The following is a 52,385-nucleotide window of genomic DNA, read 5'->3' as shown; positions in this document are numbered from 1 at the left end:
TCGCTACGCTCGGCCCCACAAACAGGCCGAGCGTAGCGATGGCCTGCGTCTGCTCTCCCCTTCTGAATGCGCCGAGGAGCACAGGGTATGGGCTGGGCAGTTGCACCGCAGAGTGCAACTGCTTCGTGAACTGACTCACCGCGTCTGTCCGAACGCAGCGCAAAGCGCGTAGTGAGTTTCGCGGTGCAGCCCATACCCGAGCACCACAGGTTGCCCGCAGCGAAACGAAGGGACGCAGTCAGCAGGGGCAGCCTTCTTTTGGGTACTTTTCTTGGCTGAGCAAGAAAAGTACCTCGCCCGCCGGGGCGAGACCCGGCCAGCTGCCCTACGCCAGTAGCAAACAAAACGAACTAAAAAGCGCTGGGAAAAAACCAAACAATCAAGCCTGCCGCTCCAAAGGCTCCACCAACCCCTGCCACAACAAACTGGCATCCGCCAACCCAGCCACCCGACCAATCACCATCATGCAAGGACTCCCCAACCCACTCCCCTGCAAACAACTCACCAAGCAAGCCAAAGACGTCAACACCGACCGCTGACTCGGCAAACTGGCGTTCTGCACCAAGGCCACCGGCGTATCCGGCGCCAGGCCACCGGCCAGCAAGCCTGCTTCGATCAAAGGCGCCGCCGCCACCCCCATGTACACCACCAGGCTGAGCGACAAGGCCTCAGCCGTAGCGCCGAGCTGGCACCAATCCAAAGGCGCGCCACCGGGCTTGGCATGGCCGGTCACAAAGACAACGCCATGGGCGTAGTCGCGGTGGGTCAGTGGCACACCCAGGCTGGTGGCAGCGGCCAGGCCCGAGGTGATGCCGTTGATGACTTCCACCTGCACACCCTGGGCCTGCAGGTGGGCGACCTCCTCGCCGCCCCGGCCAAAGATGAAAGGGTCGCCCCCCTTAAGGCGCACCACCGTCTCGCCCTGGCGGGCGGCCATCACCATCAGCTTTTCGATAAAGGCCTGCGAGGTGCTGGCCCGGCCGCCGCGCTTGCCCACATAGATGGTGCGGGTGGCGGCTGGGGCCAGCGCCACGATGTCGGCGGAGACCAGGTCGTCGACCAACAGCAAGGTGGCGGCCTGGATGGCGCGCCAGGCGCGCAGCGTCAGCAGCTCGGGGTCGCCGGGGCCGGCCCCTACCAGGTAGCAGCGGCCGGCAGCGAAGGGGGTGGTGGCAATGGCATGCATGGCAAGACCTTTCAAAAGCATCAGGCAGAAGGGGCCAACGCGGCCGGGGCCACGCGCTGCACCAGCTGCTTGAGTTGGGGAATGCAGGAGCCGCAGCGCGTGCCGCAGCCCAAGGTGTTTTTCAGCTGCAGCAGGCGCTGCTCCGGCGCGCCGTCGATGCGGGCCAGGGCCTCGCCAATGGCGGCCTCGTCCACATTCATGCAGGCGCAGACCTGGCGCGCGCGGGTCGGCAAAGCGGCAGGGGCCTGGCTGCCCGAGGACAGTAGCAGGCGGCCAAAGCTGCGGGTCGATTGTTCATCGCGCAGCACCGGCGCCAGCCACTGGCCAGCGCTGGCATCGCCGCAAAGCAAGAAAGCCTGCAGCACCGGCTCGCCCGCCTGCTCGCCCATGGTGATGGCGCGGCTGCACTGGCGCTGCGCATCGGCATAGCGCAGGGTCTGCGGGCCATCGAGCTGCAGCAGCTGCTGCAAACGCGCCAGCAAGGCCGCGGGCGGCGCCTGGCGTGCGGCAGCGCGGAACTGCACGCCATTGCGGCCCTGGCCGGCAGCGCCATCGAGCGGCACGGCCCGGCCAAACAGCACGCTGCTGGCAAAGTCAAACTCGCCCATCAAGGCGGCCAGCGCCTGGCGCGTGGCCAGCACCTGGCGGTCATCGAGCCAGGCGATGCCCAGGCACTGCCAGGGCAGGCTGGCTTTTTCCAGCTGCACTGCCACATGCTTCAACTCGGGCTGCTTGGAGCGCGGGCAGCGCTCGGGCGTGGTCAGCGCGTTCACGCCCGCCAGGCGCTGGCCGTCGACCGTGCTGCCGCTCAGGTGCATGCTGCCCCAGTGCATCGGCAGGTTCAGCTGCGCGGGCTGCAGACCGGCATCGGCTTGCACCGGCAGCACCAGGCTGCCGTAGCGGCTGTGCAGCTGCACCAGGTCGCCGTCCTGCAGCTGCAGCCGGCGCATGTCCTGCGGGTGGGCCTGCACGCTGGGCTCGCTCGCCTGGGCAAACAGGCGGCCCAGCTGGCCGGTGCGGCTCATGCCATGCCACTGGTCGCGCAGGCGCGTGGTGTTCAGGCTGAAGGGGAACTGCGCATCGCGTGGCACCGCGACCGGCTTCCAGGGCTGGGCATCAAAGCGCGCGCGGCCATCGCCGGTGGCAAACCGGCCATCGCTATAGAGGCGCTGGCGCCCTTGGGCCGCGCCGCTGGGCAGCGGCCACTGCTGCGGGCCTTGCGCTTCCAGCAGCGCCCAGCTCAGGCCCGTGATGTCCAGGTCGCGCCCGCGCGTGCTGTCGCGGTGCTCCATCCAGATGGCTTCGCAGCCGCGCTCGGCCTGCTCGGTGTCGTACGCAAACAGGCTGGGGCGGCCGGGGCGCAGATGGCGCTCGAGCCGCTGGGCCAGCTGCACGCCGATCTGCCAGTCATGGCGCGCCTGGCCCGTCGCTGCCACCGCCGCGCGCACCCGCGATATGCGCCGCTCGCTGTTGGTGACCGTGCCCAGCTTCTCGCCCCAGGTGGTGGCGGGCAGCAGCCAGTCGGCATAAGCGGTTGTCTCGGTCTGGGCAAAGGCCTCCTGCACCACCACCAGCTCGGCCCGCTCCAGCGCGCGGCGCACCATGGCCTGCTCGGGCATGCTCTGCGCCGGGTTGGTGCAGGCAATCCACAAGGCCTTGATCTGGCCATCGGCCGCTGCTTCGAACATCTCCAGCGCCGACTTGCCCGGCAGTGCTGGCACGGCATCTATGCCCCAATGCTGGGCCACCTCGGCCCGGTGCTGCGGGTTGGCCATGTCGCGGTGGGCGCTGAGCAGGTTGGACAGGCCGCCCACCTCGCGCCCGCCCATCGCATTGGGCTGGCCGGTCAAGGACAAGGGGCCGGCGCCCGGCTTACCAATCTGGCCGGTGGCCAGGTGCAGGTTGATCAGCGCCGCATTGTTGGCCGTACCGCTGCTGCTTTGGTTGAGCCCCTGGCAGTACAGGCTGAGCGTGGGCAGGCGTTCGCTGTTCGTGCCGGGCGCATCCGCCCCGCCCCAGGCCAGCCATTGGGCCGCCAGGTACAGGTCGGCCAGCGCCAGGCCGCAGACCTGGGCCACGCGCTCCGGTGTCGCCTCACGCACGATCGCATGCAGCTGCGCAAAGCCGCTGGTGTGCGCATCGACAAAGGCCGCATCGGCCCAACCCTGGGCCAGCATGATGTGCAAGAGGCCATGGCAGAGCATCACATCGGTGCCCGGCTGCAAAGCCAGATGCAGGTCGGCCACCTCGGCGGTCTCGGTGCGGCGCGGGTCGACAACGATGATCTTGCGCTCGGGGTGGCAAGCCTTGGCTTCTTCCACCCGGCGGAACAGGATCGGGTGCGCCCAGGCCATATTGCTGCCGCTGATGAACAGGCAGCCGGCCAGGTCGATGTCTTCGTAGCAGGCCGGCGGTGCATCCGCCCCCAGGGTGGCTTTGTAGCCGGCCACCGCGCTGCTCATGCACAGGCGCGAGTTGGTGTCCAGGTTGTTCGTGCCCAGCAAGCCCTTGACCAGCTTGTTGAACACGTAGTAGTCCTCGGTCAGCAGCTGGCCGCTCAGGTAAAAGCCCAGCGCATCGGGGCCATGGTCGGCACGGATCTGCAGCAGCTGGGCGGCCAGGCTGTCCAGCGCCGTGTCCCAGCTGCGGGCCTCGGGCGCGTCGCCGCGCTGCAGGCGCTGCATCGGTTGCAGCAAGCGGCTTTGCCGCGCCAGCGCGGGCGCTGCCGTCAGGTGCAGACTGCTGCCCTTGGTGCAGAGCTTGCCCTGGTTGGCGGGGTGTTCAGGGTCGCCGCGCACGGCGGTGATCTGCTGGCCGTCGGACGTGATGATCACGCCGCAGCCCACGCCGCAATAGGGGCAGGTGGATCGGGTCTCGGGCATGGCGGCTCGCTCCGGTGTGCGGCCTCAGGCGGCCGCCGTGGATGGCGATGGGCTGCAGCTCGAAGCCGCAGAACCGCAGCGCCCCAGGCCCACCGGCCCTGCTACAGGTCGGGTCTGCGCCAGCGCATGCCCGGCCAGCTCATCGGCGCGCAGCTGCACCGCGCTGCCCTCCAGCCGCACCGCAAAGCGCGGGGTGCAGCCCTCATCGGGGGCAGCGGCCTGGCCGGTGGCCAGCGCAATCGTCCAGTTGTGCAAGGGGCAGGCCACACTGCTGCCAAACACCAGGCCTTGCGACAGCGGCCCGCCTTTGTGCGGACAGCGGTCGAGCAGCGCAAACACCTCGCCGCTGGCGGTGCGGAACACCGCCACATCCAGCCCCTGGGCGCGGGCCACACGGCGGGCGCCCAGCACCGGAATCTCATCGATGGCGCAGATGGTGATCCATTCATTCATGTCGGTCTCCTGGCGGCGCGGCATCATGCGCCGGCGGTGGTGGTGGCGGGTGCGGAAAGGGCTGACAGCGCAGGCGCAGCCTGCAGCACCGGCAGTGGCTGGAACTGGCGCAGGTCCACCGCCGCCTTGTCGGTCTCGAACCAGGGGTCGGGCTCGCCGTCGAGCGCCTGCTGCAGCTGGGCCCAGAGCGCCTGGCGGCCGGCGGCATCGTCCAGAATGCGGCGCTTGACATGGTCCAGCCCGACCCGGTTCACGTAGTGCACCGTGCGCTCCAGGTACCAGCCCTCCAGCCGGTAGAGCTGCATGAAGGCGCCGGTGTACTCCAGCACCTCCTCGGCGGTCTTGAGCTTGGTCAGAAAATGCGCCACCTCGGTCTTGATGCCGCCGTTGCCGGCGATGTACATCTCCCAGCCCGAATCCACGCCGATGATGCCCACATCCTTGATGCCCGATTCGGCGCAGTTGCGCGGGCAGCCGCTGACGGCAAACTTCACCTTGTGCGGCGCATACATGCGCCACATCGCGCGTTCGAGGTCCTTGCCCATCTGGGTGCTGTCCTGCGTGCCCATGCGGCACCACTCGCTGCCCACACAGGTCTTGACGGTGCGCAGCGCCTTGGCATAGGCATGGCCGCAGGGCATGCCTATGTCGTTCCACACGCCTTGCAGGTCTTCCTTTTTCACGCCCAGCAAGTCGATGCGCTGGCCGCCGGTCACCTTCACGGTGGGGATCTGGTACTTGTCCACTACATCGGCAATGCGGCGCAGCTCGGCGGCCGTGGTCTCTCCGCCCCACATGCGCGGGATCACGCTGTAGGTGCCATCCTTTTGGATATTGGCGTGGCTGCGCTCATTGATGAAGCGGCTTTGCGGGTCGTCGCGCGCCTCCTTGGGCCAGGTGCTGATCAGGTAGTAGTTGATGGCCGGGCGGCAGCTGGCGCAGCCATTGGGTGTCTTCCATTCCATAACGCGGAAGACGCTGTCGGTCGTCAGCAGCCGCTGCTCGCGGATCGCATCGCGCACCGCCTGGTGGCCATGCTCCGTGCAGCTGCACATCGGCTTGGTCTTGGGCGATGCCGAATAGTCGCCACCGACGGTGAACATGATGATCTGCTCGACCAGGCCGGTGCAGGAGCCGCAGCTGGCGCTGGCCTTGGTGTGCTTGCGCACGTCATCCAGGGTGAACAGGCCCTTGTCCTTGATGGCCTTGCAGATGGCGCCCTTGCTCACGCCATTGCAGCCGCAGACCTCGTCGGCATCGGCCAGTGCGGCGGCCTTGTTCTGGCCCTGGTGGCCGGCATCGCCCAGGTTGGATTCGCCAAACATCAGCTTGTCGCGGATATCGGCCACACTGCGGCCTTCGCGCAGGAGCTTGAAGTACCAGCTGCCATCCACGGTGTCGCCATACAGGCACGCGCCCACCAGCCGGTCTTCCTTGATCACCAGCTTTTTGTAGACGCCCGAGTAGGGGTCGCTCAGCACGATCTGCTCGGTGCCCTCCCCGCCCTGGAAATCCCCGGCCGAGAACAGATCGATGCCGGTCACCTTGAGCTTGGTCGAGGTGAGCGAGCCCTGGTAGCGGCCAATGCCCAGCTCGGCCAGGTGGTTGGCCAGCACCTTGCCCTGCTCAAACAGCGGTGCCACCAGGCCGTAGGCAATGCCCCGGTGCGCGGCGCACTCGCCCACCGCATAGATGCGCGGGTCGGTGATGGTCTGCATGGTGTCGCTGACGACGATGCCCCGGTTCACATGCAGGTGCATGGCCTCGGCCAGTGCCGTGTTGGGGCGGATGCCAACGGCCATCACTACCAGATCGGCCTCGATCTCGCGGCCATCGGCAAAGCGCAGCGCACGCACGCGGCCTTCGGCATTGCCCAGCAGCTCCTGCGTCTGCGCCTGCATGAAAAACTGCATGCCCCGCTCGATCAGCGATTTCTTCAGCAACTGCCCGGCCTGGTCGTCCAGCTGGCGCTCCATCAGCCACTCGCCGGCATGCACCACTGCGACCTGCATGCCGCGCTTCATCAGGCCATTGGCCGCCTCCAGCCCCAGCAGGCCACCGCCAATCACCACCGCATGGCGCCAGCTGCTGGCCGCATCGATCATCGCCTGGGTGTCGGCAATGTCGCGGTAGGCCAGCACACCTTGCAGCTCCTTGCCGGCAATCGGCAGCATGAAGGGGTTGGAGCCGGTGGCCAGAATGAGCCGGTCGTAGTCGGCCGTTACCGCCTCGCCCTGGGCATTGCGGGCATGCACCACGCGGCGGGCGCGGTCCACCGCATGCACCGTGCAGCCGGCATGCAGGCGTACGCCATGCGTCTCGTACCAGCTCCAGTCGTTGAGGACGATGTCCTCCAGGGTCTGCTCGCCCGCCAGCACCGGCGACAGCAGGATGCGGTTGTAGTTGGGGTGCGGCTCCGCGCCAAATACCGTTATCTCGTACAGATCCGGGGCCAGGGCCAGCAGCTCTTCGAGCGCACGCACACCCGCCATACCGTTGCCAACCATGACCAACTTGATTTTTTTCATAGCATTTCCCGTGGGCAGCACAAAAAAAAGACGTCTAGGCGCCGCATGCCAGGCATGCGCGCTTAGACGTCTTTGTCTTTGGACGGCAGCGCCACTTTGCACCACCACCCGGTGGCCGCCATGGCCACGCCAACAACTATGCAAGTTCCATACCAAGTTGGCTGTCGACGCGCGCCCGCCGCCGCGCATCGCCTGTGCACATTTTTTGTGCTGCTTGGGTGCCGCCCTGCCTCATTTGCGTGCATAAAAAAGGCGCTCCCTGTGGAGCGCCTGGGGCGGCATCAGCGGCAGTGCTCAGGCCACCTTCTCCACATGCACCTGGCGGGTGTAGAGAAAGTCGATCACCGCCTTGCGGCAGGCCTGGTACTGCGCATCCTCGGCCAGCGCCACCCGGTTGCGCGGGCGGGCCAGGGGCACCGTTAGTACCTCGCCAATCGTCGCTGCGGGCCCATTGGTCATCATCACAATCTTGTCGGACAGCAGCACGGCCTCATCGACATCATGGGTCACCATCACCACGGTGCTGCGCGTGCGCGCGACGATCTCCAGCAGCTCATCCTGCAGCTTGGCGCGGGTCAGGGCATCCAGGGCGCCAAAGGGCTCGTCCATCAGCAGCACCTGCGGCTCCATCGACAGCGCCCGGGCAATGCCCACGCGCTGCTTCATGCCGCCCGATATCTCGCCGGGGCGCTTTTGCGCTGCATGCGTGAGCCCCACCAGCGCCAGCGCGGCATCGGTGCGCGCAGCCAACTGGGCCTTGCGCTCGCGCGCACCAAACACCCGCTCCACCGCCAGGTGCACATTGGCCCAGCAGGTGAGCCAGGGCAGCAGCGAATGGTTCTGGAACACCACGGCGCGCTGCGGCCCGGGACCCTTGATCTCGCGGTTGGCGCAGAGCAAGGTGCCTTCGCTGGGGCTGGTGAGGCCGGCAATCAGGTTCAGCAAGGTGGATTTGCCGCAGCCCGAGTGGCCGATCAGGCTGACAAATTCGCCCTGGGCGATCTCCAGGTTGATGCCCTGCAGCGCCTGGAACAGGCCCTTGGCGGTCTTGAAGCTTTGCGCCACCTGCTGGATCTCGATGTACTTGCCCTGGGGCGTGGCGGGGATATTGAGCGTATTGGGCGTCATGCCTTGACCTCCTCAAAAGTGAATGCCGAGGCCAGGCGGATCAGCGCCCATTCCAGCAGCAGGCCGACCAAGCCGATGACAAAGATCGCGATGATGATGTTCTTGACGTTGAGGTTGTTCCACTCGTCCCAGACCCAGAAGCCAATGCCCACGCCGCCAGTCAGCATCTCGGCAGCCACGATCACCAGCCAGGCGGTGCCCACGGCCAGGCGCACGCCCGTCAGCATGTAGGGCAGCACGGCGGGAAAGAGGATGGTGGTGGCAATCTTCCACTCGCTCAGGTTCAGCACCCGCGCCACATTCATATAGTCCTGCGGCACGCGCTGCACGCCGACTGCCGTGTTGATTACCATCGGCCAGATCGAGCAGATGAAGATGGTCCAGATCGCCGCCGGGTTCGCGCCCTTGAACACCAGCAGGCCAATCGGCAGCCAGGCCAGGGGCGATACCGGGCGCAGCAGGCTGATCACCGGGTTGAACATGCGCGAGAGAAAGTCAAAGCGGCCAATGACAAAGCCCAGCGGAATGCCGACCAGCGCCGCCAGGCCAAAGCCAATGCTCACCCGCTGCAGCGAGGCCAGCACATTCCAGCCCACGCCCTGGTCATTGGGGCCGTTGCGGTAGAAGGGATCGCGAAAGATCTCCTGCGCCTGGGCCCAGGTCTCCTGCGGGCCCGGAATGCCGGGGTTGCCCTGGGCGACGATGGACCACAGCACCAGCAGCAGGCCAAAGCCCAGCACAGGCGGCAGCAGGCTTTGCACCAAGCTGCCAAAGCGCTGCTGCCAGACGGCGGCGCCATCGCGCGGGGCCACTGGGGCAGGCACGGCCGGCGCTGCCGCAGCGGGCGGGCTCAGCGCGCCCGACGCGGGCAGGCTGCGCGCCATGTGCTCATGGATGGACAACACCTTGCGTTCAGCCAGGGCCGGGGCCGTGGCCGGTGTCGGCAAGGACGACACACTCTCTCGCAATGCAGCTGGCATGGGGTGCTCCTTATCAGGCCTTGAGGGCAAAGCTGTCGGCGTACTTGGCGGGGTCCGAGCCATCCCAGACCTTGCCGTCGATCAGCTGGCTGCTGCGCATGTCCGACTTGGGCACGGCGATCTTCAGCTGCGCAGCCGCTTCCTTGTACAGGGCGGTCTGGTTGATCTTCTTGGCCACAGCCAGGTAGTCAGGGTGGCTCTTGAGCAAACCCCAGCGCTTGTGCTGGGTGAGGAACCACATGCCATCGGACAGATAGGGGTAGCTGGCCTCGCCATCGGCAAAGAACTTCATGTGGTTGGGGTCGTCCCAGGTCTTGCCCAGGCCATTTTGGTAGCGGCCCAGAATGCGCTGGTTGATGGCATCCACGCTGGTGTTCACATAGGCCTTGCCGGCAATGGTCTCGGCCATCTTCTGCTTGTTCTGCAAGCTGGCATCGATCCAGCGGCCCGCCTCCAGAATCGCCATGGTCACGGCGCGTGCCGTATTGGGGTGGCGGCTGACAAAGTCCTGCGTGCAGCCCAGCACCTTTTCTGGGTGGTCGCGCCAGATGTCCTGGGTGGTGACGGCCGTGATGCCGATGCCATCCATGATCGCGCGGTGGCCCCAGGGCTCGCCCACGCAAAAGCCATCCATATTGCCCACGCGCATATTGGCCACCATCTGCGGCGGCGGCACGGTGATCACTTTCGCATCCTTGAGCGGATGGATGCCCGCGCTCGCCAGCCAGTAGTACAGCCACATCGCATGGGTGCCCGTGGGGAAGGTCTGCGCAAAGGTGTATTCGCGCTTTTCCGCGCCCATCAGCTTGGCCAGCGACGCGGCATCGACGGCGCCCTTGTCGGCCAGCTTTTTGGACAGGGTGATCGCCTGGCCATTGCGGTTGAGCGTCATCAGCACCGCCATGTCCTTTTGCGGGCTGCCCACGCCCAGCTGCACGCCGTAGACCAGGCCGTAGAGCACATGGGCAAAGTCCAGGTCGCCATTGACCAGCTTGTCGCGCACGCCGGCCCAGCTCGCTTCCTTGGTCGGCGTGATCTTGACGCCGTACTTCTGGTCCAGGCCCAGCACCGAGGCCATCACCACGCTGGCGCAGTCAGTCAGCGGGATAAAGCCGATATTGACCTCTTTTTTCTCCGGCGCATCCGAGCCGGCGGCCCAGACGCCCTGGTGGCCCAGCGCGCTGTAGACAAAGGTGGCGGCCGCTGCCTGGGCGCCATGGCGCAAGAACTGGCGGCGGCCGGCCAGCAGCGAAGAAGCGGGCGAAGCCTCTGCCGCCAGGGCGGTGTCAGGGGTGGGGCGTATCGTCATTCTTGTCAAACTCCATCGAAGGCGTTGCAGATTCCAAAAACAAAAAACGGCGTCCTTTCGCTGAGGGCTTGCACCATCAGGAAAGGGACGCCGTTGTCCCGAAATAACTCGCGATTACCGGAAACAGGCCGCCTTTGGCCTGGTTGGGAAGATCAATGCATATTCCATGCCAATTCAAAAATTGCAGTGCTTCCCTCTGGAGAGCCGACCTGGGCCGGCGCAACACAGCGGCCCGCGTCCCTGCAATGGTGCATTGCAGCAGCCTGCGGGCCAGCGGCTGCCATGCTTTGGTGCGCGGGGAAAAGCTGCTAGCGCTCAGTTGCAGCAGGGGCTGCAGGCGCTGCAGGGGCTTGAGGCACCAAGGCCGCCATTGCCAGCACGGCCTCGGCCACCTCCAGCATGCGCTTGTTCTGGTTCATCGCCGTCTGGCGCAGCAGCTGGTAGGCATCGCTCTCGCTGAGCTGGTGCTGGGCCATCAGCAGGCCCTTGGCGCGCTCCAGGGTCTTGCGCTCATGCAGGGCCGTCCTGGCTTCATCAATCTGGCTCTGCATGGTCTGCAGCCGCTGCGATTGCTGCTGCACCAGCGACAGGATATCGCGCCCCAGCGCCGGCGCGCCCACGGCATCGAGCGACCAGGTATCGGGCGGCGCCGAGGCCTCGAAAAAGGCCATACCGCCTTCGCTGCCCTCAGCGCCCTCTGCGCCCGCTTGGGCAGGTTCAGCGCCCGGCGGCAACGCCTGCAAGGCCGCCAGCGCCTGCTCCTGCGCCTGCAGCTTGTGCAGGCACAGCACCTGCAGCTCCTGCGCGACCAAGGTCTCCACGCCATGCAAGGCATCGAGCCGGTGGCTGCAGGCGGCAAACCAGTCGGCGCTCCAGCTGCGGCTCAGGCTGGCCCCGCTCGCGGTATGGGCCACACGGCGCATGCGTTCCACCGCCGCCATATCGGTATCGCCCGCCATATGGGCCTGCCACAGCACCAGCACGCGCGGCGTGGCCAGGCTGGCAAACACCTCAAAGCAGCGCTCCTGCGATTCGATCAAATGCAGCCACTGCGCCCGGGCACCGGGCTGCAGCTGGCCCGAGGCAAAGGCACTGGTGCCGCAGGCGCGCTCCTGCCCGGCCAGCTCCTTGCCCTGCATCAGGTGGAACAGGGCCACCAGCATGCGCGATATCTCGGGCTCATTGGCGCTGTCAGCCGCCTCAAACACGACGGACAGACAGCCGGCAATCAGGCGCGCAAAGGCATCGGTACAGGCGGGGGGCGTGAGCCGCCCGGCCTGCACCTGGGCGCGCAGCGCAGGCAGGGCCGCCACGCCTTGCAAGGTATAGGCAATCGCATTGCACAGCCGCGCGCCGCTGCCGCCCGAGGGGTGCGGGCCCAGGCGATCGAGCTCATCGCGCACATTGGCGATCTGTGCATCGGCCAGCAGCCGCTGGGGCGCCAATAGCTCGGTGCCCTGCGCGCCGCCACTGGCCAGCACCATGTTCGACAGCCCGCGCTCCTTTTGCAGCGCATGCACCAGGCCCGACATCGCCACCACCAGCGAGCAGGCCTTGCCCAGCTGCTCCAGCGCGGCCATCTCATGCTGGCGGGCAGCGACCAGAAAATGCAGGGAAGACTTCATAAACGCGCACCACCGATGTTGAGCGCTCTACCCAGCAGGTTTCATGCCATGCCAGCCGGGGCCCTGCCCCAGCGCCGCTCAGCGCAGCATGCTGGACATGGCCGAGAGGCAATTGGTCATGCGCACCGCCGATTCAATGTCCGGCGCGCTAAAGCGCACGGTGCGGCCATCAACCCGCTCCAGCGTCGGCCACTGGCAGAACAGATCGGCCATGCCGGGCGACGTAGCCGCAATCTGCACCTGCACCGGGCTGGCGGTGTGCAGCGGCAGGCAGCACGCGCGCCCGGCCAGGCCCTGCGCCACCCCGGCGCGGATGGCTTTTTGCGCCTGCTCGGGCGAGAGGCTGATGCCGCTGCCCTGGCCGGTGGCACGCTTGGTCTGCACAAACACCGCCTGCGGGAAGATCGCCTGGTTCTCCTCGCGCAGCACATCGTCGCCGGCCAGCATCACCACCGGCGCGCCATAGGCGCCTGCCAAGGCGCCGTAGAGGCTGGCCTCGCTGGCCTCCTGCCCATTGATATGGATGCTGGCAAACGCAAAGCTGTTGATGGTGTGGGCCAGAATGCCCCGGCCCTGCGCGCGCGAGTGGTAGCCAACCATGCAGACCGCATCCACCCCCAGCTCCACGCCGGCCACCATACTCAGGTAGCGCGGTTTGCCCTGGATGACCTGGGCGCGCGCATCGAGCAGATCGGGCGGCATATTGCGAAAGCCGCCATGCGAATCGTTGACATAGACCTCGAGCGCGCCAGCGGCAAAAGCGCCTTCGACGGCGGCATTGGCCTCCTGGGCCATCAGGCGGCGTGCGCGCTCATACTCGGGGTTGCCCGCACGCACCTGCTCAGGGTGGTAGACACCGGCCACGCCTTCGATATCGACAGAAATCAGTACTTTCATCGCCTCAGTCCTTGCAGAGTTCTTGCAGCCCCCAGCGCTGGTGGCCGTCGCGCCCTTGCACGCTCTGGGCATGCCACAGCGCATTCAAAATCGATTGCTCCACCGCATCCGCCGCCGCGCGGAACAGCGGGTCCAGCTGCGCCTCATGCAGCATCGCCAGCGCTGGCATCGGCGTGGCCGCATCGGCCGGCAGGCTGTAGGCGGTCGAGAACGCCAGCGCAATATCGCCGCTGCCATGGCCGTAGCACGATCCCGTATTGGCCAGACCGGCAGCGGCACGGCGCGCCACGCGGCTGAGCTGGCGGCTGTCCAACGGCGCATCGGTGGCCAGCAGCATGATGATGCTGCCCTTGTCGACGCCGTCGCCCGCTGTGCTGGCAGCTGGTACCCCCGCCGCCAGCTTGGCCTGCAGACGCCGCTCCAGCGCCGCGCCCACGGCCTGGCCGCCCCAGCGCAGATCGGCCAGCTTGCCCATATTGGCCAGCACCAGCGCGCCGACGGTATAGCGCTCGTCACCCACAACGGCTTGGCGCGATGCGCTGCCGATGCCGCCCTTGAGCTGGAAGCTCGACATGCCCCGGCCCGCGCCCACGGCGCCTTGCTGCACTTCGGTCGAGGCGCTGTCCAGCGCCGCCTGGTAGTGCGCCGGGCCAATGGCCATGCGCTGGATATCGCTCAGATAACCGTCATTGCATTCCAGCACCAGCGCGTTCACGGTGGGCAGGCTGCGGCCGCATTCGGGGTTGGCGGCAATGCATTGCGCAATCTGCGCCTGCACCACGGCCGAGACGCCAAAGGTGTTGGTCAGCGCAATCGGCGTTTCAATCTGGCCCAGCTCGGCCAGTTGCACCAGGCCGGCGCTTTTGCCAAAGCCATTGATAACGGCCAGGCCCGCGGGCAGCTTGTGCATAAAGGGGTTGTCCAGCGGCGGGATCAGCACCGTGACCCCCGTCTGCAGATCGCCATCGGCCACCGTGCAATGGCCCAGGCGCAGCCCCGCCACATCGGTGATGGCATTGCGCGGGCCCGCAGGCAGCAGGCCGACGACGGGCAATTGCCTGCAGGCGGCCAGCAGTGCGGCGTCTTGGGGTTCAGTCAATATGCGCTCCCGAGTCCTGCACCACCTGCTTCCAGTAGGCCAGCTCGGCCGGCAGACTGGCCTTGAAGCTTTGCGGTGTCGACACCACCGATTCGGCGCCCAAGGTCTTCAGACGCTCGGCCATCACCGGCGTGGCCAGCACCTTGGTGATGGCGGCATGCAGGCGCACGACGACGGTGTCAGGCGTGCCGGCCGGCGCAAACAGCCCATACCAGCTGGTAACAGCCAGGCCCTTGCCCAGCGGCACGATCTCGGGCGCCAACTGGGTCGGCTTGTCCGAGGCCACGCCCAGCACCCGCAGCTTGCCGCTAGTGACAAAGGGCATCACGCCGGGAAAGCTGCCAAAGGTCATCGGCAGCTGGCCGGCCACCACATCGGTGGCAGCGGCCGATGCGCCCTTGTAGGGCACATGCAGCAGGTCCACACCCTTTTGCTTTTTCAGCATCTCGCCCAGCAAATGGTTCAAGGTGCCATTGCCGGCCGATGCGTACTCCACCTTGCCCGGGTGCTGCTTGGCATAGGCCACCAGCTCGTCCAGGTTCTTGGCCGGAAAGTTCGGGTTCACCACCAGCAGGTACGGGGCGACTGCCAGCTGCATCACCGGCGTGAAATCCTTGATCGGGTCAAACGGCACCGTGCTGTAAAGCGCTGGGTTGATGGTGTAGGCGCTCTGCGCTGTGACCAAAAAGGTGTAGCCATCGGCCGCGCTGCGCGCCACCTGGCTGGTGCCCACATTGCCATTGGCCCCTGCCCGGTTCTCCACAATCACCGGCTGCCCCAGCGACTGGCCCAGGCCCTGCGCCACCGCACGGGCAATCACATCATTGGCACCGCCGGGTGCCTGGGGCACCACAAAGGTGATGGGCTTGCTGGGCCAGTTGGCGGTGCTGGCTTGTGCCCAGGCCTGGGGAGCGCTCACCGCTGCCCATGCCAGCACAGCCGATGCCGCCAGCAGCACATGCCGTTTGCCTGCGGTACCGGCACGCCATGCGCCTTGCGCTTTGTGGTGATGGGGGTTTTGTTGTTGCATGGCCGGGGCACTCCTTGGATTGGCTTTGTCGGTAAATGGCGACATTGTTGCATTGCGCAGCCGGCCTGCTGCGCACTGGGCCCTGGCTATCGCCAACCAAGAGCCCATCCTGCTCGGTTGACGAAGGCCAGCCGCGCCCGCCCTACTGCGGCGGCCTGGCGACAAAGGCCTGCTTGCTGCTGCCGTCAAAACCGGCATTGGCATAAAAGCGCAGCGTCGCCTCTTCCTTGCTGCCGGTCATCAGCATCACCTTGTAGCAGTGCTGGGCCCAGGCCCGGTTCAGCGCCGCATGCAGCAAGGCCTTGCCGTAGCCGCGTTGGCGATGGCCGCCATCGGTGACCACATTCTCGATCAGCCCATAAGGGCGGCAGCCGCGCGTGAGGTTGGGAATCACGACGAGCAGGCAGCTGCTGACCAGCTGTGCATCGACAAAACCACCCAAATAGTGGTTGCGTGGGTCTTCCAGCAAGCCTTGCCAAATGGCCTGCACCTGGGCCTGCGCTGGCAGCGCCTCATCCTGTGGATGGAGATGGGTGTAGAGCTGCAGCAGCGCCGTCAGGTCAGACAGGGCCAGCGGACGAATGACCAAGGGGGAAGAAGGATGGGGCATCACAACGGCACAAAAATGGGAGGCTATGCTGCATCCTAAGCGCTTTCCCGGCCCGGCCTACAGCAGCACCAACCCCGGCGGCAGGCTGTCGCCCAGGCTGCGCTGCTGGTCTTCGGCATCCATCTCCACCACCTGGCTGACCATCGCGATCCAGCGCGCGGGCGCGCCGCTGCTGCGCATCTTGTCCAGCACGTCCGTGCGCAGCGCATCGGGCAGGTCGCGGGCGCGGTCGCCGGTCATGCGGGCCATCTGCAGCGCCGCAAACATGGCGGTCTCGTTGCGGCGCCAGTCCTGCGCCAGGGTGGCCTGTACAAATTCCTGGGCAGCGGCAGGCGGCATCACCAAGTGTGCATTGGCGGCCATTGGCTGGCGGGCGGCCAGGCGGCCGATGGCCCACCAGGTCTGCACGGTTTCGCCCTCGCGCTTCAAGCGCTGCAGCATCCACTGGCCCATCTCCTGGCGGTACTGCCAGGGGACGGCCTCCATCGCGGCAAACAGGCGCAGCATGTCGTCATAGCTGCCATGGCTGCTTTTGCCGCCACTGCCATCGGCGCGCTTGCGGGCGGTTTGCTGCACGGCCTTTTGCATGTGGCCGGCCACATCTTCGAGCAGCTCCATCTGCTGCGCTTCATTCAGCCCGGCAGCCACGCGGCGCCAGAACACCCACCACTCGGTCCAGTTGCCCGGATCCTTGCCATGGCCCAGGCCTTGCGGGTACAGCGCCCAGACCTGCTCCACGCGCCAGGCATCGAGCTGCGCGCCCAGGCCCGGGCGCAGGCACCAGCCGGCCAGGTTCAGCCAGGCGCGCTCATGCTCGGGCGTACGGCGGCGGCGCTTGGCACGCGCCAGCAGCGCATCAAACATGGCCCGCAGCAGCGCCAGATCCCAGCTCGTGCGCGGGCCCAGCAGCCGCTCGAGCACCTGGCGCAGTTGGCGCACTTCCTTGGCGTCCACCGCCTGCGCCTGGTTGCCAAAAATGCGGTCGATCTGCGCAATCGCCTGCTCCCGGCGCGCACTGGCCCGTGCATCGTCGGCACTGTCATTGGTGGGCGCGCTGTCATCCGTTGCCTGCACGACGCCGCGCAGGCTGAGCGGCAGCAGCCAGGATTGGCGGGGGTCATCGACCGCCAGGCAGCGCACCTCCAAGGTGCCTACTTCGGTCATGCTGGCTTGCAGCTGCACCTCGATCTGGCTCTTGTGCTGGCCTTCGGGCACGGGCAGCACGGTGGCGAGCGGCGGTAGCTCTACCCAACCTTCCCCCTGCAGCGGCGCCAGTTGCCCGGCCTGGGCCGGCTGGCTGGGCAGGCTATTGGCCAGCAGGTCAAAGCGCACCGCCTGCCCAAGCTTGAGCGCAAAGCGCCGGCCCGATAGAACGATTCGCACCCCTTCCTGCGTGCCGCGTGGCAGCAGGCACAGACCCTGGGGCGCTGCGCCTTGGGCACCGGGCAGCAGCAGCCAGTAGCTGCGGGCCGATCCGCCGCCAATCTGCGGCAACCGGCTGCGCAGGCTGGCCGCAGGCGGCGCTGCTGCATCGGTCGCTGCCGGTAGCGCTGCGGCGGGCTCAGGCTCAGGCGCAAAACGGGTCAGGCCATAGGCGGCTGCGCCCCGGGCCACGGCCCAGTCGGGGTGCGGGTTGTGCAGCACGCGCACCGGCGCGCCGCGCCAGGCCGACAGCTGCTGCGTCAGCCGCTCCACCACCGCATGCGCATGGAACACGCCGCCATTGAGCAGCACGGTATCGGGCAGCGCCTGCGCCGCGCCGCTGCCCGCATGCTGCGCCAAGAACTGCGCGAGGTGCCGCGAAATGGCCGCATCGGCCGGGTAGGGCAGGCCAAAGCCGCGCAAGGCACCCTGGCGTTTGCCGGGCACCGCGCTGCGCTCGGCCAGCGGTAGAAACCCTTCAACCACCCATTGCTGCACCTGGGTGCGGCTCAGTTGGGCGGTCTTGCTTTGGGCCAGCAGGCGGCTGCCGCTACCCAGCAGGGTCACTGCGACCTGCTCGGGTGCACCGGCTGCCAGCAACTGCTCTTTGGCGATGCGGCAGCGCTGCACCAGCTGCGCAAAACGGGCAGCGGGCAGCCGTTGGCCCTCGGGCGCAAACTGGGGTTCGAGCTGATGCGCCAGGGCCAGGTCCATGTTGTCGCCGCCCAGCATCAGGTGCTCGCCCACGGCCGTACGCGTCAGGCTGGGCAGGCCGCCATCGGCAGCGGGCTCGACCTGGATCAAGGTCAGGTCGGTCGTGCCACCGCCTACATCGACCACCAGCACCAACCGGCTGCCCGCCAGCCGTGCGGCCAGCTGCTCACCCTGCAGCACCAGCCAGTCATGGAAAGCGGCCTTGGGCTCTTCGAGCAAATGCACCTGGGGCAGGCCCGCGAGTTGAGCGGCCTCCAATGTCAATGCCCGCGCGCCCTCGTCAAACGAGGCGGGCACCGTCAGCACGACGATCTGGGCGCTCAGAGGCGCCTGCGGGTGGGCCTGCTCCCAGGCCGCCTTGACATGGGCCAGGTAGGAGGCCGATGCCGCCAGCGGCGATATCTTGGCGACCTCGTCACCCGCGCCCCAGGGCAGGATGGCCGCGCTGCGGTCCACCCCTGGGTGCGACAGCCAGCTTTTGGCGCTGGCCACCAGGCGGCTGGGCACCGCCGTGCCCAAATCACGGGCCCAGCGGCCGACCACCGCCGGCGCTGCATCGCTCGCGCCTTGCGGCGGCCAGGGCTGCTGCCAGGCATCACCCAGCTCGCCCGCTGCGGCCTGGTAGCGCACCGAGGGCAATAGCGTTTGGGCCTGTATCTCTCCGGCACTGCTGCGCTGGGGAATGGCCAGCAGCGCAATCTCGTCCCCCTCCCCCGTCAGTGGTGCATAGGCCACCACCGTGTGGCTGGTGCCCAGATCGATACCAATGACATAGGAGGGAGACGAGGAATTCATAGACGGCCAAGCGAGACGGCAACACCCGGCAAAGGGCTGCCGGGTAGGCGAATCGTAACAATTCTTGCAAAGACCTGGGGGGCCTCTGCAGAACCCTGGCTCAGGGGATGGGCGCGGATTGGGATGTGCCGCCACGGTAGCAGCACAGGGAGAGGCGGAGATCGGTGCGGTGAACGCTGATGCCGTGGGGGCTCAATCTCCGTAGCCCTATGGGTTGCTTCTTACTGTCTCTGACCCACAACAGACATTTATCCATCAACCGCATAGCGGTCGGTCATACTCCATGAACAACTAGGCCAGCTAGCATGCCGGGTTTCATGGAATTTATACCTGTGTTTTTAAACAGAACCCCAAATACTAACCAGAGCTGCAAGCCGCTTTACAGAGAGAATCATGCCCCAAATATCCCGCACCACCCAGTTTATCCCGCAGGTTCTGTTGAACGCATTGCGTTAGGCGCACCTCTCATGAGCGCTCATCTGCCGACAAAGGAACTCTACGATTCGTTCTCGGAGTTCACAAAGCCTGCTCATTCAACAAACCATGTCCATTGTCCAGAGTGTGCCGAATATGATTCGTTGCTGGAGCACGTGAGACGCGAGGATCTATCAATCGAGCAGATCGGTACAGTGTGTTGGGGGCCTGTAGCATTCCTAGTACCCGATGCCATGGCGTACTACCTTCCACGATTAATGGAGTTGGCTTTAGTCGGGTCCTCCAACAAGGATGGCAAGCCATTCTTCACGCAATTTCTAGTTCAGATTGGCCTCCATGCACCAAGCGAACCTCAGTTCTCGCTTCTCAAACCACGGCACGTTGCTCTGGTGCATCGCTGCATTGAGGCAATTGGTAAATCGTATGGAAAAGAGATAGAAGAAGAGTGCTGGGAAGACTGGCTCGAAGAAGCTCTTGGCAAGTGGCGCGCCTAACAATTCATTCAAGTCGCTGCTTCGCGGCGCAGCTTAATTTATCGTGTTGAACGTCAGCATTGGCATTTAGCCAGTGATTGCTTCTAGCCGGATGCAGCCGTGCCCGCAACGCTTGGACTCATGCCCCTATTGGCACAATTAACGCCTGTTGGAGCTGCTCCATCCGCATATGGCTGGGACCATAGGCTCTAGCAAGCACTTTGAATGCTTTCCGCTTCTCAGTAGCCCAAGAACCGCTTATCTCCGACAACAAATCTTGCCCACTGGCGTGAACCACACGTTCAGTCACTGGTTGATTGATCGCCGCGAGCAGATCCGCGTGCGAAAGCGCACCCCATGACTCCAACTCGGCAGCGAGTGCGGCATAAGCAGGGCGCGATGCATGTGTGGTGGAAGGGTCCGTTTGTGGCCCAGATGCAGCCTGGTACACGCTTCTTGTCGTGCTACTTCTTCATGAGGAACGCCGCAACCAGGGCATTCGCGTGCCCATGACCGATCTGGTGCTGGGTCTTGAGGCAATTGACCAGCTCCATGTGCTTCAACGGACCCGCATTCTGAAGAATCTCCATCCAATGCGTTATTGGCTTGGCGTAGGTCTTTTCGATGGAAGGAAAGTACGAGGCAGGTCCTTTTACCTTGGATGTCTCGGCCATGGAGCGCTCCTTTGAAGGGTGAGGATAGTGTCCCCGTGCAATGCCTAGTTCGGCATTCTGACCGAGTTGCATGTCCCTGCCTAGATAACGAAGTTTGGCCAGTTTCTGCCGCAGGGGCGAAGAGCCGCTCCTGGCTGGCCGTAGACACGCAGAGCGTCTGTTCGGCCCACCCTCCCCGGTTAAATCTCCACCATGTGCACAGTCCGTGGGGACTGCGCTGAAAACGTTTCCGCGAGGGCCCGCGCACCAACGGGTGTTTTATCCTTGTGATGTGCACCAGGAACCATGAAGCAGCAGTTCGACACGGTGCCGACAGCAAGGCACCGTTATCAATCCATAGCCAGCTATTGGCAAGCCAGACGGGCAACGCAGCCGCCCGCCCATCCCGCATCATCCCCCTCAAGCGGCCACCGCCAGTGCGCTCAGCGCCTCCGCCAAAAGCGCTCCGTTATCCACGCCTCGCGCTCCAGCACCTGGCGCGCCGAGGCCGTCACCGCAGCCGCATACCGCGCGCATCAGCGCAAACTCGCCATGCAACTGGGCGATAAAGGGCCGATCACCGCTGCAGCCCCGCCCCAGGCGCGGCAGCGGTGATCGGCCGGCCCAACAGGCGCGATGTGATCTCGGCCACACGCAGCGCACCGGGCTGGTGAGAGAGCAGAAACAGCCGATCGATGCCAACGAGGGTCTGCCTGTCGCAAGTCAAGCAAGACAAAGAATGCGCTGCCTATTCAGCGCTGGCGTTGTGACCGCATCCACCACATTTGCCATGCGGCTCCCACCACAAAAATCGCCAGCCAAGCGAGCACCGTGCCGCGCACCAAAGGCGATTCAGGGCCTGTGGCCAGGGGATGGCTGACCGGTAGCCGCGTCAAGGTCTCACCGATGGCCGGCACCAACAGCAGAAAGAAGCTGAACGAAAACCCGAACTGCGACAGGTAGGGAGCGAGGCGTGGGAGAAGCGGCAGCTGCCGGATGAGCAATGACCCGCCCATCACCAACAGCGCCAGAATGCCCAAGGCATGGCCGGCGTTGAATCCTCCGGTGCTGGACAGGCCGAACGCCGTCAGCACGGACAGCAGCATGCCGACCAGGTACAACTGACCCGAGCGCTTGGCCGGCTCAATGGCGCGGTAGCGGACAAAGCTGTACAAGCCGGCAACGAGCGGCAGCACACTGATGGCGGTATGGAAGGCGCCAAGCGTGGAGATGGGATGAGGCATGGGGTGGTCTTTCTAAAAACAACCGACTAGTTGATTGGTTTGATGGGCAAAAAATAGAGAGCCCGACACCCTGGGTGATCGGGCCATTCTTCAAGCTGCCAGCCGATGTATCGCCGCGCGCACGATCGTCTGGAAAGCATCGGGATCACCCAAGGCGCGGGCCGTCAGCATCGCGCCATGCACGGTGGACATCAAGGCGAGCGCTTCTACCGGCGCGTTCGCTTCTGGCTTGAACTGCGCTTTGGCCTGGCCTTGCGAGATCACCGCTGCCAGCCACTGGGTCAGATCCTGGAAATAGCCACGCACTTCCGCCGCTATTTCTGGCGGGATCATCGGCGCTTCAGCAGCCAACATCGCACAGATGCACATTGTCGATGAACCGTCGCGTATGCAGCGCGCCCAGTAATCCACATAAGCGCTCAATTGGGCTTGCGGGTCATCGCCCAAATGCTGCTGCATCGCTGCCAAGCCCTCCACAGATTGCTGCCGATGGCGTTGCACGACCGTCAACACGAGATCCGCCTTGCTGGGGAAATGGTGGTGGATGCTGGCCTTTCCTATCCCGACCTTTTCAGAGAGATCCGCATAGCTGAAGCCGTTGTAGCCGCCAGCGGCCAGCAATTGCCGGGCATGTTCCGCCAATTCAGTGGCGCGGGGGGAGAGTTCAACAGTCATCGGGTGGGCAGCTAGCGCTTTCAAAGATGAGCCATTCTACTAGTTGATCGATTGGCGTCAAGCGCTCAGTTTTGTTGGGCGAACCACACTGTCGCAGCGCGTCTGCCTCAGGTAGAAGCGCGTAAAAGCCGCTCGGACAAGGCAGAGAAGCGCACGCTGGGCAGCAGAAAGCAGAGCGCCTCCGGGTCCGCATCCAGCCTCTGCAACAAAGGGCAGTCCAGGGTTTGCGTGTCCAGCAGCAAGGGCTCCACCGAGGCGACATCCACTGGCAAGTCAATTGTGGCCAAGGCCGACCTGCCAGGGGCGCCCTCCACTGTTGGCACCTCCACCACCGCAGCGTCCTGGGAGGCCAGGCGCCCGACCGCATCTGACCAGCCATGGAACATCCCGGACCAGAGAGGCGACAAAACGGCCTCCCCTGCCCTCACCGCCCTCGCCGCCAATCTTGGCGCGCTGCCATCGCCGGGCGCGATGTCGACGATGGCCTCATCGGGAGTCACGCGGAAATCGAAGCTTGCTGGCCAATGGGATGGCAAGGCATCACTGAACAAGCGCGTTCCGGCCACATGGGCGAGGCTGTCCATCACGTTGTAGACAAAGGCAACGGTGGGAACGGGCGGCGCATCAGACAGCGGCTCTGCCAGGTACAGGCGCCAGTTGCTCTGCAATGGCGAAGGCATAACGCGCCTCAAGGGCCCCATCCACCGAGGACCAAAATGGCCATGCCGATAGGTCAGCACCGTAAGAGGCGTGCGGCCTTGGTAAGACCAGAGGCGCGCGCCCGGTGGGGCAAACGGGGCGGCCAGGGCTTCGTCCACCAGCCATGTCATGTAGACCACATCGACCACATCGCTGTCCAAGGTCATGAAGGGCAGACGAGACATCAGCGCTCGCCGATAGCTGGCAAAGCGACGCGAATTGAGCAGCTTGGCCAGGCCATTGCCAAACCTGCCCTGGTAGGGGTGTGTGTAGAGGTGATGCATGGAAGCGGTAGACAGCAGCGCTGGCTGGCACCGTTGCGCGATGGTGGCTGGAGGCCGGTTCTGGCCGAAAGCGCCATATTAGCGCCAGCCGCCCGTCAGCATGCAACTCCCGCCACGATGGATCTACCTGGGGACCGGCTGCAAAGCAAACTTGTCGCCGCGACACAACCGGCCACGGCTGCTATCACTTGAGGGGTCATTGCACCCGCTTCGGATCCCCGCGTACAAAGTCCAGCACGGTCGGCAGTACCGGGGCTAGCCAATCCAGCGGCCGGGCCAGCGCGGCCACGGTCGTCACGTGGCTGAGGTGGTCAAAGATCCGCATATCCACGTTGGTACCGGCAGCCCGCAAGCGGTTTGCCAGGCCGACGGTGTTGCGCTGCGTATCAACGACCTTGTCGTTGCGTGCGGCCAGCAGCAAGCTGCGGGGGGCCTTGGCGTCGGCGTAGAAGATGGGCTGGGAATCGGCCGGGGTGTGCGGCCAGTTAAAAGCCACCTGGACCTGGGGGTCCACAATCGGCAAAAAGTCGTAGGGCCCGGCCAGCCCAATCCAGCCCGCAAGCCGATCGGGTGTCAGGCCCAAAGGCGCCAGCCAACGCGGGTCCAGCGCCAGCATCGCTGCGTTATAAGCCCCGGCCGAATGGCCCATCACCATCACCCGCTCGGGGTCGCCCCCCAGGCTGGCGGCATGCGCCAAGGTCCACTGCAGCGCCAAGGCGCAATCTGCCAGAAAGCCCTCGAACTGCACCTGGGGGCTCAGCCGGTAGTCAGCCACCACCGCGATGATGCCGTTGGCTGCCAGCGCCTCGCCGACAAACCGGTACTCGGCCCGCTCGCCACTCGTCCAGTTGCCGCCATAAAAAAACAGCACCACCGGTGCACTGCCTGGCGCCGTGCCTGTCGCTGGCTGGTACACATCCAGCAGATGACGCCGATCGGGCCCATAGGGCACGCCCGTGGGGCCGTGGTAGGTGTCATGGGCCACCAAGTGGTCGAGTACCTGGGCACCAGAACAGCCGGAAAGCAGCGCTGCGATGGCGGAACCGATACCGATAAGGCTTAGGCGGCGGGTCATGGGGGTGGAGAGTTCGGAGGAAATGGGCATGTGCGCTATACGCCGCTCACCGTCTTTTGGATTCATTCCGTTGAATGTGCGGAACTCGCTGTCAACGGCAGTTACTTCAAGCAGTCATTTCCACCAGTCTGCGTTGAAGCTAGGTTCTACGCCTCTCAGCGGGTACCGGAAACTTATGTAGGCCGAATGACTGCTTTGGGAGGGGTTGACGCGGGCCCATCTACACCCATCACAACCATTCGTGCGAAGCGCCGCGCGACGCCAAACGCCAGGCGAATTAATGGCGTGAAAACGCGAGTGCAATTGGTTTGGCCACAGCGATGACTTTGGGAACGCTAACGCTCAAAGCCGTCGCTGCGGAGCCAACAGGTCAGGCAGCACTCGCTCCCTCAGCGTAAAAGCGCCTTCCCAAAATTACACACACTCCGGCGAAGAGGAGCGGAAGCACGCAGAGGAGCGACTGCGGTATGGCTTCCGCAAGCCTTTCCATAGCGATGGCGTCCCTGTAGTCGGTACGGAAAATGAGAAATGACATCACAAAACAGTAGCCAATCAATATTGTCGGGCGTCTGTTGGGTCGTCTAATTTCGCTTAAAAAATACAAGGCTGCGAGGATGTGCAGAACCCACAAGGGATGAACCGTGGCGCCTCCAATAGCTGACCATGCGACGTACGCCGAATACACCGCAATATGGAATGCGAAAAGCACGAATGCTGCTTTGATTAAACGAGGCAATTCGCCAAGCTGTACGGTTCCCGAGATCATTGGTGCTGCCTAACTAGATTTAGAAGACATGCAACCAGCATGTCTAGATCGGCAGATACTGTATGAGCTCTCAATGCATAAGGCAAACTAGCTGTTGCCTCCTTTAGACAAACCTAAAAGTATTGGTCTCACTCTTTGGTGAGTACAAAAGATCAGTGACCCAATGGCCGTAATCCGCCGGCCTAACCTCGGACGACCCGGCCCACTGCCCGCCCACTGTGGCCTCAAACCGCCACAGCCAAAGCCCCCAGCTCCTCCGCCAAAAACCCCTCCACCGTCCGTGCCTCCCGCCCCAGCACCTGCCGCACCGTCGCAGTCACCGCAGCCGCATGCCCCGCGCGCATCAGCGCAAAAAACTCGCCATGCACCTGGGCGATAAACGGGTCAGCGGCGGCGGCAGCCACAGGCGCGGCGGCGGTAATGGGCCAGCTCAGCAGGCGCGATGCGATCTCGGCCAGTTTTTGCGGGCGCAGTGCCTGGCTGCCGGTCAGCACCCAGGGGCCGGGGGCGCCCAGCCGCTGTTGGGCAGCCTCGGGGTTCAGCAGCGCTTCGACGGCGACATCGGCAATATCGCGGGCATCGATGTAGGAGACGCCAGCGCCCAGGTGCTGGGAGCGGATCACATCGCCGCTGTGCAGGTCAGCCGCGATGCGCGACAGGCCCACCTGCATCCAGGCATTGGGGCGCAGCACGGTGTGGGGGATGCCACTGGCCTGCAGACCCTGCTCGATGCGGCCATGGGCATCGCCCGACAGCGAATGGCCAGGCGGGGCTATGGTCCAGTCCGAGCCGGAGAGTTTGACGATGTGCTGCACACCGGCTGCGCGCGCGGCCGCCACCACGCGCAGTTGCTGCTCGGCCAGTGCCGGGGTGATCGGAGAGAGCAGGAAAAGGCGCTCAATGCCGACGAGGGCTTGGCCCAAGGCGGCCGCATCCTCAAAACTGCCCTGCGCTACGTCGACGGAATCGCCCCAGAGCGCCTGCGCGGTTGCGGCCTGGCGCACCAGCACCCTGGGCCGTGCTTGCCGAGCCAGCAGGCGTGGCACCAGCAGCTGGCCCAGGCGCCCACTGGCGCCGCAGATCAGCACGCGGGGATGCTGGTTCGCACTCATGCCCGCAGCGCCTCGGGTTCGGCAGCGGTTTGCGGCGCTGCATCCTCGGCCAGCAGGCGGTTCAGCGGCCGGGCATCCACCCAGTCGGCCACCGAGAAATCGGCCGGCAAAAAGCCCCATTCCAGCAAAAAGTCCTTGAAGTAGCCGATCGCATCGACCAGCTCGGGCTCCAGGCTGATGCCCAGGTGATGGTGCAGATCGGCGCCGTTGGAGGCCAGGATGGCCTCTTCGCTGGTGGCGATCTCGCGGGCCACAAAGCGCAGCGTCTCGTCCGGGTGGGCCTGGGCCCAGCGGCCGGCGCGCTGCACCACGCGCAGCAGCGCCAGCACCAGATCCGGGCGCTGCTCGGCCAGGGCGGCATCCACCGTCAGGGTGCGCGGCGTGCCATTGTTGATGCGCACGCGCGGGTCGGGGTGGCGGCCAAATTCGCTCACCAGCTGCGCGCCGATCAGGTTGGCCACCAAGAGGCCCTCGGCGCCTTTGACAAAGATCGCATCGACCTCGCCGCGCACGAGGGCCTCGGCCTCGCGGAAATACGGGTGGCGGCGGCGCAAGCCAAACAGGCTGGGGGTGCCGTGCTGCTGGATCACCGACTCCTCGATCACCAGATCGACCAGCTGCACATCGCTGTGCTGCAGGCCCACCAAGGACAGGCCCGAGACCAAGCCCTTGAGGGCAGTCGCGCGGTGGAAGTCGATCAGGTCATTGACGCGCTGGGGCACGCCAAAGCGCTTGCCCGCCAGGTCCTCGGGCTTGTCAATGCCCCGGCCCGGCAGGGTCACCAGCGCCTGGAACTCGTCCGTCCAGGTGATCGCGACCAGGCGCGTATCGCTGCCTTTGGCCCGCGCCCAGATCGGCGGAATATTGCCGCCCTGGCGGAAGGACCAGGGCAGGCTGTGGTCGAAATGGCTCTCGCGCACACTGCGGTCCTTGGAGTCAAAGATGGACTCGACCCCAATGCCCAGCGCCGCAAAGGCCTGCTGCAGCCAGCCTTGCTGCGCGGCAATGCCCAGTGGGGATGGAACAGGGCAGCGGGTGTACCAGAGCGAGCTGGGTTGTTGACCTGGTACGTTCGGTGTTTCGGAAGGGCTTGTCATCGGTTTCTCCTAGGCAAAGGATCAGGACGCGGCCAGCCAGACGCCGGCCAGGTTGCCGGCCACGCCGTCCGCACCCACGGTGTGGTTGCGCACGCGCTTGTCGGCAATGGTGTAGATGTCGGGGGCGACCAGGGTGATGTCGGGCAGGTCGGTGGCGATGTGCTTCTGGAACTCGGCCACCTCGCGGATGCGCTGGGCCTCGTTCATCTCGACGGCGGCAGACTCCAGCAGGCGGTCCACCTCAGGGCTGGCATAGTGCGAGCCGTTGGAGAACGGCAGCCCGCGCTGAAAGCTCTTGGACCAGTAGAGGCGCTGGATGCCCACCGTCGGGTCAAAGGTGTTGCTCATCGCGCTCACATGCAGGTCAAAGGCCCGGTCGGTGTAGATGCGCTTGATGTAGGTGGCAAAGTCCTGGCTGTTGATCTGCACATCGATGCCGATGCGGCCCAAGGCCTGTTTGAGGAAGTCACCGGTGCGCTGGCCGCCCTCGTTGGGGATGGGGGTCAGGTTCAACCGCGCGCGCCACTGGCCGCCGGCCTTGCCGCGCGTCAGGCCGGCCTCATCCAGCAGCTTCTCGGCGCGCTTCAAGTCATAGGACAGCACCGGCAGATCGGGCACATAGAATTTTTTGAGCGCCGGGTGCACCGGCCCGGTGGTCAGCTTGCCCTGGCCGTACCAGGCGACCTTGAGCAGGTTCTCGCGCTGCAGCGCATGGGCAATGGCCTGGCGCACGCGCAGGTCCTTGAGGGGCTCGCTCTCCAGGTTGAACTCCAGCCGGTAGACGCTGTTGATGTACTCATAGCCCCGGGTTTCGAACTGCAGGCCCGGCTTGGCGCGCAGGCGCTCCACCTCGGCAAAGGGCACCGGCGAGCTGGGCGCAATCTGCACCTGGCCGCTTTCGATGGCCGCCGTGCGCGCAGCGGCATCGGGGATAAAGCGCACCACCAGCCGGTCGATATAGGGCTTGTCGCCATCCCAGTAATGGGGGTTGCGCTCGTAGATCACATGGCTGCCGCGCACCCATTCCTTGAACACAAAGGGGCCCGTGCCCACCGGCGCATTGTTGGCCGGGTTGGTATCGGCCCGCCCGCTGGCATACAGGTGCTTGGGCACGATGGGCGACTCCGAGGCCGCCAGCGCCGTGATCAGGTAGGGGATGGGGCGGCTCAGCTGCAGCACCACGGTGTGCGCGTCGGGCGCCTGCACCTCCGCCACGCCCGCAAAGGTGGCGCGGCCCCGGGGGTGGAACTCCTTGAGCAGCGCAATCGAGTGCACCACATCGGCCGAGGTGAAGGGCTTGCCGTCATGCCATTTGACGCCCTGGCGCAGCTGGAAGCGGTAGACCAGGCCATCGGGGCTGATCGACCAGGCAACGGCCAGCTGCGGCTGCGGGTTGAGGTTGAAGTCATAGGTCAGCAGCCCCTCGGTCACCTTGCCCGAGATCGTCACCGACGAGCCGGCGGTGTGGGCAATCGTCGTCAAGGTTGGCGGCTCGGGAAAGAGCAGCAGGTTCAGGGTGCCGCCTTTTTGCGGCTTGTCCTGGGCCCAGGCCAGGCTGGGGACTGCCGTGCCGATGCCGGTGGCAGCAGCGGCCAGCATAAAGTGGCGGCGCGTGGCGAGCGAGAAATCGGAATCAATAGACATGCGAGGTACCAAGGAGAGGAAACAAGGATGGCGCTCAGGCAGTGGCCTGGTGCCGCTGCAAGGCCGCGCGGCCGCTGTTGCTGCGGATCAGGCTGTTGGAGGGTGAATGGATCTGGCTGCACAGCACATTGCGCAGATGGCGCTCCAGCGGATTGCGCCGCGCCAGTCCGTGGTTGCCGGCCAGCTCCAGCGCCAGCTGCACCACGCGCAGCGCGTTGTCCACCGCCACATGCTTGGCCACGGCGACCAGGCCATCGGGTGCGGCGCCGCTGTCATAGGCGCGGGCATGGCTGTCCAGCAGCCAGTCGCTGGTCTGCAGCAGCAGCTCGATCTCGCCAAACTTTTCCTGCACGGTGGCGAGCGATGCCAGGCTGGCACCGCCCAGTGCGCTGGGGCGGCGCTGGTTCAAAAAGGCGCCCAGCCAGTCGCGCGCCGAGCGCGCCGCGCCGTCATAGACCGTGGCCACCAGGCTGAAGTACCAGGCAATGCCATGGGCCTCGCGCTGCAGGCCCAGGCTGGCCGGGCGCAGGCCTACCGCATGGTGCTCGGGCACCCAGGCGCCATCGAGCACCAGGTCCTGGCTCGCGGTGGCGCGCATGCCCAGGGGGTTCCAGGTATCGACCAGGCGCGCGCCGGCCGTGCCCCGCGGCAGCACAAAACTGCCCAGGCGCGGCTCGGGCTCATCGGTCACCGCCAGCACGCTGATCCAGGCCAGCAGCGGCCCACCGGTCACATAGACCTTGTGGCCGCTCAGCTGCCAGCCACCGGCCACCCGCTTGGCCCGCGCTGCGGGCAGGCCGCCGTGCGAGGGGGAGCCCAGCTCCGGCTCCACCTGGGCGGCGTTGAGCAAGGCGGGGCCTTGCAGGCTGGCTGCGATCAACTCGTCCGCCAGCGCTGCCGGCCACTCGCCCTGCCCCCCGCGCTGCGAGCGGGCAATGGCCGCATGGTTGCTGTAGTGCATCGCCAAAATCAAGGCCACTGCCGGGTCGCCCTGGGCAATGGCACCCACCACCGCACGCGCGCTGGCCAGGCCAGCGCCATGGCCACCGGCCTCGCGGGCAATGGTCAGCCGCAGCAAATCGGCCTGGTGCAGCAGCGCAAACTGCGGGGCCGGTGCAGCGCCGCTGGCGTCATGCGCCTCCGCCAGTGCGGCCAGCTCGCCGATCAGCGCCTGGGCGCGGGCCAGCAAGCTGGCCTCGTCCAAGGCCGGGCCCGGGCTGGGCGCTTCCCGTGGCTGCTGCAGCACTTGCAGCACGGCGCTCATGCATCCCCCTGCGCATAGCGGGGCGGCACCACATAGCCGCCCTGGGCCTGCTCCCAGGCATGGGCAAAGGCGATGGTGGTGCGGTCTTCCAGATAGGGGCCGACCACCTGGGCGCTGATCGGCAGGCCCTCGTCATCCAGCCCGACCGGGAAGCTGGTCGCAGGCAGGCCCGGCAGCACCGGCAAGCCGGCCCAGTAAAACAGTTCGCGAAAGCCGATGTGGCGCACCCCATCGGCATAGGCCACGGGAAAGCGGCGCTCCTCCTTGTGGCCCTGCTGCTGGTGCGCAAAGGCGGGCGTCGGTGCGACTGGGGTCAGCACCACGTCATAGTCCTTGAACAGCTGCTCCCACTGGTGGCTGAGCGCATGGCGGTGCTCGTTGTCCTGCAGCCAGGTGGCATGGGGCAGGCTGGGTGCGCGCAGCAACGCGGCCTCGGCGCTGCGGTCATCGGGCTCCAGCTCGGCCAGGCGCTGCTGCTGCGCCTCGGTCAACGGGGCGGCGTTAGCCACCGACGAACCCAGCAGGCTGCGGTAGGTGCGGTGCTGCTCACTCAAATCAGGGCGCTGCGCGGGTGGCAAATCGCGCCACTGCGTGGTCTTCACGCCCTGGGCCTGCAAGGCGCTGACAACGCGCGCGATCACCAGCTGCTCGGACAGGCTCGCCTCCTGGCCCGGCCAGGCATCCAGCACCAGCACCCGAAAATCCTGCAGCCGCTGCTGGCGCGGCGGCGGAAGGCTTGCCTGCCAGCCCTTGGCCTGCAGCGGATCGAGGTTGAGCAGCTGCTCCAGCGCCAGCTCCAGGTCCAGCGCGCTGCGCGCCAGCGGCCCGGCCACCGACAGATCCCGCGCGCTAAAGCGCCCTTGCGGCGCGCCGGTGCCGCGCATCGATATCAGCCCATAGCTGGTCTTGTGGCCAAACACGCCGTTGAAGTGCGCGGGGATGCGCACCGATCCTCCTATGTCCGTACCCAGCTCCAGCGCCGCAAAGCCCGCCGCCACGGCGGCGGCGCTGCCGCCCGATGAGCCACCGGGCGTACGCTGCAGATCCCAGGGGTTGTTGCTGCTGCCGTAGACCGCGTTGTAGCTTTGCAGATCGCTCAGCGCCAGCGGCACATTGCTCTTGCCGATGAGCACCGCACCGGCCGCACGCAAGGCCGCCACCGCAGGCGCATCCTGCCGGGCGATATTGCTGCGGTAGTCCGGGTTGCCCACGGTGGTGGGCAGGCCGGCCACATCAAAGTTCTCCTTCACGGTGATCGGTAGGCCCAAGAGTGGCTTGCGCTCGCCCCGCTGCAAGGCGGCATCTGCCGCCTGGGCATCGCGCCGGGCTTGCTCTATCGCCCGCACCGGGATCGCGTTCAGCTCACCATCATGGCGTTCGATGCGGGCCAGCGCCTGCTCCAGCAGCTCCACCGCGCTGACGCGGCCATCGGCCAGCGCTTGCAACTGCTCGCGGGCACTGGCAAAGGCCAGGCTGGCAGCAACGCCGGGCGCCGCTACTGCGCTCTCGCTCAGCGTGGTTTCGTTGGGAAAGTCGATGGTCGTCGTCATTTGCTAGCCTCCAGCCACAGGTCAGAAAAGTCTCCAGACGTCAGGTCAATGCTGTTGTTGAGCCCATGCACCCGCGTGCTGTGTACCCGCAGCGCAGAGGGCACGGTGGCGATCGGGTAGACCGGCAGATCACGGCCGACGATCTGCTGGATCTCGCGGAACTGCGCGGCACGCTTGGCCTCGTCGACCTCGACAGCAGCCTGGCGGAACAGGTTGTCGACCTGCGGGTTGTTGTAGTGCGAGGCATTGATCCAGATCAGCGGGTTCTTGATGCCGTCGGACCAGTAGATGCGCTGCACGCCCACCGAGGGATCAAACAAGCGGCCCAGACCGTTGAGGTTCAGGTCAAACTCACGCGCGGTGTAGGCACGCTTCAAAAAGGTGGGCAGGTCGCCGTCCAGAATGTCCACCTTGATGCCCACGCGGTTGAGCGCCGAGCGCAGGTACTCGGCCGTCTGCTTGAACTGCGCGCCGGGGATGTAGGTGAGCTTGAGCGCAAAGCGCTGGCCATTGGCCTGGCGCGGGTAGCCGGCGCTGTCGAGCAGCTGGTTGGCGCGGGCCACATCAAAGCCGTATTTGAACTCGCTGTCGTCGTAGTAGGCGCCCAGCACCTTGGGGATGGGCGAGTTCACCAGCTCGGCCTGCTTGTAGTAGACGTTGTTGACGATGAAGTTGCGGTCCACCGCATGGGCAATCGCATGGCGCACCTCGGGCTTGGCCAGCACCGGGTTCTCCACGTTGAACTCCAGGAAGGAGGCATTGTTCAGGAACGCGTCATAGCTGGCGTCGAGCTTGAGCGTCGGCTTTTGCAGCAGGCGGCCCAGGTCGGCCAGGGCCAGGTTCTGCGCCACATCGGCCTCGCCGGTTTCGATGGCGGCCGAGATCGCAGCCGGATCGCGCACAAAGCGGATCACCACCCGGTCCACATGGGGCACACCGGGGCGCCAGTAGTGGGGGTTGCGCTTGAGGATCACATGGCTGCCGCGCACCCACTGCTCAAAGATGAAGGGGCCCGTGCCCACCGGCGCATTGGAGTTCGGGCTGCCCAGCGGATCGCCATCGCCATAGCGGTGCGCCGGCACGATGGGCAGCTCGGCCGATGACAGCGACTTGAGCAAAAACGGCGCGGGCTTGGACAGCACCAGCACTGCGGTATGCGCGTCAGGCGTATCAACCCGCTCCAGGTTCTGCAAGGTGATGCGGCCGCGCGGGCCCTGCTTCTTCTGGGTCAGGAACGAGTAGCGCACATCGGCCGAGCTGAAGTCGCGCCCATCATGGAACTTCACCCCCTCGCGCAGCTTGAAGCGGTACTGCAGGCCATCGGGGCTGACCGTCCAGGACGTTGCCAGCAGCGGCTGGGGCTGGAACTTGGCGTCATAGCGCAGCAGGCCTTCGGTGATCTTGGCGCTGACATCGCGGTTGTCGGTCTTGGTGTCCAGAAAGGACACCAGCGAGGTCGGCTCTTGCGCGACGACAGACGTGACCGTGCCGCCCTTGACGGGCGTGGCTGGTGCCTGGGCGTTGGCAGCCCCAAAGCTGCTGGCAGCCAGCAGGCCCCAGGCCAGGTTTTTGTAGAGAGTTCGCATGGGCAATGGTCCAGGAGAGAAGGCGCAGACAAGGCGCGGGTAGCACGCAAAAAGCGCAAAGGAAAAACGGGAGGGGCGGAGAAAGTCTGTGGATAAAGCTGTGCGCAGCGCAGGTGCTACTGCTAGAAGCGCAGCCCTGCCTGCTTCATCAGCGGCAGAATGCGGTCGCCAAAAAATTCCAGGTCGGGCTTGAAGTCGAAGAAGCTCAGTTGCAGCCCATCGATGCCGGCGCGCTTGAGCTGCACAAACTGCTCCACCACCTGCTCGGGCGTGCCGATCACTTCGATATTGCCGCCAATGGCGCGGCGCTTGGGGGCATCGAGGGCGGTGCGGCCGCGCCAGGCATGGGCGTCGCTCTTCAAGCTGCTGAAGCCCTCGGGCGTGCGCTGGTCCTGGTGGGCCACGATGGCATCGTGATAGGCCCAGGTCTCGGCCTCGGTCTCGCGGCTGATGACCATCGGGTTGAGCAAGGTGCGCACCGTGCGGCCGGCATTGCGCGCCTCTTGCTTGACGCGGGCCGCATGGGCGGGCAGCACCTCGATGGCGCGGGCAAAGTCGGATGCGCCGGGGCTGGTGATAAAGACCAGGTCCGAATGCCGGGCCGCAAAGGCAATGCCGGCGTCCGAGCCGGTGGCATTGACCAGCGCGGGCCGGCCAAAGCGCGGCTTGGGGCTGACAAAACCGCCGCCCAGCTTCCAGGGCGAGATGCCTTCAAACGAGTAGTTCTCGTCGTACGACCACAGACGCTGCACCACCTCGATGAACTCGGAGGCCAGGTCATAGCGACGGTCATGCTCGATCTGGTCCCAGCCAAACATCTTGTGCTCCACCTCGCGGTGGCCGGTGACGATATTGATGCCCCAGCGCCCGCCCGAGATATGGTCCAGGGTGGCGCCCCACTTGGCCAGGTGCAGCGGGTGCAAAGGGCCGTAGAGCACATGGATGGTCGAGATCAGCATGATGCGGCTCGTGACCGAGGTCAGCGCCGCCGTGGTGGCGAAGGAGTCCAGCGCGTCGCCATTGAACACGCCGCCATAGCCGCCCTTGGGCAGCCACTGCGACAGCGCAAACACCAGATCGAACCCAAGGCTCTCGGCCTTCAGCACCAGGTCCTTGTTGTAGTCAAAGCGCCAGTCGGTGCTGCGCGGCAGGGTGGACGCACTCCAGCCTCCCGCCTGGATCGGCAGAAACAGGCCCAGCAAAATCGGCTGTGCAAAAGCCTGCGACAGGGGGCTGTCCGGAAATGCCAGCGGTGAGGCGAATGTCTCTCTATCAGCGAGTTTTTCCAGCGGTATTGCAGAGTTCATGGGGCGGCTAAGGTTGTCAATACAAAGGATGCTGATCCAGCCTTGAGATAACCAGCCATTCAGCATCCGCATTGGCTTGAATAATCCCATGAATCACCACCCCGCTCTTGCGCCGATTTTGCATTTGCATATTTAAAAATCAGCCATTGGCGCCGATATGCAAACAGAGCCGCAAGCGCGGTGCCTGCGACCTGCACAGCGTCCACCCACGCTTATAGCTTGCGGCCATATGCAGCAAGCCAAACAAAATATGCTGTCTCCGGTGCGAATCACCGCAAAAAACTTTGGCGAGCAGCCACCAACCGATAAAAATCAGATACCGATATTTGTTATTTAATTTACGCCTTTTGATATATGAAATGGCATGCTGCAAATACCGGCGATAACACAGGAACGCTCCTATCATGCACAGGTCACCTCCCGATGAATAATGCGCATGAATACCACCCCACGTTTATTGCGATCGCTCTGGTTCAATGCCAAATATGCCGTGCCCACAGTGCTGGGCGTCGCGATTTTGAACTTTTTGCTGCTGCAGCTCACACCCGGTGATGCGGCCGATGTGATGGCCGGCGAATCCGGTGCGGCGACGGCCGAAACCCTGGCGGCGCTGCGCACACGCTTTGGACTGGACCTGAGCGTGCTGGAGCAACTGCAGGCCTACCTGGGCAACCTGGCGCATTTCAGCCTGGGCTTCTCCCCGCGCTACAACATGCCGGTGATGGAACTGATCGGCCAGCGCCTGCCCAGCACCTTGCTGCTGATGGGCCTGGCGCTGGCGATTGCGCTGACCTTGGGCATTGCGCTGGGCACGGCCATGGCCTACTTTGCCGGCCGCCTGCCCGACCGCCTGCTGTCGGTTCTGTCGCTGCTGTTCTATTCGGTGCCGGGCTTTTGGACCGGGCTGATGCTGATCGTGCTGTTCTCGGTCAAGCTTGGCTGGCTGCCCAGTGGCGGCTCGGCCAGCATTGGCTCGCAGCTGAGCGGCCTGGCCGCCGTGCTCGACCAGCTGCGCTACATGGTGCTGCCGGCCACGTCGCTCGCACTCTTCTATGTGGCGATCTATGCCCGCCTCACCCGCGCGGCGATGCTGGAGGTGCAGTCGCAGGACTTTGTGCGCACCGCGGCGGCCAAAGGCCTTTCGCCCTGGCGCATCACGGTGCGCCATGTGCTGCGCAATGCGCTGCTGCCCGTCACCACGATGGCCGGCATGCACCTGGGCGGCATGCTCGGCGGCGCGGTCGTCGTCGAGACCGTCTACAGCTGGCCCGGCCTGGGGCGCCTGGCCTTTGAGGCCGTGCTGAGCCGCGATTTCAGCGTGCTGATGGGTGTGCTGTTTCTCTCTTCCCTGCTCGTGATCGCCGCCAATGTGCTGGTCGATCTGCTGCATGCCTGGCTGGATCCCCGAATCGAGGTGCGCTGATGTCTTTGTCTTCCTCTTCCCAGGCGCTGCCGATCCCCGCAGCCGCCGCCCACCCGCTGGCGGCCGCGCAAGCGGCGCACAGTACCACCAGCAATGCCGAGCCCGATGCCGCGCCCTGGCCCAATCTGCATGCGCCCGATGCGGTGCGCACCAGCACCAGTGCCGCCAACGCCGGTAGTGGCAGCCAGGGCTACCGCGCGCTGCGCGTGTTTCTGCGTAACCCCACGGCCATGCTGGGCTGCGGCTTTTTGCTGGCCGTGCTGCTGCTGGCGCTGACCGCCCCCTGGCTCTTTCCCGGCGATCCGCTGGACATGGTGGCCCAGCCCTTTCTCTGGCCCGGCCAGGATGGGGCCTATTTGCTCGGCACCGACTCGATGGGCCGCGATGTGGCCGCCGGCATTGCCCATGGCGCGCGCGTGTCGCTGCTGGTCGGCGTGTCGGCCACCTTGATCGGTCTGAGCCTGGGCATTGGCATTGGCGCCGTCAGCGGCTACTTTGGCGGCTGGGTCGATGACCTGCTGCAGCGCGTGGTGGTGCTGTTCCAGACGATTCCCAGCTTTATCTTGCTGGTGGTGCTGGTGGCGATTGCCCAGCCTGCGATCAGCACCATCGTCGTGGCCATTGGCCTGGTGACCTGGCCGACGGTGGCGCGCCTGGTGCGGGCCGAGTTCCGCGCGCTGCGCCACAAGGAGTTTGTGCTGGCCGCGCGTGCGCTGGGCTACTCGCACAGCCGCATCATCCTGCGTGAGATGCTGCCCAATGCGCTGCCACCCATCATCGTCACCTCGTCGGTGATGGTGGCCTCCGCCATCCTGCTGGAATCGGCGCTGTCCTTCATGGGCATGGGCGACCCGAACGTTGTCAGCTGGGGCAGCATGATCGGCATGGGCCGTGACCTGCTGCGCACCGCCTGGTACCTGACTGCGGCTCCCGGCCTGGCCATCGTGTTTGCCGTGCTGGCCTTCAACCTGATTGGGGATGGCTTGAACGACGCCCTCAACCCCCGTCTGTCGCAGGAGCGCTGAATGTCCGAAACCTCTTTGTTGGATGTGCGCGGGCTGAGCATCCGTTTTCCGCAGCTCGATCCGGTGCGTGGGCTGAGCTTCAGCGTGCAGGCGGGCGAGACCTTGGCGATTGTTGGCGAATCGGGCTCGGGCAAATCGCTCACCGCCCTCGCGCTGATGCGCCTGCTGCCGCGCGCGGCCCGCATTGCGCAGGGCGAGGTCTGGTTCAACGGCCAGAACCTGCTGGACCTGAGCGAGCCGGCGATGCGCCAGCTGCGCGGGCGCGAGATCGGCATGATCTTCCAGGAGCCGATGACCTCGCTGAACCCGGTCCACACCATCGGCTGGCAGATTGCCGAGGTGCTGCGCCAGCACGAGGGCCTGAGCGCCAAGGCCGCGCGGCTGCGCGCCATCGAGCTGCTCGATACCGTGCGCATCCCCGATCCGCAGCGCCGGGTCGATGATTTCCCGCACCAGCTCTCGGGCGGCATGCGCCAGCGCGTGATGATTGCGATGGCCATTGCCTGCCGCCCGCGCCTGCTGATCGCCGACGAGCCCACCACCGCACTCGATGTGACCATCCAGGCACAGGTGCTGGACCTGCTCGACCGGCTGCGCAAGGAGCTGTCGATGGGCCTGATCCTGATCACGCACGACCTGGGCGTGGTGTCGCAATGGGCCGACCGCGTGGTAGTGATGTATGCCGGCTGCGAGGTGGAGCAGGCCCGCCCCGGCCCGCTGTTTGACGAGCCCCTGCACCCCTACACCCAGGGCCTGCTGGCGGCATCGCCCCGACTGCAGCCCGGCGCGCACTACCTCGATGGCCCGCTGACCGAGATTCGCGGCAGCATCACCTCGGCCATCGGCCAGGCCGGCTGCGCCTTTGCGCCGCGCTGCCCGCGTGCCCAGGCCTATTGCCACAGCGTTGTGCCGCCCTTGCAAGTAGCCGGCCCCCAGCGCCTCAGCGCCTGCCCCATCACCTTGCCTGCGTCTGCACGCAGCGCCCACCTTGCCTAGGACTGCCATGAGCCTGCTGACTGTCAGCGATCTTCAGACCCATTTCAAACTGCCCAAGGGCGTGCTGCGCGCCGTCGATGGCGTGTCGTTCAGCATTGCCAAGGGTGAGACCGTCGGCCTGGTGGGCGAATCGGGCTGCGGCAAATCCACCTTGGGCCGCAGCCTGCTGCGGCTGGAGACGCCCACCGCCGGCCAGGTGGCGCTCGACGGCGAAGACATTCTGCCCTTGCAAGGCGCGCGGCTGCGCAGCCTGCGCAAACGCATGCAGATGATCTTCCAGGACCCGTTTGCCTCGCTCAACCCGCGCCACAGCATCGGCACGATCTTGGAGACGCCACTGCAGGTGCATGGCCTGGGTGACCGCGCCCAGCGCCGCCGCCAGGTGGAGAGGCTGCTCGACCGCGTGGGCCTGCCGCGCAGCGCGCTGGGCCGCTACCCGCATGAGTTCTCCGGCGGCCAGCGCCAGCGCCTGGGCATTGCCCGCGCGCTGATGCTGCAGCCCGATCTGGTGGTCTGCGACGAGCCGGTCTCGGCGCTCGATTTGTCGATCCAGGCGCAGATCCTGAACCTGCTCGTTGAGATGAAACGCGAGTTCGGCCTGTCCTATTTGTTCATCTCGCATGACCTGTCGGTAGTGCAGTACTTTGCCGACCGGGTGCTGGTGATGTACCTGGGCCGCATCGTCGAGAGCGCCGACCGCCGCAGCCTCTGGAGCAGCCCGCGCCACCCCTACACCCAGGCGCTGCTCGATGCCGTGCCTGACCCCACCCGCCACCGCCAGGCCGCCCCCTTGGGCGGCGACCTGCCCAGCCCACAGAACCTGCCCACGGGCTGCCGCTTTCACCCGCGCTGCCCGCGCGCGACGGCGCTGTGCACTGCGCAAGAACCACTGCTCAGCGACAGCGGCAACGGCCATCTGGTCGCTTGCCACCATCCGCAGCTGCCACAGACCTCTGACGTGCAGACCTCCGTGATTTCCTTTCACTAACCCTTCGTTTTTTCTTTTGCCATGACCTACCGTTATCTCGGCCGCAGCGGCCTCAAAGTCTCCCGCCTCGCACTGGGCACCATGATGTTTGGCGGGCCCACCGACGAGCAGACCGCGCACGCGATCATCGCCAAGGCCAAGTCCCAGGGCATCAACTTCATCGACACGGCCGACGTCTACCAAAAGGGCCTGACCGAGCAAGTCGTGGGCCGGGCGCTGGCCCAGGACCGCCATGACTGGGTGCTGGCCACCAAGTTCGGCAACCCGCTGGGCGAGGGCCCGAACCGGCGCGGCACCTCGCGCAAATGGATCATCGAGTCGGTCGACAACAGCCTGCGCCGCCTGGGCACCGACTACATCGACCTGCTCTACTTTCACCGCGCCGATTTTGATGCGCCGCTGGGCGAGGCGGTGCGCGCCATTGGCGACCTGGTGCGCGCGGGCAAGCTGCGCTATTTTGGGCTGTCCAACTTTCGCGGCTGGCGCATTGCCGAGGTGGCCCACCTGGCGGACGCCGAAGGCATTGACCGCCCCATCGCCAGCCAGCCGCTCTACAACATCGTCAACCGCACGGCCGAGGCCGAGCAACTGCCCGCTGCCGCCGCCTACGGCCTGGGCGTGGTCTCGTACAGCCCGCTGGCCCGGGGCGTGCTGACCGCCAAGTACCTGAATGTGGAAGCGGCCGAACCCGGCTCGCGCGCCGCACGGCTGGACAAGCGCATGCTCGAGACCGAGTGGCGCCCCGAGTCCATTGACATTGCCGCCGAGATCAAAAAGCACACCGACGAACGTGGCATCAGCCCGGTGGACTTTGCGCTGGCCTGGGTGTTGAACAACCGCCTGGTGACCGCCGCCATCGCCGGCCCGCGCACGCCCGAGCAATGGGATGGCTATATCCGCGCGCTGGACTACCAGTTCACCACCGATGACGAGGCCCTGGTCAACCGCCTGGTCGCCGCCGGCCACCCCTCGACCCTGGGCTTTACCGACCCCGGCCACCCGGTCGAAGGCCGTGTGCCTTATGTGGCAGCTACGCAGGCCCCCGCGTCAGCGGCCGCTTAAACCCAACAGGTGCACCGCCATGAATGCCTCGGTTCCTCCCCTGCGCTCCCGCCACCCCAGCCGCGATGACCTGCTGGCCCGCCTGCCCCAGCTCGCCGCCGATATCGGCCAAGGCGCCGCACAGCGCGAGCTGCTGCGCGAGCCGCCCTGGGCGGCCTTTGACCTGCTGCGCGCATCGGGCCTGGGGGGCCTGCGCATTGGCCGCGAACAGGGCGGGCCGGGCGGATCGGTCGCCGATGTGGTCGAGGTGGTCAGCACCTTGGCGGCGACTGACTCCAACGTGGCCCATGCGCTGCGCACCCACTTCAACACCACCGAGCTGCTGCGGCTGGAGACCAAGCCCTCGCCCCTGGCCCAGCGCCAGAACGCCTGGGCCCTGCAGGGTAAGCTGTTTGGTGGCGCCTTTACCGAGCTGGGCACGGCGCGCGCCGGCATCAGCACCTCGACCCTGCTGCGCGAGGGGCTGCACCACCGCTTGAATGGCAAGAAGTACTACGCCACCGGCACGGCCTATGCGGATTACTTCAATGTCTTTGCCACCAATGACGAGGGCCAGGGCGTCAATGCCGTGATCCCCGTGCAGCGCGAAGGTGTGCGGGTGCTGGACGACTGGGACGGCATGGGCCAGCGGCTGACCGCCAGCGGCAGCCTGGAGCTGAACAATGTGCTGGTCTATGACGACGAAATCAGCCCCGGCGCGCGCGACAACTTGGCGGGCCGCCATGCGTCTGCGCTGCGCCAACTGATCCTGGTGGCCACTGCCGCCGGCATTGTGCGCAACATCCTGGCCGATGCGCGCCACTATGTGCTGCAGCTGGGCAGGCCTGCGATGCACAGCCCCGCCGAGCGCTCACGCGACGACCATTTTGTGCAGGCCGTCGTCGGCGAGCTGGCCGCTGCCAGCTATGCGATCGATGCCTTGATCAGCGCCAACGCCCGCCAGCTCGACCAGGGCGCCTATGCCATTGTGCACGCGCCGCAAAGCGCGGACGATGTCGTCCTGCAAGGGGCTCTGGCCACCGCCCAGACCCAGCTGGTCGTCAGCCGCCTGGCACTGAATGCCGGCGAGCGCCTGTTTGAAGTGGGCGGCGCCTCCGCCACCTCGCGCCAGCTGAACCTGGACCGGCATTGGCGCAACCTGCGCACGATCTTTAGCCACAACCCGCTGCTGCACAAAACCCGGGTGGTGGGGGACTATGTGCTCAATGGCACGCGGACGCATTTGGAGGAAGGGCGGGTGTTTTGAGGGCGGCCACCGGCGAGCAAGACCGCAGGCATGCCCCAGCCGACGCACAAATCAAACACTCCATAAACAAACTGAATGACTTTATTAAAGTTCACATTTTTTAGAGTCGTTTGGGGAGCAACGCTCTAGCGTAATTAAATTGTTGCGGTTATCTTGTAGAAATTACTTATTCAGTATATTTATTACAAATACGCCATGCACCTCGCTTCCGAATCCGCGACTTCGCATCTGAACTTGTCCCGCTCCGTTACGCCTTTGGGCAAGGCTGCCCTCCATGGCAGCTTGCTCGCAGGGTTGTTTGCAGCACCTCAGCTAGCGCTGGCCTGCCCGGCCAACCTCAGCGCATCGACTTACACCACGCAGGCTTCGGACAATGGTCTGACCTGCGTCTACACCGCAGACCCCATGGCCGTTACCGTCAATGGATGGCTGGCCACCGGTTTGGTGCAAATCACTGGCAACACCACCGTCAATGGCGTGCTGACCGTCACCGACACCAACGGCGACAACAGCCGGGGCATCCTGTTGTCTGGTGCTGGGAATGGCACTTTTCTGAAGGACGTCACGATCAACAAACCCAGCGGGGCCAACAATGCGGCGGGTATAGAAGCGAACACCACCGGGGCGGCGATCTTCCAGGGCAATGTCACGGTCAGTTCCAACACCGGAACGCCCTCGGCCAGAATCAACACCCGCGATGGAGTGCGCAACAACGCAGGCACGGCCAACTACCAACAAAACCTCAGCATCACCAGCCAAGGCGGCACCCGCTCGGGCCTGTATGTAGGCGCGGGCACGGTCACGGTGGGCGGTAATCTCACGCTGGATTTCCAATCCAACTATTACGCGCTCTACAGCTACGCACCGCTGTGGAGCCAGGGCGGCACCACCACCGTAACAGGTACCACCACGGTCAACACGGCAGCCGCCTCGGGCCTCACGCCAGGCGTCGTAGTGACGAATTCCCAAGTCACCCTGAATGGTGCCACCAGCGTGACGACTGCAGGCGCGGGTGCTGCAGCCGTGGATATCCGCATCGGCGGCATTGCCCAGTGGCCGTTGGCGGGCAACACCATCACCGCATCGGGTGCCGCAGGCATTGGCCTGCAACTGCGCAGCAATGGCAGCTTTAGCGCAGGCTCGGGCCTTGTCGTCAACGCGCAGGGCAGCTCTTTCAACTACCTCTCGGCCAGCGGAAGTACCAGCCTGGATGCAGTCACCGCCACGACGGCCCCGGTGGTCTGGAACGCCGATGCCACCAGCACGGCCACCTACACCGGCAACGAAGGCCACTACAAGGGCAGCAGCCAGTTGGCGAGCGGCGGTCAGCTGACCTTGAACCTGAACCGCGCCGCCTTGTGGGAGGCCACTGCCGCCTCGTCCTTTACGGTGCTGAACCTGCAAAGCGATGCGCTGCTCGATGCCTCCTTGCTGCCCAGCCTGGCAGCCACGGGCAACCTGAGCAATGCCGGGGGCATCGTGTCGCTCGCTCGCAGCGATGCCAGCCCCAACAACACCCTGGCCTTGGCGGGTGTCTATACCGCCAATGGTGGCAGCCTGGTGCTCAACACCGTGCTCAACGATGCATCCACCTCGGTCAGCGATGTGCTGCAGGTGACGTCCACAGCCGCTGGCGGTACACCTACGCTGCTATCCGTGCTACCCGATGCGGCCAGCGCGCCGGCCTTCACCACCGGCAAAGGCATTTTGGTGGTGCGCGTGACCGGCGGCGCGGCCACCTCGGCGGCCAGTGTCTTTGCGCTGCCAGACGGTTTCCTGGACGCCGGCGGCATCCGCTACGAACTGGTGCGTGACGCAGACGATGGCAACTGGTACCTGCGCTCTGTCGCCGCTGCGCAGCTGACCGTGAACAAGGTGGTCACCGGGCCTGCAGGCGCGGCGCCCTTTGCCGGTGAGATTCCGTTTACCGTGAGCTGCACCGGCCCGGCAACGTCCTTCAGCGGCAGCCTGGTGGTGGCGGCCAACCAGGGCAGCGCTGCCCCCATCACCATCCAGCAAGGCAGCGCCTGCACGGTGGCCGAAGGCGCGCTGCCCACTGCCCCTGCGGGCTACCGTTGGGCCGAACCCAGCTATACCCAGCCTGCGGCCATTGCCGCCGGTGCCAACAGCGCAACCATCACCAACACCTTGGTCTCAACCGCCACCCCCACCGATACGGGGACGCTCAAGCAAGTGCCAAGCCTGGGCACCTGGGCCATCAGCGCACTGTCACTGGGCATGGCGCTGATGGGTATGCGCCGCATGCGCCGTCGCACGGTGTGACCAAGCCGCACGGCACTGCCCTCACGTAAAAATGCCACCTCGCGGTGGCATTTTTTCTGGGTGCTGTGTTGGACAGAAGCGCGCTGCTTACTGCTCAGCCGCCACCGGCGCCCGCACATCCAACTCCACCTTCCAGCGCTCATTGCCACCCACCGGCACGGCATTGAGCTCCAGGGTGCCGATATCGGTCACGCGGGCAAGCAGGGTGACGGGGACGACCTCGCCCTTGGCGCGGCCTTCGGCGGGCAGGTTCAGCTCGATCTCCTGCAGTTCCAGCAGCTCCTCGGGGCCCCAGAAATCGAGCATGGTGCCGACGGTGTCGCTGCGGCGCACGCTGGAGCCGAAGAAGCGCATGCGCACCGGCTCGCCAACGACCAGGCCAAACTCTTGCGTATCGAGGGCTGCCTCGCTGCCCTCTTCCATGCCAAACGGTGCCAGGCACAGCGCGGACATGGGAGGCTCCATGCCGGGAATGGCAGGCATGTTGGATTCGACACCGACGTAGTAGGACTGCGCGGTGCCGCCACGGATGCGCACACCCCGGCCTTCGCGCACATGGCCGTAGTAGGCAGCGCCACGGGCCACAGCCAGGTCCAGGTTGGCGCCATCCAGCAGGCGTGCGGGTGCAGCGCCTTCGGCGGCCAGCCAGCTGTTCAGCACCTGGGTGATGCGCTGCTCGATCTGCGGCGCCTTGAGCACGCCGCCGTTGAACAGGATCGCGGTGGGGTGCAGAAAGCTGGCGCCTTCGGGCTGGGTGCCCTGCAGGCCGTCGATCTGCTCGGTCACACCGGCTTGGCGCGACAGGAAGGCGGCCAGATGGCGGGTCACCGCAGCATCTTGCGCATAGGGCAGACCCAGCTGGGTCAGCGCGCTACGCGCGCGGCTGATGGGCTTGTCGCTCACCGCCACTTGGGGGAAGAAGCCTTCGACCAGGGTGGCCAGCACTTCGCTGCGGGTCACCTCGGTGCGGATGCTGCCGCCGATCAGCTTGCTGCCCCGGCTGGGCACCACCACGGGCACGGATTGCAGCGCCTCATCGGACAGCAGCTGCTCCTTGGCGGCGCGGCAGCCATGGGCCAGTGCGCGGGTTTGCCAGGCATCGAGCTGCTTGCCCTCTTGCGCCAGCTTGCGCGCCACGGCGTAGGCCAGGGCCAGGTCCATGTTGTCGCCACCCAGCAGGATGTGCTCGCCCACGGCCACGCGCTGCAAGGCCAGGTTGCCATCGCGCTCCAACACGGCGATCAGCGACAGGTCGGTGGTGCCACCGCCCACGTCCACGACGAGGATCACATCGCCGCTTTGCACTTGCTTGCGCCAGTCGCCACCGCTCGCCTGGATCCAGCTGTAGAGCGCGGCTTGCGGCTCTTCGAGCAGGCTCAGCTTCTGGAAGCCGGCGGCCTTGCAGGCCTCGGCCGTCAGCTCACGTGCGGCCGGGTCAAAGGATGCGGGGATGGTGACGGTGATGTCCTGCGCATCAAACGGCGCCTCGGGGTGGGCCTGCTCCCAGGCCCAGCGCAGGTGCGACAGGTAGCGGATGGAGGCCGTCAGCGGCGATACGCGGTGCACCTCGGCCGGGGCATCGGCCGGCAGCAGCGGGCTGCGGCGGTCCACACCGGGGTGGCACAGCCAGCTCTTGGCGCTGGAGACCAGGCGGATCGGCGTGGCCGCGCCGCGCGAGCGGGCAAACTCGCCCACGACAAAATCCTGCTGCGCGCCCCAGGGCAGCGCCATGTCGGCGGCGCTCAGCTCGCTCTCATGGGGCAGGTACAAAAAGGACGGCAGCAGCGGGCGCGCTTCAATGCTGGCTGGCGCCGTGAGCTGCGGGATGGCCAGCACATGCTGGACCAGGTTCTCGCCATCGCTGGCGCTCTTGTCCACATAGGACAGCGCGCAGTGCGTGGTTCCCAGGTCGATACCGATGCTGAATTGGGCAGATGCTGTCATGGCTTAGAGCTCCACTTCGGCCTGGGCCAGCACCTTGGCGGCGGCGGTGTCGGTGAGTTGGGGCAGCTTGACCTCGGTCACCTGCCAGCCCCGGTGGCCCAGGGTGCCGGTGAACGGGGCCTGGCCTACGACATTGCCGGTCAGGCGCACGGCAGCGGCATCAAAGCCGGCCTGCAAGGTGATGCGGCTGCCTTCGGCCTCGGCACGCACAGGGGCCAGCGCAAAATGCTCGCGCAGCACCTTGCGGCAGCCTTCATGCACCACGCGGGCGGCGGCGCCAATCTCGGCATCGGTGTAGGGCGCCACGTCTTCCTGGATAAAGTCGACAAAGCGGGCCTCGCGCTGGAGCAGGCCCAGCAGTTGCAAAGCAGCGGTCTCGGTGGGCAGTTGCACGGTCTTTTCCACGAGCTTCTCGACCAGCTTTTCCACCGGTACTTCGACCCGCTTTTCTACCGTCTTCTCGACGATTTTCTCGACAGGCACTTCGATGCGCACTTCAACGATCTTCTCGACCGGGACTTCGACACGCACTTCCTGGGGCGGCACATCGGCCGCCAGGCGCTCACCGCCGCGCACGCGCTGCACATCGGCCGCCAGGCGGCCATTGCCGAGGATCGCAAAGAAGCTGCCGATCGCGATCGCGATACGGCTCAAAAAGGAAGGGGGGGTGTTGTTCATGGAGGCACCAACAAACAGCCGCCAAGGCGCGGGGGCTGCGGGGCCAGGGCCGGGGCAGCTGCAGAGCGCAGGCGGGTGGTTTTAAAAAATGGGGGTTTGCGGCAGGTGCTGGGGACAGCCGCTATAGCTGGCGGCCAGCCCGCAAAACCGGGGATTTTACCGGCTGGCCCTATGCCCCCGCGCTATGCACCAGCAAGCCGGGAGCGCCGGCGGGGCGGGGTGAGTACTCAGAACTGGTAGCTGACGTTGATGCCGCTGGCCCAGTTACGCCCCATCGCGCTTTCAAAATAGCGCTGGTTGCCGTCATTGACGATGACCGAGCCGATGTAGTTCTTGTCGAACACATTGTTGACCCTAGCAAAGGCGGCCAAGGTCCAGCGCGGGGCGATCTGCGCGCGGTAGCCCAGGCTGAGCGCGGTGGTGGCGTAGCCCGGGGCGGCCTGGGTGTTGGCATCGTTGGCCTGCACATTCGAGCTGGCCTGCACACCCATGCCGACGGTCCAGGCAGGGGCAAAGCGCCAGTCAGCGCCCAGGTAGGCGTTGTGGCGGGCCAGGCCGGGCAGGCGCTGGCCGGCCACGCCGCTGCCCGAATCCTCGCGGAAGCGCGCATCCAGCCAGGTGTAGGCGGCGCGCAGCTGCCAATCGCGCATGAGATCCAGCTGGGCCGACAGCTCCAGGCCCTGGCGCCGGGTCTTGCCGGCATTGCGGTAGGTGGTGCGGCCGCCGGCGCTCTGGTCGGTCACGATCTCGTCGCTGCTGTGCGACTGGAACAGCGCCGCGCTCCACAGCCCGCGCAGCGCATCGCCACGCAGCTGCTGGCGGTAGCCCAGCTCCCACTGCGTGCTGCTGGTGGGCCGCAGATCGGTGTTCAGGCCCGAGCCGCTGTTGCGGTAGGACATCTCGGTGATGCTCGGTGTCTCAAACCCGCGCCCCACGCTGGCGTAGACGGTTTGCAGCGGGCTGAGCTGGTAGGAGAGCGAGGCAACAGGCAGCAGCTTGCTGTGGCGGCTGCTGCCACTATCATCGCCATTGCCGGGGCGAATGTAGTAGTCGTCCGAGCTGAAGCGCACGCGGCTGTAGCGCAGGCCGGTGTCCAGGCTCCAGCGCGGGGCCAGCTGCCAGCGCGCCTGCACAAAGGGGTCGGTGCTGCTGACCTTGTTTTTCTCATCCCGGCGCAGCTGGCCGCGCACCCCATAGGTGTCGCCGATAAAGTTTTCGTAGCCCTGGCGGTTTTCGGTCATCTGCTGCAGATCCAGCCCCGCGCTCAGCTGCAGCGGCACGATGGTGTCGAACTCACCCACCCAGACCAGGCGGGCGCCGGCATAGTCGCGCGCCATGTCGATCACGCCGCCGGCATGGCCCGGCGCCAGCTGCGGCGCCTTGGGGATGGACTGGTACTGCAGCATGCTGCGGTGGCCGTAGTAGGCCGACAAGCTCAGGCTTTGCTGGGCGTTGATGCGCAGGTCATAGGTGGCGCCCAGCTGCTGCTGCTCCAGCGATTTGCGCGTGTTGTACTGCTCGGCCACGCTGCTGGCCTGGCGCGGATCGGCCTGCCACTGCGCCAAGGTCAGGCCCTGCGCGTCCTGCGCATCGCCCCGGGTGTGGTTGGCCACCAGGGTCAGCTTGTCGTCATGCGCCAGCGGAATCACCAGCTTGGCATTGAGCAGGTTGCGGTCGGCGGCGCTGTGCTCGCGGTAGCCATCGGTCATGAAGCGGCTGGTGCTCAGCACATAGCCCATGCCGCCCTCCGTCTGGCCGCTGGCCTTCAGGCTGTAGCGCTGTTGGCCATCGCTGCCCACGCTCACACCGGTCTCCAGCTTCAGCGGGCCTTGCGGGTCTTCAGTGTAAAAGCTCAGCACACCGCCCGAGGCATTGCCGTACAGCGCCGAGTACGGGCCGCGCAGCACCTCCACCCGCTCCAGGCTGGAGATATCGACATTCGAGGTCTGGCCCTGGCCATCAGGCATGGTCGCCGGTATGCCATCGACATACAGGCGCACGCCGCGCACACCAAAGGTGGAGCGTGCACCATAGCCGCGCACGCTCAGCTGCAGATCCTGGGCGTAGTTGTTGCGGTTGTTCAAGGTCAGGCCCGGCACGCTGCCCAGCGCTTCGGACAGGTTGACCTGCATCTGCCGATCCTGCAGCTCGCGGCCTTCCACCACATTGGCCGATGCCGGCAATTGCAGCAGATCGGCGGCGCCGACCGCCGAGCGCACCGACACGGTCGGCAAGGTGGCTTCGGCAGCGGGGGTTTCAGCGGTGGAAGGTGTTGCTGGTGCGGTCTGCGCAGCGGCGGACAGGGCGCACAGCAGCGCAGCGGCCCCGGCCACAGGGCGCAGGGGCGAGAGAGAAAAGGCTTGGATCGGCATAGAGGCCGCTATTTTCTTACAGCGTCTCAAGCTATGGGAAATTTGGTACATAAACCCCTGCTCTCCTCTGAGAAACCCCAATCTACCACCGTTGCGGCTCCCACCAGCTGGGCAGCAGCGCGCGCACCTGGGCACGGTGAAAGCGGTCATCGATCAGCACCACCACGCCCCGGTCATCCTCACTGCGAATCACCCGCCCAGCAGCCTGCACCACCTTGCGCAGCCCCGGGTAGAGGTAGGTGTAGTCATAGGCCTTGGCAGCGCCAAAGCGCTGGGCCATGGCCTGCTGCATATGCGTGTTGATGGGGTTGACCTGGGGCAGGCCCAGGGTGGCAATAAAGGCGCCAATCAGCCGGTTGCCCGGCAAGTCCACCCCTTCCGAAAACGCCCCGCCCAGCACGGCCAGGCCAATGCCCTGCCCGGCCTCATCAAAGCGCGCCAAAAAGGCGGCGCGCCCGGCGTCGTCCATGGCCGAGGTCTGGCAGAACAGCGGCAGCTGGGGCTGCAGGCGCTGCATGCATTCGGCCGCGCGCTGCAAATAATCAAAACTGCTGAAAAAGCACAGGTAGTTGCCCGGCTGGCGGGCAAACTGCGCTGCCACCACTTCGGCAATCGGCACCAGCGACTGCGCCCGGTCCTGGTAGCGGGTGGAGATATGCCCCGCAATCTGCACCTGCAGCTGCGCGGCCTGGAAGGGCGACGGCACATCGACCCAGTGCGTGGCGGGCGGCAGGCCCAGCAGATCCTGGTAGAAGGCCTGCGGTCCCAGCGTGCCGGAGAACAGCACCGTGGCGCAGGCGGCGGTATGGCGCGCGGCCAGGTGCGGCGCGGGCACGACATTGCGGATACAGAGCGTGGACATCGGCCCCCGGCGGCCGGAGGCTGCACTACTCCACAAACTGGTATCAAACAGCGCATGCGGCCCCAGCTGCTCGGCCAGGTTCAGCCAGGACAGCGCCTCCAGGTAAAAGCCCAGCACCGCATCGCCCGGCAGCATGGGGCTGTCGCCCTGGGCCTGGGCAATGGCGGCCACGGCGCGCTGCACGGCGCCCAGCAGGCCGGGCGGCAGCTCGGGGTAGACCTGGTAGTCCTGGCCGCCTTCTTGCTGGGCCTTGTTCAGGGCCGTCCATTGCCGGTTCAAGGCATCCAGCGATTTCTTGACCGGGCCGGTGGCCGCCTTGCGCGCCGCTGCCAGAGTGTGCTGCGGCAGCTCAGCCGTGTACATGCGGCGCGCGCGTTCGAGCAGGTTGTGGGCTTCGTCCACCAGCACGCCCACCTTCCACTGGTGGGCCTGGGTCAGCGCATACAGCATGGCGGCGCTGTCGTAAAAGTAGTGGTAGTCGCCGACAACCACATCGCTCCAGCGCGCCAGCTCCTGGGTCAGGTAATAGGGGCAGACCTGGTGCTGCAGCGCCAGGCTGCGCACCTTGTCGGGCGTCAGCATCGGCTCCTGCGCCAGGGCCTGGGCGCGGGCGGCGGGCAGGCGGTCATAAAAGCCCTGGGCCAGCGGGCAGGATTCGCCATGGCAGGCCTTGTCCGGGTGCTCGCAGCTTTTGTCGCGCGCCTGCAGATCGACTACGCGCAGCGGCACCGCGCCCGTCTGGCCCTGCAGCGCCGTCTGCAACAGGCCCAGCGCATGCAAGGCCAGGCGGTGGCCGGTGGTCTTGGCGGTCAGAAAAAACAGCTTGTCCAGCCCCTCTTGCGCACTGGCCTTGAGCATGGGGAAGATCGTCGCCACGGTCTTGCCAATGCCGGTGGGCGCCTGCGCCATCAGGCAGCTGCCGCCGCCCGCCTGCAAGCCCGCCTGGGCCGTGCGGTACACCGCCACCGACAGCGCCCGCTGCCCCGTGCGGAACTGCGCAAACGGAAAGCGCAGCGCCGCCAGCGCCGCATCCCGCGCGCTGCGGTGCGCGGCCTCGCTGCGCGCCCAGTCCAAAAACAAGCGGCATTGCTGCTCAAAAAATGCCTGCAGCTCGGGGGCGCTGTAATGCTCGACCAGCACCGTCTCCTGCTGCGTGCCGACATTGAAGTAGACCAGCGCTACCTTCAAGCGGGGCAGGCCCCGCTCCAGGCACAGCAGGTGGCCGTAGACCTTGGCCTGCGCCCAGTGCAAGGCGCGGTGGTTGTCGCGCACGCTGTCGATCTGGCCCCGGTAGGTCTTGATTTCTTCGAGCTGACCCAGGGCCGGGTCAAAGCCATCGGCGCGGCCGCGCACCTGCAGGTCATCAAAGCGGCCTGCCAGGCGCAACTCCGACTCATAGCCCGCGCCCCGGCGGGCGCGCACCAGGCCATGGCCTTCGATGCCTTCCAATGCCGATGGCGCCGGCGTAAAGCGCAAATCCAGATCCCCCTCGCGGGCGGTGAACTCGCACAAGGCGCGCACCGCCACGGTGTAGCTCATGCGTCCGCCTCGCGCCACTGCACATGGCAGACTCCCACCGGTATGCCATGGGCGGCGCAGTATTCCAGCCAGCGGATCTGGTTGTCTTGCAGCTTGTCGCCCGGGCCTTTGACCTCCACCAGCTGGTAGCGCCGCTCTTGCGGCCAAAAGCGCACCAGGTCCGGAAAGCCCGTGCGGTTGGCCTGCAGATTGCCGAGCAGGCGCTGGAACAGCAGTTGGAGGTGGGCCGCTGGTATGCAGGCCAGCGCATGGTCCAGCAGCGCCTCCGTCAACGTGCCCCAAAACACAAAGGGCGACTGCAGCCCGGCCTTGTCGGCAAAGCGCTGACGGATTACCTCGGCGTAGCTGCCGTCGTCCAAGGCCGCCAGGCAAGCCTCAAACAGCGCCGCACGCCGCGCAACAAAATCGGGCGCATAGACATCAGCCGGCCCCGCCTGGAACGGATGAAAAAACGCCCCTGGCAATGGCGCAAAAATCGCCGGCCAGCACAGCAGGCCAAACAGCGAGTTGACGAGCGCGTTCTCGACATAAAACACTGGCGCGTCGTCGCGGTGCCAGTGGTCGCGCAAGGCGTATTCCACCGGCATCAGGCGCAGGCCTTCGGTGGCCTCGGCGGTGTTCATCGCCTCGCCAGCGCGCAAGGCGGCCTCCAACGCTGCGGCATCGCTCAGCGCATCCATCGCCGCCAGACCCTGCGGCATGCGTGGCATGCGCAGCACGCGCTCCAGCGCCACATCCTCGCGCAGCTGGGCCACCTCGGGTTTGAGCGCGCGGCGGCTGGCGCTGCGCTGGCCCAGGTGGCGGCGCAGGCGCGGCAGCATGCGGGCCAGGCGCTGGCTTTCTTCATCGCTCTCGGGCTGCTGCGCGGCGGCGCTGGCCAAGGCCAGGGCCTCGTCAAAGCGCTCCATGCGTTCGAGCACGCGCATGCGGCGGTGGCGTGCGCCCGGATAACGGCTGGCGGCATAGGCCTGCTCGGCCAGCGCCCAGCTTTGGCTGCGCTCGCAGGCCTGGCCCAGGCGCAGCAGCACCTTGGCATGGCGCTGCTGCAGCCAGGGGTTGGCACTGCGCCAGGCGGCCAGCGCGTCCATCAAGGCCTGGCGGTCCTCGTCCTCGTCCTCATCCACCGCCTGGCGCCACTGCTGCAGCTGGCGGTAGCCCTGCACATCGGCACGGGTCTGGAAGGCACGCGACTGCGCATCAAAGGCCACCGTCTCGTATTTGAAGATGCCCAGGTCGGCCAGCACAAACTCCGACCAGTCCTGGTGCAGATTGCCAAAGAACATCAGGCGCAGGCCCTCGGCCAGTTCGCCGACGGTGACGCGCCAGGCAGCATGCTCGGCATGCGGGTGCCAGCGGCGGTAGGGCTGCAGCTGCTCTTGGGCTTCTTGCTCGGTACCTGGATCAGACTGCTGAACCAGTTGGGCCAGCATCTCCGCCTTGCGCAG

The 52,385-nt window shown here is 65.9% G+C and carries 39 protein-coding genes (1 of these 39 only partly in view); 9 read left to right on the top strand and 30 right to left on the bottom strand.

All coding sequences use genetic code 11. The features are described from left to right. Nucleotides 1-379 precede the first annotated feature (379 nt). The 13 genes from cobA to WH265_RS16215 all read right to left on the bottom strand — a co-directional run bounded on the left by cobA (nt 380) and on the right by WH265_RS16215 (nt 18,658). Nucleotides 380-1,186 carry a uroporphyrinogen-III C-methyltransferase gene (cobA, locus tag WH265_RS16275; protein ID WP_339558969.1) on the bottom strand — a complete coding sequence of 269 codons (807 nt, stop codon included), beginning with the start codon at nt 1,184-1,186 and terminating at the stop codon, nt 380-382. 20 nt (nt 1,187-1,206) lie between these two features. Further along, nucleotides 1,207-4,068, bottom strand: a complete 2,862-nt coding sequence (locus WH265_RS16270; RefSeq protein WP_339558968.1) for a nitrate reductase — start codon at nt 4,066-4,068, stop codon at nt 1,207-1,209. Nucleotides 4,069-4,092: 24 nt separating this feature from the next. Next, nucleotides 4,093-4,521 (bottom strand): nitrite reductase small subunit NirD, encoded by a 429-nt coding sequence (gene nirD, locus WH265_RS16265; RefSeq protein WP_339558967.1) that lies wholly within the window; start codon nt 4,519-4,521, stop codon nt 4,093-4,095. 23 nt (nt 4,522-4,544) lie between these two features. Continuing rightward, the gene (gene nirB, locus WH265_RS16260) at nt 4,545-7,049 is read right to left on the bottom strand and encodes a nitrite reductase large subunit NirB (RefSeq protein ID WP_339558966.1); all 2,505 of its coding nucleotides are present in this window, start codon (nt 7,047-7,049) and stop codon (nt 4,545-4,547) included. 294 nt (nt 7,050-7,343) lie between these two features. Then, complete coding sequence (locus WH265_RS16255; protein ID WP_339558965.1) at nt 7,344-8,177, bottom strand: ABC transporter ATP-binding protein; 834 nt, start codon at nt 8,175-8,177, stop codon at nt 7,344-7,346. Continuing rightward, nucleotides 8,174-9,061, bottom strand: coding sequence for a nitrate ABC transporter permease (gene ntrB / locus WH265_RS16250; protein WP_339558980.1), 888 nt, complete (start codon nt 9,059-9,061; stop codon nt 8,174-8,176). Before ntrB ends, WH265_RS16255 begins: the two co-directional genes overlap by 4 nt. A gap of 109 nt (nt 9,062-9,170) precedes the next feature. After that, complete coding sequence (locus WH265_RS16245; protein WP_339558964.1) at nt 9,171-10,466, bottom strand: CmpA/NrtA family ABC transporter substrate-binding protein; 1,296 nt, start codon at nt 10,464-10,466, stop codon at nt 9,171-9,173. A 308-nt stretch (nt 10,467-10,774) separates the two neighbouring features. Beyond that, nucleotides 10,775-12,091 (bottom strand): nitrate- and nitrite sensing domain-containing protein, encoded by a 1,317-nt coding sequence (locus WH265_RS16240; RefSeq protein WP_339558963.1) that lies wholly within the window; start codon nt 12,089-12,091, stop codon nt 10,775-10,777. A 78-nt stretch (nt 12,092-12,169) separates the two neighbouring features. Then, nucleotides 12,170-12,988 (bottom strand): M55 family metallopeptidase, encoded by an 819-nt coding sequence (locus tag WH265_RS16235; RefSeq protein ID WP_339558962.1) that lies wholly within the window; start codon nt 12,986-12,988, stop codon nt 12,170-12,172. 4 nt (nt 12,989-12,992) lie between these two features. Then, a complete protein-coding gene (locus WH265_RS16230; RefSeq protein WP_339558961.1) occupies nt 12,993-14,087 on the bottom strand; it encodes a P1 family peptidase in 1,095 nt (364 codons plus the stop codon). Next, nucleotides 14,080-15,117, bottom strand: coding sequence for a tripartite tricarboxylate transporter substrate binding protein (locus WH265_RS16225; RefSeq protein WP_339558960.1), 1,038 nt, complete (start codon nt 15,115-15,117; stop codon nt 14,080-14,082). Before WH265_RS16225 ends, WH265_RS16230 begins: the two co-directional genes overlap by 8 nt. A 142-nt stretch (nt 15,118-15,259) precedes the next feature. Continuing rightward, nucleotides 15,260-15,727: a GNAT family N-acetyltransferase gene (locus tag WH265_RS16220; protein WP_339558959.1), complete on the bottom strand. Its 468-nt coding sequence runs from the start codon at nt 15,725-15,727 to the stop codon at nt 15,260-15,262. A 57-nt stretch (nt 15,728-15,784) separates the two neighbouring features. Beyond that, nucleotides 15,785-18,658, bottom strand: coding sequence for an Hsp70 family protein (locus tag WH265_RS16215; RefSeq protein WP_339558958.1), 2,874 nt, complete (start codon nt 18,656-18,658; stop codon nt 15,785-15,787). A gap of 467 nt (nt 18,659-19,125) precedes the next feature. Here WH265_RS16215 and WH265_RS16210 point away from each other — a divergent pair, with 467 nt between their 5' ends. Continuing rightward, nucleotides 19,126-19,587, top strand: a complete 462-nt coding sequence (locus WH265_RS16210) for a hypothetical protein (protein WP_339558957.1) — start codon at nt 19,126-19,128, stop codon at nt 19,585-19,587. A gap of 443 nt (nt 19,588-20,030) precedes the next feature. Here the strand turns inward: WH265_RS16210 and WH265_RS16205 are convergent, their stop codons facing one another. Continuing rightward, nucleotides 20,031-20,240 carry a DUF4287 domain-containing protein gene (locus tag WH265_RS16205; protein WP_116924526.1) on the bottom strand — a complete coding sequence of 70 codons (210 nt, stop codon included), beginning with the start codon at nt 20,238-20,240 and terminating at the stop codon, nt 20,031-20,033. Nucleotides 20,241-20,525: 285 nt separating this feature from the next. On the opposite strand from WH265_RS16205, the gene WH265_RS16200 reads away from it, so the two are divergent. Continuing rightward, the gene (locus WH265_RS16200) at nt 20,526-20,834 is read left to right on the top strand and encodes a hypothetical protein (RefSeq protein ID WP_339558956.1); all 309 of its coding nucleotides are present in this window, start codon (nt 20,526-20,528) and stop codon (nt 20,832-20,834) included. Nucleotides 20,835-20,971: 137 nt separating this feature from the next. Here the strand turns inward: WH265_RS16200 and WH265_RS16195 are convergent, their stop codons facing one another. From WH265_RS16195 to WH265_RS16145, 11 genes are all read right to left on the bottom strand, one after another. Continuing rightward, on the bottom strand, nt 20,972-21,463 hold the full coding sequence (locus WH265_RS16195) for a hypothetical protein (protein ID WP_339558955.1): 492 nt from the start codon (nt 21,461-21,463) through the stop codon (nt 20,972-20,974). Nucleotides 21,464-21,553: 90 nt separating this feature from the next. Continuing rightward, the gene (locus WH265_RS16190) at nt 21,554-22,138 is read right to left on the bottom strand and encodes a TetR/AcrR family transcriptional regulator (RefSeq protein ID WP_021028015.1); all 585 of its coding nucleotides are present in this window, start codon (nt 22,136-22,138) and stop codon (nt 21,554-21,556) included. A gap of 107 nt (nt 22,139-22,245) precedes the next feature. Continuing rightward, complete coding sequence (locus WH265_RS16185; protein WP_339558954.1) at nt 22,246-23,022, bottom strand: hypothetical protein; 777 nt, start codon at nt 23,020-23,022, stop codon at nt 22,246-22,248. Nucleotides 23,023-23,317: 295 nt separating this feature from the next. Next, nucleotides 23,318-24,196 (bottom strand): alpha/beta hydrolase, encoded by an 879-nt coding sequence (locus WH265_RS16180; protein ID WP_339558953.1) that lies wholly within the window; start codon nt 24,194-24,196, stop codon nt 23,318-23,320. A gap of 990 nt (nt 24,197-25,186) precedes the next feature. Continuing rightward, complete coding sequence (locus tag WH265_RS16175) at nt 25,187-26,074, bottom strand: NAD(P)H-binding protein (RefSeq protein WP_339558952.1); 888 nt, start codon at nt 26,072-26,074, stop codon at nt 25,187-25,189. Further along, a complete protein-coding gene (locus WH265_RS16170) occupies nt 26,071-27,171 on the bottom strand; it encodes an ABC transporter substrate-binding protein (RefSeq protein WP_339558951.1) in 1,101 nt (366 codons plus the stop codon). The genes WH265_RS16175 and WH265_RS16170 overlap by 4 nt, the downstream gene beginning before the upstream one ends. Before the next feature lie 21 nt (nt 27,172-27,192). Then, nucleotides 27,193-28,815 (bottom strand): ABC transporter substrate-binding protein, encoded by a 1,623-nt coding sequence (locus WH265_RS16165; protein ID WP_339558950.1) that lies wholly within the window; start codon nt 28,813-28,815, stop codon nt 27,193-27,195. A gap of 34 nt (nt 28,816-28,849) precedes the next feature. Continuing rightward, entirely contained in the window at nt 28,850-30,079 is a 1,230-nt protein-coding gene (locus WH265_RS16160; protein WP_339558949.1) for an acyl-CoA dehydrogenase family protein, read from the bottom strand. Next, nucleotides 30,076-31,629 carry an amidase gene (locus WH265_RS16155; protein WP_339558948.1) on the bottom strand — a complete coding sequence of 518 codons (1,554 nt, stop codon included), beginning with the start codon at nt 31,627-31,629 and terminating at the stop codon, nt 30,076-30,078. The genes WH265_RS16160 and WH265_RS16155 overlap by 4 nt, the downstream gene beginning before the upstream one ends. Next, nucleotides 31,626-33,215: an ABC transporter substrate-binding protein gene (locus WH265_RS16150; protein WP_339558947.1), complete on the bottom strand. Its 1,590-nt coding sequence runs from the start codon at nt 33,213-33,215 to the stop codon at nt 31,626-31,628. The genes WH265_RS16155 and WH265_RS16150 overlap by 4 nt, the downstream gene beginning before the upstream one ends. Nucleotides 33,216-33,337: 122 nt before the next feature. Beyond that, on the bottom strand, nt 33,338-34,522 hold the full coding sequence (locus tag WH265_RS16145; protein WP_339558946.1) for an LLM class flavin-dependent oxidoreductase: 1,185 nt from the start codon (nt 34,520-34,522) through the stop codon (nt 33,338-33,340). Between the two features lie 436 nt (nt 34,523-34,958). Here WH265_RS16145 and WH265_RS16140 point away from each other — a divergent pair, with 436 nt between their 5' ends. From WH265_RS16140 to WH265_RS16110, 7 genes are all read left to right on the top strand, one after another. Beyond that, nucleotides 34,959-35,945 carry an ABC transporter permease gene (locus tag WH265_RS16140; protein WP_021028785.1) on the top strand — a complete coding sequence of 329 codons (987 nt, stop codon included), beginning with the start codon at nt 34,959-34,961 and terminating at the stop codon, nt 35,943-35,945. Continuing rightward, nucleotides 35,945-36,970 carry an ABC transporter permease gene (locus tag WH265_RS16135; protein ID WP_339558945.1) on the top strand — a complete coding sequence of 342 codons (1,026 nt, stop codon included), beginning with the start codon at nt 35,945-35,947 and terminating at the stop codon, nt 36,968-36,970. The genes WH265_RS16140 and WH265_RS16135 overlap by 1 nt, the downstream gene beginning before the upstream one ends. Then, nucleotides 36,971-37,966 carry an ABC transporter ATP-binding protein gene (locus tag WH265_RS16130; RefSeq protein ID WP_339558944.1) on the top strand — a complete coding sequence of 332 codons (996 nt, stop codon included), beginning with the start codon at nt 36,971-36,973 and terminating at the stop codon, nt 37,964-37,966. It abuts the gene before it with no gap. A 7-nt stretch (nt 37,967-37,973) separates the two neighbouring features. Then, entirely contained in the window at nt 37,974-38,954 is a 981-nt protein-coding gene (locus tag WH265_RS16125) for an ABC transporter ATP-binding protein (RefSeq protein WP_339558943.1), read from the top strand. A gap of 21 nt (nt 38,955-38,975) precedes the next feature. Then, on the top strand, nt 38,976-40,016 hold the full coding sequence (locus WH265_RS16120; protein ID WP_339558942.1) for an aldo/keto reductase: 1,041 nt from the start codon (nt 38,976-38,978) through the stop codon (nt 40,014-40,016). Between the two features lie 19 nt (nt 40,017-40,035). Next, nucleotides 40,036-41,262, top strand: a complete 1,227-nt coding sequence (locus WH265_RS16115) for an acyl-CoA dehydrogenase family protein (protein WP_339558941.1) — start codon at nt 40,036-40,038, stop codon at nt 41,260-41,262. A 234-nt stretch (nt 41,263-41,496) separates the two neighbouring features. Next, nucleotides 41,497-43,545, top strand: coding sequence for an IPTL-CTERM sorting domain-containing protein (locus WH265_RS16110; RefSeq protein ID WP_339558940.1), 2,049 nt, complete (start codon nt 41,497-41,499; stop codon nt 43,543-43,545). 87 nt (nt 43,546-43,632) lie between these two features. On the opposite strand, the gene WH265_RS16105 is transcribed toward WH265_RS16110, so the two are convergent. The 5 genes from WH265_RS16105 to WH265_RS16085 all read right to left on the bottom strand — a co-directional run. Beyond that, nucleotides 43,633-45,489: an Hsp70 family protein gene (locus tag WH265_RS16105; protein ID WP_339558939.1), complete on the bottom strand. Its 1,857-nt coding sequence runs from the start codon at nt 45,487-45,489 to the stop codon at nt 43,633-43,635. Between the two features lie 3 nt (nt 45,490-45,492). Beyond that, on the bottom strand, nt 45,493-46,167 hold the full coding sequence (locus WH265_RS16100) for a DUF2760 domain-containing protein (RefSeq protein ID WP_021028793.1): 675 nt from the start codon (nt 46,165-46,167) through the stop codon (nt 45,493-45,495). A 227-nt stretch (nt 46,168-46,394) separates the two neighbouring features. Next, entirely contained in the window at nt 46,395-48,539 is a 2,145-nt protein-coding gene (locus WH265_RS16095; RefSeq protein ID WP_339558938.1) for a TonB-dependent receptor family protein, read from the bottom strand. An 82-nt stretch (nt 48,540-48,621) separates the two neighbouring features. Then, complete coding sequence (locus tag WH265_RS16090; RefSeq protein WP_339558937.1) at nt 48,622-50,940, bottom strand: ATP-dependent DNA helicase; 2,319 nt, start codon at nt 50,938-50,940, stop codon at nt 48,622-48,624. Then, nucleotides 50,937-52,385, bottom strand: the 3' portion of a protein-coding gene (locus WH265_RS16085) for a VRR-NUC domain-containing protein (protein ID WP_339558936.1). 357 nt of this gene lie beyond the right edge of the window; the window shows 1,449 of its 1,806 coding nt (coding positions 358-1,806); its start codon lies off the right edge, out of view; the stop codon is at nt 50,937-50,939. The genes WH265_RS16090 and WH265_RS16085 overlap by 4 nt, the downstream gene beginning before the upstream one ends.

Origin of the sequence: Comamonas sp. MYb396 (assembly GCF_037479555.1) — a bacterium.
Lineage (GTDB): Bacteria > Pseudomonadota > Gammaproteobacteria > Burkholderiales > Burkholderiaceae_C > Comamonas.
Note: the sequence above shows the minus strand (reverse complement) of the source record. Positions and strands in the feature narration are given on the sequence as shown.

Excerpts from the sequence above, each read along its gene's own strand:
- WH265_RS16090 (WP_339558937.1), bottom strand. The coding sequence starts at position 50,940 with ATGAGCTACACCGTGGCGGTGCGCGCCTTGTGCGAGTTCACCGCCCGC.
- WH265_RS16170 (WP_339558951.1), bottom strand. The coding sequence starts at position 27,171 with ATGACAAGCCCTTCCGAAACACCGAACGTACCAGGTCAACAACCCAGC.
- WH265_RS16095 (WP_339558938.1), bottom strand. The coding sequence starts at position 48,539 with ATGCCGATCCAAGCCTTTTCTCTCTCGCCCCTGCGCCCTGTGGCCGGG.
- WH265_RS16175 (WP_339558952.1), bottom strand. The coding sequence starts at position 26,074 with ATGAGTGCGAACCAGCATCCCCGCGTGCTGATCTGCGGCGCCAGTGGG.
- WH265_RS16140 (WP_021028785.1), top strand. The coding sequence starts at position 34,959 with ATGAATACCACCCCACGTTTATTGCGATCGCTCTGGTTCAATGCCAAA.
- WH265_RS16100 (WP_021028793.1), bottom strand. The coding sequence starts at position 46,167 with ATGAACAACACCCCCCCTTCCTTTTTGAGCCGTATCGCGATCGCGATC.
- WH265_RS16135 (WP_339558945.1), top strand. The coding sequence starts at position 35,945 with ATGTCTTTGTCTTCCTCTTCCCAGGCGCTGCCGATCCCCGCAGCCGCC.
- WH265_RS16255 (WP_339558965.1), bottom strand. The coding sequence starts at position 8,177 with ATGACGCCCAATACGCTCAATATCCCCGCCACGCCCCAGGGCAAGTAC.
- WH265_RS16150 (WP_339558947.1), bottom strand. The coding sequence starts at position 33,215 with ATGCGAACTCTCTACAAAAACCTGGCCTGGGGCCTGCTGGCTGCCAGC.
- WH265_RS16165 (WP_339558950.1), bottom strand. The coding sequence starts at position 28,815 with ATGTCTATTGATTCCGATTTCTCGCTCGCCACGCGCCGCCACTTTATG.
- WH265_RS16195 (WP_339558955.1), bottom strand. The coding sequence starts at position 21,463 with ATGCCTCATCCCATCTCCACGCTTGGCGCCTTCCATACCGCCATCAGT.
- WH265_RS16105 (WP_339558939.1), bottom strand. The coding sequence starts at position 45,489 with ATGACAGCATCTGCCCAATTCAGCATCGGTATCGACCTGGGAACCACG.
- WH265_RS16180 (WP_339558953.1), bottom strand. The coding sequence starts at position 24,196 with ATGACCCGCCGCCTAAGCCTTATCGGTATCGGTTCCGCCATCGCAGCG.
- WH265_RS16120 (WP_339558942.1), top strand. The coding sequence starts at position 38,976 with ATGACCTACCGTTATCTCGGCCGCAGCGGCCTCAAAGTCTCCCGCCTC.
- WH265_RS16225 (WP_339558960.1), bottom strand. The coding sequence starts at position 15,117 with ATGCAACAACAAAACCCCCATCACCACAAAGCGCAAGGCGCATGGCGT.
- WH265_RS16190 (WP_021028015.1), bottom strand. The coding sequence starts at position 22,138 with ATGACTGTTGAACTCTCCCCCCGCGCCACTGAATTGGCGGAACATGCC.
- WH265_RS16245 (WP_339558964.1), bottom strand. The coding sequence starts at position 10,466 with ATGACGATACGCCCCACCCCTGACACCGCCCTGGCGGCAGAGGCTTCG.
- WH265_RS16130 (WP_339558944.1), top strand. The coding sequence starts at position 36,971 with ATGTCCGAAACCTCTTTGTTGGATGTGCGCGGGCTGAGCATCCGTTTT.
- WH265_RS16115 (WP_339558941.1), top strand. The coding sequence starts at position 40,036 with ATGAATGCCTCGGTTCCTCCCCTGCGCTCCCGCCACCCCAGCCGCGAT.
- WH265_RS16215 (WP_339558958.1), bottom strand. The coding sequence starts at position 18,658 with ATGAATTCCTCGTCTCCCTCCTATGTCATTGGTATCGATCTGGGCACC.
- WH265_RS16270 (WP_339558968.1), bottom strand. The coding sequence starts at position 4,068 with ATGCCCGAGACCCGATCCACCTGCCCCTATTGCGGCGTGGGCTGCGGC.
- WH265_RS16235 (WP_339558962.1), bottom strand. The coding sequence starts at position 12,988 with ATGAAAGTACTGATTTCTGTCGATATCGAAGGCGTGGCCGGTGTCTAC.
- WH265_RS16220 (WP_339558959.1), bottom strand. The coding sequence starts at position 15,727 with ATGCCCCATCCTTCTTCCCCCTTGGTCATTCGTCCGCTGGCCCTGTCT.
- WH265_RS16240 (WP_339558963.1), bottom strand. The coding sequence starts at position 12,091 with ATGAAGTCTTCCCTGCATTTTCTGGTCGCTGCCCGCCAGCATGAGATG.
- WH265_RS16205 (WP_116924526.1), bottom strand. The coding sequence starts at position 20,240 with ATGGCCGAGACATCCAAGGTAAAAGGACCTGCCTCGTACTTTCCTTCC.
- WH265_RS16125 (WP_339558943.1), top strand. The coding sequence starts at position 37,974 with ATGAGCCTGCTGACTGTCAGCGATCTTCAGACCCATTTCAAACTGCCC.
- nirD (WP_339558967.1), bottom strand. The coding sequence starts at position 4,521 with ATGAATGAATGGATCACCATCTGCGCCATCGATGAGATTCCGGTGCTG.
- nirB (WP_339558966.1), bottom strand. The coding sequence starts at position 7,049 with ATGAAAAAAATCAAGTTGGTCATGGTTGGCAACGGTATGGCGGGTGTG.
- WH265_RS16145 (WP_339558946.1), bottom strand. The coding sequence starts at position 34,522 with ATGAACTCTGCAATACCGCTGGAAAAACTCGCTGATAGAGAGACATTC.
- cobA (WP_339558969.1), bottom strand. The coding sequence starts at position 1,186 with ATGCATGCCATTGCCACCACCCCCTTCGCTGCCGGCCGCTGCTACCTG.
- WH265_RS16160 (WP_339558949.1), bottom strand. The coding sequence starts at position 30,079 with ATGAGCGCCGTGCTGCAAGTGCTGCAGCAGCCACGGGAAGCGCCCAGC.
- WH265_RS16200 (WP_339558956.1), top strand. The coding sequence starts at position 20,526 with ATGAAGCAGCAGTTCGACACGGTGCCGACAGCAAGGCACCGTTATCAA.
- WH265_RS16210 (WP_339558957.1), top strand. The coding sequence starts at position 19,126 with ATGAGCGCTCATCTGCCGACAAAGGAACTCTACGATTCGTTCTCGGAG.
- ntrB (WP_339558980.1), bottom strand. The coding sequence starts at position 9,061 with ATGGCGCGCAGCCTGCCCGCGTCGGGCGCGCTGAGCCCGCCCGCTGCG.
- WH265_RS16155 (WP_339558948.1), bottom strand. The coding sequence starts at position 31,629 with ATGACGACGACCATCGACTTTCCCAACGAAACCACGCTGAGCGAGAGC.
- WH265_RS16185 (WP_339558954.1), bottom strand. The coding sequence starts at position 23,022 with ATGTCTCGTCTGCCCTTCATGACCTTGGACAGCGATGTGGTCGATGTG.